59 protein-coding genes, 3 tRNA genes, 1 other RNA gene and 1 pseudogene (1 of these 64 cut by a window edge) are annotated in these 57,067 nt (G+C 32.3%); 28 read left to right on the top strand and 36 right to left on the bottom strand.

All coding sequences use genetic code 11. From position 1 onward, the window contains the following. From KZH69_RS15400 to KZH69_RS15365, 8 genes are all read right to left on the bottom strand, one after another. A protein-coding gene (locus tag KZH69_RS15400) for a nuclear transport factor 2 family protein (RefSeq protein ID WP_219318367.1) crosses the window boundary here: on the bottom strand, positions 1-222 show its 5' portion. It extends 141 nt beyond the left edge of the window; the window shows 222 of its 363 coding nt (coding positions 1-222); it begins with the start codon at positions 220-222; its stop codon lies beyond the left edge, outside the window. 1 nt (position 223) lies between these two features. After that, on the bottom strand, positions 224-1,153 hold the full coding sequence (locus KZH69_RS15395; protein WP_219318366.1) for a UDP-3-O-(3-hydroxymyristoyl)glucosamine N-acyltransferase: 930 nt from the start codon (positions 1,151-1,153) through the stop codon (positions 224-226). Positions 1,154-1,236: 83 nt separating this feature from the next. After that, a complete protein-coding gene (efp, locus tag KZH69_RS15390; protein WP_219318365.1) occupies positions 1,237-1,803 on the bottom strand; it encodes an elongation factor P in 567 nt (188 codons plus the stop codon). Between the two features lie 83 nt (positions 1,804-1,886). Then, a complete protein-coding gene (gene lpxA / locus KZH69_RS15385; RefSeq protein ID WP_219318364.1) occupies positions 1,887-2,672 on the bottom strand; it encodes an acyl-ACP--UDP-N-acetylglucosamine O-acyltransferase in 786 nt (261 codons plus the stop codon). Positions 2,673-2,736: 64 nt separating this feature from the next. Continuing rightward, positions 2,737-4,125 carry a bifunctional UDP-3-O-[3-hydroxymyristoyl] N-acetylglucosamine deacetylase/3-hydroxyacyl-ACP dehydratase gene (locus tag KZH69_RS15380; protein ID WP_219318416.1) on the bottom strand — a complete coding sequence of 463 codons (1,389 nt, stop codon included), beginning with the start codon at positions 4,123-4,125 and terminating at the stop codon, positions 2,737-2,739. Beyond that, on the bottom strand, positions 4,118-5,161 hold the full coding sequence (gene lpxD / locus KZH69_RS15375; RefSeq protein WP_219318363.1) for a UDP-3-O-(3-hydroxymyristoyl)glucosamine N-acyltransferase: 1,044 nt from the start codon (positions 5,159-5,161) through the stop codon (positions 4,118-4,120). The genes KZH69_RS15380 and lpxD overlap by 8 nt, the downstream gene beginning before the upstream one ends. A 130-nt stretch (positions 5,162-5,291) precedes the next feature. Further along, positions 5,292-6,521, bottom strand: a complete 1,230-nt coding sequence (locus KZH69_RS15370; RefSeq protein ID WP_219318362.1) for an HD domain-containing protein — start codon at positions 6,519-6,521, stop codon at positions 5,292-5,294. A gap of 267 nt (positions 6,522-6,788) precedes the next feature. Next, a tRNA-Val gene (locus tag KZH69_RS15365) sits at positions 6,789-6,863 on the bottom strand. A 185-nt stretch (positions 6,864-7,048) separates the two neighbouring features. Between KZH69_RS15365 and KZH69_RS15360 the strand changes: the two genes are divergently transcribed. Then, a complete protein-coding gene (locus KZH69_RS15360) occupies positions 7,049-8,836 on the top strand; it encodes an ABC transporter ATP-binding protein (protein ID WP_219318361.1) in 1,788 nt (595 codons plus the stop codon). Between the two features lie 100 nt (positions 8,837-8,936). Here the strand turns inward: KZH69_RS15360 and KZH69_RS15355 are convergent, their stop codons facing one another. Next, a complete protein-coding gene (locus KZH69_RS15355) occupies positions 8,937-10,109 on the bottom strand; it encodes a proline dehydrogenase family protein (RefSeq protein WP_219318360.1) in 1,173 nt (390 codons plus the stop codon). Between the two features lie 92 nt (positions 10,110-10,201). Between KZH69_RS15355 and aroB the strand changes: the two genes are divergently transcribed. From aroB to KZH69_RS15320, 7 genes are all read left to right on the top strand, one after another. After that, a complete protein-coding gene (aroB, locus tag KZH69_RS15350; RefSeq protein WP_219318415.1) occupies positions 10,202-11,269 on the top strand; it encodes a 3-dehydroquinate synthase in 1,068 nt (355 codons plus the stop codon). A gap of 57 nt (positions 11,270-11,326) precedes the next feature. After that, positions 11,327-11,506, top strand: a complete 180-nt coding sequence (locus KZH69_RS15345) for a hypothetical protein (RefSeq protein WP_219318359.1) — start codon at positions 11,327-11,329, stop codon at positions 11,504-11,506. Positions 11,507-11,560: 54 nt separating this feature from the next. Next, positions 11,561-12,958, top strand: a complete 1,398-nt coding sequence (locus KZH69_RS15340) for a type III PLP-dependent enzyme domain-containing protein (RefSeq protein WP_219318358.1) — start codon at positions 11,561-11,563, stop codon at positions 12,956-12,958. Positions 12,959-13,072: 114 nt separating this feature from the next. After that, entirely contained in the window at positions 13,073-14,044 is a 972-nt protein-coding gene (locus KZH69_RS15335; protein WP_219318357.1) for a deoxyhypusine synthase family protein, read from the top strand. A 9-nt stretch (positions 14,045-14,053) separates the two neighbouring features. Then, positions 14,054-14,455: a DNA primase gene (locus KZH69_RS15330; RefSeq protein ID WP_219318356.1), complete on the top strand. Its 402-nt coding sequence runs from the start codon at positions 14,054-14,056 to the stop codon at positions 14,453-14,455. A gap of 92 nt (positions 14,456-14,547) precedes the next feature. Next, complete coding sequence (recQ, locus tag KZH69_RS15325; RefSeq protein WP_219318355.1) at positions 14,548-16,659, top strand: DNA helicase RecQ; 2,112 nt, start codon at positions 14,548-14,550, stop codon at positions 16,657-16,659. 3 nt (positions 16,660-16,662) lie between these two features. After that, complete coding sequence (locus tag KZH69_RS15320; protein ID WP_219318354.1) at positions 16,663-17,142, top strand: DNA-deoxyinosine glycosylase; 480 nt, start codon at positions 16,663-16,665, stop codon at positions 17,140-17,142. Positions 17,143-17,159: 17 nt separating this feature from the next. Here the strand turns inward: KZH69_RS15320 and KZH69_RS15315 are convergent, their stop codons facing one another. From KZH69_RS15315 to KZH69_RS15300, 4 genes are all read right to left on the bottom strand, one after another. Continuing rightward, positions 17,160-17,675: a DinB family protein gene (locus KZH69_RS15315; RefSeq protein WP_219318353.1), complete on the bottom strand. Its 516-nt coding sequence runs from the start codon at positions 17,673-17,675 to the stop codon at positions 17,160-17,162. A 29-nt stretch (positions 17,676-17,704) separates the two neighbouring features. Further along, complete coding sequence (locus KZH69_RS15310) at positions 17,705-20,290, bottom strand: phosphoenolpyruvate carboxylase (RefSeq protein WP_219318352.1); 2,586 nt, start codon at positions 20,288-20,290, stop codon at positions 17,705-17,707. A gap of 91 nt (positions 20,291-20,381) precedes the next feature. Further along, positions 20,382-20,861 carry an Lrp/AsnC family transcriptional regulator gene (locus KZH69_RS15305; RefSeq protein ID WP_024981770.1) on the bottom strand — a complete coding sequence of 160 codons (480 nt, stop codon included), beginning with the start codon at positions 20,859-20,861 and terminating at the stop codon, positions 20,382-20,384. 76 nt (positions 20,862-20,937) lie between these two features. After that, entirely contained in the window at positions 20,938-22,092 is a 1,155-nt protein-coding gene (locus tag KZH69_RS15300; RefSeq protein ID WP_219318351.1) for a M14 family metallopeptidase, read from the bottom strand. A gap of 309 nt (positions 22,093-22,401) precedes the next feature. Between KZH69_RS15300 and KZH69_RS15295 the strand changes: the two genes are divergently transcribed. Beyond that, positions 22,402-22,851 carry a helix-turn-helix domain-containing protein gene (locus KZH69_RS15295; RefSeq protein WP_219318350.1) on the top strand — a complete coding sequence of 150 codons (450 nt, stop codon included), beginning with the start codon at positions 22,402-22,404 and terminating at the stop codon, positions 22,849-22,851. A gap of 110 nt (positions 22,852-22,961) precedes the next feature. Here the strand turns inward: KZH69_RS15295 and KZH69_RS15290 are convergent, their stop codons facing one another. Continuing rightward, positions 22,962-23,516, bottom strand: a complete 555-nt coding sequence (locus KZH69_RS15290) for a 1-acyl-sn-glycerol-3-phosphate acyltransferase (protein WP_219318349.1) — start codon at positions 23,514-23,516, stop codon at positions 22,962-22,964. 62 nt (positions 23,517-23,578) lie between these two features. Here KZH69_RS15290 and KZH69_RS15285 point away from each other — a divergent pair, with 62 nt between their 5' ends. The 3 genes from KZH69_RS15285 to KZH69_RS15275 all read left to right on the top strand — a co-directional run bounded on the left by KZH69_RS15285 (position 23,579) and on the right by KZH69_RS15275 (position 27,182). After that, positions 23,579-24,244, top strand: a complete 666-nt coding sequence (locus tag KZH69_RS15285) for a spermidine synthase (RefSeq protein ID WP_219318348.1) — start codon at positions 23,579-23,581, stop codon at positions 24,242-24,244. 168 nt (positions 24,245-24,412) lie between these two features. After that, positions 24,413-26,287 (top strand): glycoside hydrolase family 3 protein, encoded by a 1,875-nt coding sequence (locus KZH69_RS15280; protein WP_219318347.1) that lies wholly within the window; start codon positions 24,413-24,415, stop codon positions 26,285-26,287. Positions 26,288-26,471: 184 nt separating this feature from the next. Beyond that, on the top strand, positions 26,472-27,182 hold the full coding sequence (locus tag KZH69_RS15275) for a potassium channel family protein (RefSeq protein ID WP_219318346.1): 711 nt from the start codon (positions 26,472-26,474) through the stop codon (positions 27,180-27,182). Between the two features lies 1 nt (position 27,183). Here KZH69_RS15275 and kdsB read toward each other — a convergent pair whose 3' ends face one another. Genes kdsB through KZH69_RS15255 form a run of 4 tightly spaced genes read right to left on the bottom strand, consistent with a single transcriptional unit; the run spans position 27,184 to position 30,647 of the window. Continuing rightward, complete coding sequence (gene kdsB, locus KZH69_RS15270) at positions 27,184-27,909, bottom strand: 3-deoxy-manno-octulosonate cytidylyltransferase (RefSeq protein WP_219318345.1); 726 nt, start codon at positions 27,907-27,909, stop codon at positions 27,184-27,186. A gap of 57 nt (positions 27,910-27,966) precedes the next feature. Continuing rightward, entirely contained in the window at positions 27,967-28,800 is an 834-nt protein-coding gene (gene ygiD / locus KZH69_RS15265) for a 4,5-DOPA-extradiol-dioxygenase (protein WP_219318344.1), read from the bottom strand. A gap of 12 nt (positions 28,801-28,812) precedes the next feature. Continuing rightward, on the bottom strand, positions 28,813-29,211 hold the full coding sequence (locus KZH69_RS15260) for a VOC family protein (protein WP_219318343.1): 399 nt from the start codon (positions 29,209-29,211) through the stop codon (positions 28,813-28,815). Between the two features lie 11 nt (positions 29,212-29,222). Further along, positions 29,223-30,647, bottom strand: coding sequence for an ATP-dependent DNA helicase (locus tag KZH69_RS15255; RefSeq protein ID WP_219318342.1), 1,425 nt, complete (start codon positions 30,645-30,647; stop codon positions 29,223-29,225). Between the two features lie 173 nt (positions 30,648-30,820). Between KZH69_RS15255 and KZH69_RS15250 the strand changes: the two genes are divergently transcribed. Both KZH69_RS15250 and KZH69_RS15245 read left to right on the top strand, forming a co-directional pair. Then, entirely contained in the window at positions 30,821-31,633 is an 813-nt protein-coding gene (locus tag KZH69_RS15250) for a DUF3822 family protein (protein ID WP_219318341.1), read from the top strand. Beyond that, the gene (locus KZH69_RS15245; RefSeq protein WP_219318340.1) at positions 31,630-32,232 is read left to right on the top strand and encodes an RsmD family RNA methyltransferase; all 603 of its coding nucleotides are present in this window, start codon (positions 31,630-31,632) and stop codon (positions 32,230-32,232) included. The genes KZH69_RS15250 and KZH69_RS15245 overlap by 4 nt, the downstream gene beginning before the upstream one ends. 62 nt (positions 32,233-32,294) lie before the next feature. On the opposite strand, the gene KZH69_RS15240 is transcribed toward KZH69_RS15245, so the two are convergent. The 5 genes from KZH69_RS15240 to rnpB all read right to left on the bottom strand — a co-directional run bounded on the left by KZH69_RS15240 (position 32,295) and on the right by rnpB (position 35,268). After that, on the bottom strand, positions 32,295-32,942 hold the full coding sequence (locus KZH69_RS15240; protein WP_219318339.1) for a hypothetical protein: 648 nt from the start codon (positions 32,940-32,942) through the stop codon (positions 32,295-32,297). Positions 32,943-32,945: 3 nt separating this feature from the next. Next, the gene (locus KZH69_RS15235) at positions 32,946-33,494 is read right to left on the bottom strand and encodes a hypothetical protein (protein ID WP_219318338.1); all 549 of its coding nucleotides are present in this window, start codon (positions 33,492-33,494) and stop codon (positions 32,946-32,948) included. A 74-nt stretch (positions 33,495-33,568) separates the two neighbouring features. Further along, complete coding sequence (locus KZH69_RS15230) at positions 33,569-34,489, bottom strand: ketopantoate reductase family protein (protein ID WP_219318337.1); 921 nt, start codon at positions 34,487-34,489, stop codon at positions 33,569-33,571. 3 nt (positions 34,490-34,492) lie between these two features. Further along, on the bottom strand, positions 34,493-34,900 hold the full coding sequence (locus KZH69_RS15225) for a DoxX family protein (protein WP_219318336.1): 408 nt from the start codon (positions 34,898-34,900) through the stop codon (positions 34,493-34,495). A gap of 41 nt (positions 34,901-34,941) precedes the next feature. Beyond that, an RNA gene (rnpB, locus tag KZH69_RS15220) (RNase P RNA component class A) lies at positions 34,942-35,268 on the bottom strand. Positions 35,269-35,388: 120 nt separating this feature from the next. Here rnpB and KZH69_RS15215 point away from each other — a divergent pair. Continuing rightward, positions 35,389-35,691 (top strand): hypothetical protein, encoded by a 303-nt coding sequence (locus KZH69_RS15215; protein ID WP_219318335.1) that lies wholly within the window; start codon positions 35,389-35,391, stop codon positions 35,689-35,691. Between the two features lie 22 nt (positions 35,692-35,713). Here the strand turns inward: KZH69_RS15215 and KZH69_RS15210 are convergent, their stop codons facing one another. After that, entirely contained in the window at positions 35,714-36,064 is a 351-nt protein-coding gene (locus KZH69_RS15210; protein WP_219318334.1) for a hypothetical protein, read from the bottom strand. A gap of 294 nt (positions 36,065-36,358) precedes the next feature. Between KZH69_RS15210 and KZH69_RS15205 the strand changes: the two genes are divergently transcribed. Beyond that, positions 36,359-37,153 carry an RMD1 family protein gene (locus KZH69_RS15205; protein WP_219318333.1) on the top strand — a complete coding sequence of 265 codons (795 nt, stop codon included), beginning with the start codon at positions 36,359-36,361 and terminating at the stop codon, positions 37,151-37,153. Here KZH69_RS15205 and KZH69_RS15200 read toward each other — a convergent pair. Beyond that, positions 37,150-37,743, bottom strand: coding sequence for a 2OG-Fe(II) oxygenase (locus KZH69_RS15200; RefSeq protein WP_219318332.1), 594 nt, complete (start codon positions 37,741-37,743; stop codon positions 37,150-37,152). The two genes, KZH69_RS15205 and KZH69_RS15200, sit on opposite strands and share 4 nt — an antisense overlap. 156 nt (positions 37,744-37,899) lie before the next feature. Here KZH69_RS15200 and KZH69_RS15195 point away from each other — a divergent pair, with 156 nt between their 5' ends. Then, a complete protein-coding gene (locus KZH69_RS15195) occupies positions 37,900-38,844 on the top strand; it encodes a nuclear transport factor 2-like protein (RefSeq protein ID WP_219318331.1) in 945 nt (314 codons plus the stop codon). Between the two features lie 95 nt (positions 38,845-38,939). Here the strand turns inward: KZH69_RS15195 and KZH69_RS15190 are convergent, their stop codons facing one another. From KZH69_RS15190 to KZH69_RS15165, 6 genes are all read right to left on the bottom strand, one after another. Then, positions 38,940-40,403: a magnesium chelatase gene (locus KZH69_RS15190; protein ID WP_219318330.1), complete on the bottom strand. Its 1,464-nt coding sequence runs from the start codon at positions 40,401-40,403 to the stop codon at positions 38,940-38,942. 249 nt (positions 40,404-40,652) lie between these two features. Further along, a complete protein-coding gene (locus KZH69_RS15185; protein WP_219318329.1) occupies positions 40,653-41,771 on the bottom strand; it encodes a vWA domain-containing protein in 1,119 nt (372 codons plus the stop codon). A 172-nt stretch (positions 41,772-41,943) separates the two neighbouring features. Next, the gene (locus KZH69_RS15180; RefSeq protein WP_219318328.1) at positions 41,944-42,813 is read right to left on the bottom strand and encodes an META domain-containing protein; all 870 of its coding nucleotides are present in this window, start codon (positions 42,811-42,813) and stop codon (positions 41,944-41,946) included. Continuing rightward, entirely contained in the window at positions 42,749-43,129 is a 381-nt protein-coding gene (locus KZH69_RS15175; RefSeq protein ID WP_219318327.1) for a YchJ family protein, read from the bottom strand. Before KZH69_RS15175 ends, KZH69_RS15180 begins: the two co-directional genes overlap by 65 nt. Positions 43,130-43,155: 26 nt before the next feature. Further along, on the bottom strand, positions 43,156-43,386 hold the full coding sequence (locus tag KZH69_RS15170; RefSeq protein WP_219318326.1) for a hypothetical protein: 231 nt from the start codon (positions 43,384-43,386) through the stop codon (positions 43,156-43,158). Positions 43,387-43,397: 11 nt separating this feature from the next. Next, the gene (locus KZH69_RS15165) at positions 43,398-43,550 is read right to left on the bottom strand and encodes a hypothetical protein (protein ID WP_219318325.1); all 153 of its coding nucleotides are present in this window, start codon (positions 43,548-43,550) and stop codon (positions 43,398-43,400) included. A gap of 260 nt (positions 43,551-43,810) precedes the next feature. Here KZH69_RS15165 and KZH69_RS15160 point away from each other — a divergent pair, with 260 nt between their 5' ends. Together KZH69_RS15160 and KZH69_RS15155 are read left to right on the top strand one after the other, a co-directional pair. Then, positions 43,811-46,654: a PAS domain S-box protein gene (locus KZH69_RS15160; protein WP_219318324.1), complete on the top strand. Its 2,844-nt coding sequence runs from the start codon at positions 43,811-43,813 to the stop codon at positions 46,652-46,654. Continuing rightward, positions 46,651-47,046, top strand: coding sequence for a response regulator (locus KZH69_RS15155; RefSeq protein WP_219318323.1), 396 nt, complete (start codon positions 46,651-46,653; stop codon positions 47,044-47,046). The genes KZH69_RS15160 and KZH69_RS15155 overlap by 4 nt, the downstream gene beginning before the upstream one ends. Here KZH69_RS15155 and KZH69_RS15150 read toward each other — a convergent pair whose 3' ends face one another. Further along, entirely contained in the window at positions 47,047-47,607 is a 561-nt protein-coding gene (locus KZH69_RS15150) for a hypothetical protein (protein ID WP_219318322.1), read from the bottom strand. 292 nt (positions 47,608-47,899) lie between these two features. On the opposite strand from KZH69_RS15150, the gene KZH69_RS15145 reads away from it, so the two are divergent. From KZH69_RS15145 to KZH69_RS15120, 6 genes and pseudogenes are all read left to right on the top strand, one after another. Then, entirely contained in the window at positions 47,900-48,145 is a 246-nt protein-coding gene (locus tag KZH69_RS15145) for a hypothetical protein (protein WP_219318321.1), read from the top strand. Between the two features lie 169 nt (positions 48,146-48,314). After that, positions 48,315-48,755 carry a KTSC domain-containing protein gene (locus tag KZH69_RS15140; RefSeq protein WP_219318320.1) on the top strand — a complete coding sequence of 147 codons (441 nt, stop codon included), beginning with the start codon at positions 48,315-48,317 and terminating at the stop codon, positions 48,753-48,755. A gap of 176 nt (positions 48,756-48,931) precedes the next feature. Then, positions 48,932-49,150 carry a hypothetical protein gene (locus KZH69_RS15135; protein WP_219318319.1) on the top strand — a complete coding sequence of 73 codons (219 nt, stop codon included), beginning with the start codon at positions 48,932-48,934 and terminating at the stop codon, positions 49,148-49,150. A gap of 256 nt (positions 49,151-49,406) precedes the next feature. Further along, entirely contained in the window at positions 49,407-50,162 is a 756-nt protein-coding gene (locus KZH69_RS15130) for a DUF4369 domain-containing protein (protein WP_219318318.1), read from the top strand. An 18-nt stretch (positions 50,163-50,180) separates the two neighbouring features. Continuing rightward, positions 50,181-50,567 (top strand): annotated as a pseudogene (locus KZH69_RS15125) (TlpA family protein disulfide reductase); the annotation flags it as partial. A gap of 172 nt (positions 50,568-50,739) precedes the next feature. Beyond that, positions 50,740-50,820: transfer RNA gene (locus KZH69_RS15120), tRNA-Tyr, on the top strand. 110 nt (positions 50,821-50,930) lie between these two features. Here the strand turns inward: KZH69_RS15120 and KZH69_RS15115 are convergent. Together KZH69_RS15115 and KZH69_RS15110 are read right to left on the bottom strand one after the other, a co-directional pair. Continuing rightward, entirely contained in the window at positions 50,931-51,620 is a 690-nt protein-coding gene (locus KZH69_RS15115) for an SIMPL domain-containing protein (RefSeq protein WP_219318317.1), read from the bottom strand. Between the two features lie 34 nt (positions 51,621-51,654). After that, complete coding sequence (locus KZH69_RS15110) at positions 51,655-52,293, bottom strand: rhomboid family intramembrane serine protease (protein WP_219318316.1); 639 nt, start codon at positions 52,291-52,293, stop codon at positions 51,655-51,657. A 123-nt stretch (positions 52,294-52,416) separates the two neighbouring features. Here KZH69_RS15110 and KZH69_RS15105 point away from each other — a divergent pair, with 123 nt between their 5' ends. Continuing rightward, positions 52,417-53,286, top strand: a complete 870-nt coding sequence (locus KZH69_RS15105; RefSeq protein ID WP_219318315.1) for a lysophospholipid acyltransferase family protein — start codon at positions 52,417-52,419, stop codon at positions 53,284-53,286. A 100-nt stretch (positions 53,287-53,386) separates the two neighbouring features. After that, on the top strand, positions 53,387-54,265 hold the full coding sequence (locus KZH69_RS15100) for a lysophospholipid acyltransferase family protein (RefSeq protein ID WP_219318314.1): 879 nt from the start codon (positions 53,387-53,389) through the stop codon (positions 54,263-54,265). A gap of 93 nt (positions 54,266-54,358) precedes the next feature. On the opposite strand, the gene KZH69_RS15095 is transcribed toward KZH69_RS15100, so the two are convergent. Beyond that, positions 54,359-55,846 carry an aminotransferase class V-fold PLP-dependent enzyme gene (locus tag KZH69_RS15095; RefSeq protein ID WP_219318313.1) on the bottom strand — a complete coding sequence of 496 codons (1,488 nt, stop codon included), beginning with the start codon at positions 55,844-55,846 and terminating at the stop codon, positions 54,359-54,361. A gap of 130 nt (positions 55,847-55,976) precedes the next feature. Next, a complete protein-coding gene (locus KZH69_RS15090) occupies positions 55,977-56,672 on the bottom strand; it encodes a hypothetical protein (RefSeq protein WP_219318312.1) in 696 nt (231 codons plus the stop codon). Positions 56,673-56,834: 162 nt separating this feature from the next. On the opposite strand from KZH69_RS15090, the gene KZH69_RS15085 reads away from it, so the two are divergent. Continuing rightward, a tRNA-Pro gene (locus KZH69_RS15085) sits at positions 56,835-56,908 on the top strand. Positions 56,909-57,067: the final 159 nt, after the last annotated feature.

The following is a 57,067-nucleotide window of genomic DNA, read 5'->3' as shown; positions in this document are numbered from 1 at the left end:
ATCTCCTTCTTCTACGATATGGCTAATTCTGGCTTTAGTGCGAACATAAGCTCGACTGATGTCATTAGTCAAATTTATTAATGCTTCGTAATCCATTTGAATAAATCCTTTGCTGCTATTCCAATCCAAAATACAGTCGGGATGCAAATACTCTTTCATTATCTCAGTGTTAATGAAGGCATCTGATTTATAAAAACTTTTTACAATTTCTTTAGCAGACATATTATTGTAGTTTTTTTAAAATTTCTGGGATTTTTTTAATATTTGCTAATTGCTTCAATTTTTCTCTTGATTCTTCAATTGGTGTTCCAAAATAACTTTTACCACCATCTACTGATTTTGTGACACCTGTTTGTCCAAGTATTACTGCATTTGCTCCTATAGTAATTCCACTCGTAGTACCCACTTGTCCCCAAATAGTAACTTCATCTTCAATAATTACACAGCCGGCAATACCGGTTTGTGAAGCAATCAAACATTTTTTTCCAATTACAGTATCATGCCCAACGTGAACCTGATTATCAATTTTAGTACCTTCGCCAATAGTGGTATCGCCTGTTACTCCTTTATCAATAGTACAGAGTGCACCAATGCCCACATTGTCTTTGATTACCACTCTTCCACCCGAAATTAATTGGTCGTAGCCGTTGGGTCTTTTTTTATAATAAAAAGCATCGGCTCCAAGAATAGTACCTGAATGGATAATCACATTATTTCCAATAACAGTGTGGTCATAAATGGAAACATTAGCATGAATCAAACAATTTTCACCGATAAAGACATTATTTCCTATGAATGAGTTCGGCTGAACGATAGTACCTTTTCCGATTTTTGCGGAAGCAGAAATAGAAACATTCGAATGTATAAAAGGCATAAAATGTCTTGTTAATATATTGAAATCTCTAAAGGGATCATCGGAAATCAATAAAGCTTTACCTTCGGGACACTCTACTTTTTTGTTGATTAAAACAATTGTAGCGGCTGAGTTTAGTGCTTTTTCGTAATATTTTGGATGATCAACAAAAACAATATCTCCTGATTCTACAACATGAATTTCATTCATGCCGTAAACAGGAAACAAGGCATCACCTACAAATTCACATTGAAGCAAATTTGCAATATCTTGTAGAGAATAAACTTTTGGGAATTTCATATAAAAAAGTATTCAGTTTTTAGTCTCAGTTTTTAGTTCTTAGCGCTATAAATGTGCACTGACACAGAAAACTGAAAATGAAACTATGCTTTAACACGTTCCATGTAAGAACCTGATGCTGTGTCAATTTTAATTTTATCACCTTCATTAATAAACAAAGGCACATTTACAGTTGCTCCAGTTTCAACAGTAGCTGATTTTGTAGCATTTGTAGCTGTGTTTCCTTTTATACCTGGTTCGGCATAAATAACTTCAAGAATTACAGATGCTGGCATATCTACAGAAAGAGGTAAATCTGTCTCAGTGTTGATACTTACCATAACATTTTCTCCTTCTTTTAATAGATCTGGAGAATCAAGAATGTTTTTATTCAAAGAGATTTGTTCGAAAGTCTCTACATTCATAAAGTGAAATAAATCACCCTCTGGATAGAGAAATTGAAATTTGTGGTTTTCAACTCTAACCTCGTCTATTTTGTGTCCAGCAGAAAAAGTATTGTCTAATACTTTACCATTACTCAAACTTCTTAATTTTGTTCTAACGAATGCAGGTCCTTTACCTGGTTTCACATGAAGAAATTCAATGATTTTGTAAATATCATTGTTGTATTTGATGCATAATCCGTTTTTAATATCTGATGTAGATGCCATTATTTGTTTTTGTTTTATTTATTATTTTGTTTAATCGTTCAATCGGTTATTTGCTTTTTTTTTCTAAACAATTGAACTTTTATTTAGTAATTTCCAGAATATCCTTTCATTACTCCTCTTGATGAATTTCTAATAAAATCCAATATTTCATCACGCTCTGGCGTGGCTTCCATTTCGGCTTCTATAATATCCATTGCTTGAGTTGTATTGTAATTTTTTTGATACAGAATTCTATATATCTCTTGAATTTCTCTAATTTTTTCGGTTGTGAAACCTCTTCTTCTTAAACCAACTGAATTAATTCCCACGTAAGACAAAGGTTCTTTAGCAGCTTTGGTAAAAGGAGGAACATCTTTTCTAACTAATGAACCACCAGAAACCATGGCGTGGTCACCTATATGAATAAACTGGTGCACAGCAGCCAATCCTCCAATAACAGCATAATTCCCTACAATTACGTGACCTGCCAATGCTACTCCATTGACAATTATGGCATTGTCGCCAATATGACAATCATGTGCAATATGTGCAGTTGCCATTACTAAACAATTATTTCCTAAAGTCGTTTGACCTGAAGCTATAGTTCCTCTATTGATTGTTACACATTCTCTAATTGTACAATTATCTCCTATAATTGCTAAAGAATCTTCTCCACCGAATTTTAAATCTTGAGGGACAGCAGCGATTACTGCTCCTGGAAAAATATTGCAATTTTTACCAATTCTCGCTCCCTCCATTATTGTTACATTAGAACCTATCCAAGTTCCATCTCCAATAACTACATTGTTATGAATAGTTGTAAAAGGTTCGATTACAACATTTTTGGCGATTTTGGCACCTGGATGAACGTATGCTAACGGTTGATTCATCTGCTATTTTTTAAATTAGTATTAATACGATTATGGCTCTTTTGAAAAAGGCATAAATCAAAAATTATTGCTTTCTTGCAATTTGAGCCATTAATTCAGCTTGAGCAACCAATCGTCCGTTTGAATACGCATTTGCTTGCATATGGCAAATTCCTCTACGGATTGGAGTAATTAAATCACACTTGAATATAAGAGTATCTCCTGGTAAAACTTTTTGTTTGAATTTTACATTATCAATTTTCATGAAAAAGGTAAGGTAATTTTCAGGATCAGGAACTGTACTTAAAACTAAAATTCCTCCTGTTTGTGCCATTGCCTCTACAATCAAAACTCCGGGCATTACTGGCGCATTTGGGAAATGTCCAACGAAAAAATTTTCATTCATTGTCACATTTTTCATTCCTACAACATGGCTGTCAGACATTTCTATGATTCTGTCAATCAACAAAAATGGAGGTCTGTGTGGTAGCATAGCCATAATTTTATGGATATCCATTAATGGCTCTTGATTTAAATCATAAGTAGGAACATAATTTCTTTGTTCACTTTTGATGATTTTGGCCATTTTTTTTGCAAACTGAGTATTTACGAAGTGCCCCGGTTTGTTCGCAATAATTTTTCCTTGAATTTTTGTTCCGATCAAAGCTAAATCACCAATTACATCTAACAATTTATGTCTAGCCGCTTCATTTGGATAATGTAAAGTAAGATTGTCTAAAATACCATTTGGTTTAACGGTAATTTCGTCTTTACCAAAGGCTTTCTTTAAACTCTCCATTGTTGATTCAGAAATTTCTTTATCAACATATACAATAGCATTATTTAAATCGCCACCTTTAATCAATCCATTTTCTAATAAAGATTCTAATTCATGTAGAAAACTGAAAGTTCTTGCATTTGAAATTTCAGTTTTGAAATCAGCAATAGTTTTTAAGGTAGCATTTTGAGTTCCTAATATTTTTGTTCCAAAATCAACCATAGTTGTTACACTATAATGGTCACTTGGCATAACCATGATTTCACTTCCAGATGCTTCATCGGTAAAAGAAATTACTTCTTTTACAACATATACATTTCGGTTTAATTCTTGGTCAATAATTCCGGCTTCCTCAATTGCTTCCATGAAATACTTAGAGGAACCGTCCATGATTGGCAATTCAGAAGCATCCAATTCGATTATGATGTTATCCAAATCAGATCCCATTAAGGCTGCTAAAACATGTTCTGGTGTTTGAATTTTGACACCTAATTTTTCTAGATTAGTACCACGTTGCGTATTAACCACATAATTAGCATCTGCTTCAATAATGGGTTGCCCTTCAAGATCGACGCGAACAAATGTAAAGCCGTTATTTACAGGAGCAGGTTTAAATGTCATTTTAACTTCCCTTCCAGTATGTAGCCCAACTCCAGTTAACGAAATTTCTGTTTTGATGGTCTTCTGTTTAACCATTGTTTCCATTTTTTTGGTTTAATATTTGTTTTTTTAACTCTTCTATTTCTTTTGCCAGTTTTGGTAAATTCTTAAAATGCACATACGATTTACTATAATCAGAATATCCAAAAGTTGGACTTCCTTGCAGTATTTCATTATCTTTTATGTTTCTTCCCACTCCTGATTGGGCCTGAATTCTAACATTGTTTCCAATTGTCAAATGACCGACGATACCCACTTGGCCTCCTATCATGCAATTTTCTCCAACCTTGGTAGATCCCGCAATTCCAGATTGAGCAGCAATAACGGTATTTCGACCAATTTCTACATTATGGGCAATTTGAATTTGATTGTCTAATTTCACACCTGCTCTAATAACTGTAGAACCTAATGTAGCTCTATCAATTGTCGAATTGGCACCAATATCGACATTATCTTCAATGACTACATTTCCAATTTGCGGAATTTTGTTATATGTTCCATCTTCATTTGGTGCATAACCAAAACCATCAGCTCCGATAATCGTTCCAGAATGAATTGTGCAATTATTACCAATAATTGTTTCTGAATAAATTTTGGCGCCAGCAAAAATAATCACATTATTCCCAATAGTTACATTGTCGCCAATAAAACTTCCAGGATATACCTTTACATTATTGCCTAAAACTACATTATCACCTATATAACTAAAGCTTCCTAAATATAGATTTTCACCATACTTAGCACTTTCAGAAATAAATGACGGGTTTTCTATCCCGCTTTTATTTAATTTTACTTGGTTGTAAAATTCCAATAACTTAGAAAAAGATTTATAAGCATCGGCTACCTTAATAAGTGTAGTTGTTATTGGGGATTCGGGAACGAAGGTATCATTAACAATTGTAATTGAGGCTTTTGTAGTATATATGTAATTAATGTATTTTGGATTGGATAAAAAAGTAAGCGACCCTTCTGCCCCTTCCTCAATTTTAGATAAACGGGAAACTTCGATGTTGGGATCGCCAACAATTTCTCCTTCTAATATTCCTGCTATTTGTTCAGCTGTAAATTTCATCTTATTGAATTGTATTTTTAAAAATTATAAGATGCAACATACAAATGGTAGTTTACACAATATATCATAAAAATAGATTGGCTTGGTTTATTGCGACAAAAATATAAAAAATAGGTTTTAAATGTTAATTTTAAAGCAGTTGTTTTGGAAAACAAATATAATACTTAGTTACTAACTTTGATAACGATTTCAAATTCAGTTGGTCAGATGCTTCAACGACATCTTCAATTGTCTTGTCTTTATTCAAAATTCGTATTGGTTCTGCTACTTTACTATAGGCTTGACTCTTTATTTTTCCTTTGAAAATAAAATAATTAGATTCTGCCAAAGAGATTTTATTTTGAATTGAAAAACGTTCCTTTTGTATCTGTAATTCTTCCAGCGGTACTTTATCATTCGTTAATTTTATTTTTAAAAGATCTCTATTGATAATCATTTTGCTTAGGGATGACAGAATAAAATCATCTTGATTTTCCCAAGATTTCAAAGCACTGATAATATCAAAATCATCAAGTTTCGTAAAAAGTTTTACTGTTTTTTGGTCGAATGTATCTAAAGTAACTTTGTTTTGCATAAAAAATAACAAAGGTTCGCTGCAAGGCAGAATAACACCTCTTTCTGTCAATTCTTTAGCGCGTTTTAAAACTTTGGTCAAAATTAATTCGGCTACCAAGCTCGTTTTATGTAAATAGACCTGCCAGTACATCAATCTTCTGGACATCAGGAATTTTTCAACAGAATAGATACCTTTTTCTTCAATAACCAATACATCATCAACTACATTCATCATCTGAATCAAACGTTCTGAATTGACATTACCCTCTGAAACACCCGAATAAAAACTATCTCGCTTTAAGTAATCCATGCGATCCATGTCTAGTTGGCTGGATATCAATTGCAACATGAATTTACGGTCGTATTCGCCTTTAAAGACCTGAATAGCTAGGCTCAATTGTCCTTGAAATTCAATATTAAGCTGATTCATTAATAACAATGAAATTTCTTCGTGATGTACATCTTCAACAATACTACTTTCCATTGCATGCGAAAAAGGACCGTGACCAATATCATGCAATAATATGGCGATGTATAAGGCATTTTCTTCTTCAGGACTAATGATGACCTCTTTAAAACGCAATACTTCGACTGCTTTTTGCATCAAATGCATACAACCCAAAGCATGATGAAAACGGGTGTGATTGGCGCCGGGATATACTAAATAAGATAAGCCCATTTGTGAAATACGTCTTAAACGCTGAAAATAAGAATGTTGAATTAAGTCGTAGATTAAAGCATTTGGGATTGTAATAAACCCATAAATGGGGTCATTGAATATTTTTAATTTATTTATTTGAGACACTATCAAGTTTTTTTAGGTTAACAAATATAATTAAAATACTATTTGTTTTTAAGGGCAAATCGAAAATAGGAATCAACAGTAATTGTAGTTGAGAAACACAAAAATAATAATTCAAAAGCAGTTGAGGAACTCTGAGGTTGTAACAAACTATTTGAGAACCATTTTATGAATGATCCCACTTTTTCAACTTATCACTGATCCTTCACTTCTGAATCAATGTTTCGATTTAAGGTAAAAAAAAACTTCTCAATTTCTTGAGAAGTTTTGTGGGCGATGAGGGGTTCGAACCCCCGACCCCCTCGGTGTAAACGAGGTGCTCTGAACCAGCTGAGCTAATCGCCCTATTGCGTGTGCAAATATACAACTAGAACTCGTAATTGCAAGCAATATTTAAAAAAAATCAAATAAAAAACAATGAGTTTTTCTTTTGTTACTCATTAACAGCAGTTTATTCGAAGCTGAATCTCCGTTTTTTTTTTGGTTATCATCTTCTTATAGCCTTACATTTGTATTATAAAATAAAAACAATGGCTCGATACCAAGAAAATGATTTACCCAAATCAAAAATTACTGCAAGTTCTTTGCAAAAAGCAATCCTGATTTTCAAATATGCCAACAATCATAAATGGAAATTTTATGTTGGATTGGTGTTTCTATTGCTTACCAGTGTTACTGCCCTAGCCTTTCCAAAGTTTATGGGAATGCTTGTGGATTGCGTAAACAAAAAAGATGCCCATCTAGCCAATCAAATTGCTTTGGGCTTAGGATTGGTGCTGTTACTACAATCTTTATTTTCCTTTTTTAGACTTTCCTTATTTGTCAATTTTACCGAAAACACATTGGCCAATGTTCGATTGGCTTTGTACACTAATTTGGTTAAATTGCCTATGTCCTTTTTCTCTCAAAAGCGCGTAGGTGAATTAAATAGCCGAATCAGCAATGATATTACCCAAATTCAAGATACTTTAACGACTACAATTGCAGAGTTTTTAAGACAATTCATATTGATCATTGGGAGTTTTGCTATGTTGGCCAGTATTAATATCAAATTGACCATTATGATGGTTTCGGTAGTGCCATTGGTTGGGGTTGCAGCTGTCATTTTTGGACGGTTTATTCGAAAGTATTCTAAAAAAGTACAAGATCAAGTAGCAGAAAGTCAGGTAGTGGTTGAAGAAACTATGCAAGGAATCAGTATTGTTAAGGCTTTTGCTAATGAATGGTATGAAATTGCCCGTTATAAAGAAAGAATTAAGGAAGTTGTCAAAATGGGTATTAAAGGAGGGCAATTTAGAGGTTTCTTTGCTTCCTTTATTATTATATGCTTATTCGGAACGATTGTGGCGGTGGTTTGGTATGGAGTACAATTGAGTATTGCTGGAGAAATCACGGTTGGACAATTGTTTACCTTTATATTATACTCAAGTTATGTAGGTGCTTCATCAGGTGGAATTGCCGAATTGTATGCCCAAATGCAAAAGGCTATTGGCGCTACTGAAAGAGTTTTTGAACTATTGGACGAAACTCCGGAAAAAATCAATTCAAACGTGCATATTCCTTCTATAAATAAAATAAAAGGTGATGTGACTTTTAATAATGTGGCCTTTAGCTATCCTTCCAGAAAAGAAGTCAAGGTTTTGAAAGATATTAATTTCACTGCAAATTTTGGTCAAAAAATTGCTCTTGTCGGTCCAAGCGGCATGGGGAAATCAACGATTGCCTCATTATTATTACGTTTTTATGATATTGATGGAGGTGAAATTTTAATAGATGGGAAGAATATTTACGATTTTGATTTGGAAAATCTTCGCGGGAATATGAGTATAGTGCCGCAGGATGTTATATTGTTTGGAGGAACAATCAAAGAGAATATTGCTTACGGAAAACCCAATGCTACCGATGAAGAAATAATTGTAGCTGCAAAACAGGCTAATGCTTATGTCTTTATCGAAGGTTTTCCGGAAAAATTTGAAACCATAGTTGGAGAGCGGGGAATTAAGCTTTCTGGAGGACAAAGACAGCGAATTGCCATTGCGCGTGCCCTATTGAAAAATCCATCTATATTAATTTTAGACGAAGCTACTTCATCATTAGACAGTGAAAGTGAAAAATTAGTTCAGGAAGCCTTAGAAATTTTAATGGAAGGAAGAACTAGTATTATTATTGCTCACCGTCTTTCTACCATTCGTTCTGCCGATCAAATTTTAGTCCTTGACAATGGAAAAATTAGCGAACAAGGAACACATCAGGAATTAATCAATTTAGAAAATGGTTTGTATAAGAATTTGAGTAATTTACAGTTTAGTAATTCTTAATTCCCACCTCACCCCTCTTCAAAGGATAGTTAACTAAAAAAAAACTCCAATCACCAATGATTGGAGTTTTATCTAAATTCTGTTTTCTGAAAGCTGCAATCTAAACCTTTCCTTTTCTTCTATTGCGCTCTGCTTTGATCATAGCTAGTTCGCGACTGGTTTGCCCGGCTACAGAAGTATTTTCTTCAGCACGACGAATCAAGTATGGCATGACATCTTTTACAGGTCCAAAAGGTAAATATTTAGCAATATTATAACCATTGGCTGCCAAGTTGTAACTGATGTTATCACTCATTCCATACAATTGTCCGAACCAAATTCTATTGTCATTAGATAGAATTCCTTTATTTTTCATCAGTTCCATCAATTTGTAGGTACTCTCCTCGTTATGGGTTCCTGCAAAAATTGACATTGTCTCCAAATGCTCTACCATATATAGGACAGCGGCATCATAATTGATATCCGAAACTTCTTTCGAAGCGCATATTGGTGTTGGATATCCTTTTTCTTCAGCACGAAGATTTTCTTTTTCCATGTAAGCGCCACGAACTAATTTCATTCCGATAAAAAATCCATCAGTTTTTGCTTTCTCATGTAATTTTTTCAAATAATCTAAACGGTCCCAACGGTACATTTGTAGCGTATTGAATACAATTACTTTTTCTTTGTTGTATTTGCGCATCATTTCGGTAACCAAATCATCGGCTGCATCTTGCATCCAGCTTTCTTCTGCATCAATCAACAAGGCAATGTTTTTTTTTTGTGCTTCACTGCAAACTAAATCAAAACGAGCTATTACTCTGTCCCATTCTGCTTGTTCATCTGAAGTTAAAGTTTGTTTTTCTCCAACTTTTTCATATAAATCTAAACGACCTAAACCTGTTGGTTTGAAAACTGCAAAAGGAATGGCTTTGCGCTCTTTGGCAAATTCAATCGTTTTCAATGTCATGTTAAGCGCGGCATCGAATTGATCTTCTTCTTCTTTGCCTTCAACAGAATAGTCCAAAACAGATGAAACACCTTTAGTATACATTTTATCTACTACCGAAAGACAATCATCTTCATTTACACCGCCACAAAAATGATCAAAAACGGTAGCGCGAATAAGGCTTTCAACGGGAAGGTTCGCTTTGATGGCAAAGTTGGTAACCGCTGTTCCAATACGCACTAAAGGCTGACTATTGATTAATTTGAAAAGGAAATACGCTCTATCGAGTTCTGTATCACTTTTTAATGCAAACGCAATTTGTGAGTTATTAAAAATATTATTCATTTTTTGTTATTTTTTTATGCAAATATAAAGAGAGTAAGCGAGTATAATTAGCAAAATTTGCCTTATTTTGCGCATTCAATAAAATTAAAATGATGCAATCTATTCAAGCCAATAATTATCCTGTGCATTTCAATGAAACTGGATATAAAAATCTAAACCAACACTTAAAAGAGAACAAATATTCTAATTTGTTTATAATTGTCGATAGCAATACTAATGAATATTGTTTACCTAAATTGCTTCCCTTGCTGGAAACAGATTTGACAATCGAAATCATTGAATTTAATGCTGGAGAAATTAATAAAAATATCGAAACTTGTATTGAAATTTGGAAAGTTCTAACAGAATTGGGAGCTGACAGAAAAACACTAATCATTAATATAGGAGGTGGCGTTGTAACAGATTTGGGAGGTTTTGTGGCTTCTACTTTTAAACGAGGAGTTGATTTTATACATATCCCAACTACTTTATTGTCAATGGTTGACGCATCGGTCGGTGGTAAAAACGGTGTTGATTTGGGTAATTTAAAAAATCAAATCGGTGTTATCAATACACCAAAAATGGTATTGATTGATACTCAGTATTTAGAGACAGTTCCTCAAAATGAAATGCGTTCTGGCCTTGCTGAAATGTTGAAACATGGTTTGATTTTTGATAAAGCCTATTGGGAATATTTTTTAGATTTAAAAGCAATAGACTTTGATCATTTAGATGCGCTAATTCATCGTTCAGTTGAGATTAAGAACATTATAGTGATGCAAGATCCAACTGAAAAAAACATTCGAAAGTCATTAAACTTCGGACATACTTTAGGACATGCTATAGAAAGTTATTTTTTGGAGAATGAAAAGAAAATTACCCTTCTACATGGAGAAGCTATTGCTGTAGGAATGATTTTGGAAAGTTATATTTCATTGCATAAAAATTTGATCACATTAGAAGAATACAATCAAATAAAAACGACCATAAAATCAATATATGATGATATTATTTTTGAAGAAAATGATATTGAACCAATTTTAGAATTACTGATTCACGATAAAAAAAATGAGTACGGTATGATACAATTTGCATTGATTGAAGGTATCGGCCAAATAAAAATTAATCAATCTGTTGAAAACGAATTAATTCTAAATGCTTTTCAGGATTACAAATCTTAGTTATTTTTTAATAAAAAGGATTGCTTTGCGTCTGTTTTATTTTTTACATTTGCGCCAATGAATAAGAATCAAAATACTAAATATTTTTCTACCAAAAAGAACATAAACAATAGGTCCTTCTTAAGCCTATTGAAACGGTTTTATGGTATAAAAGGAAATTTTAGTTTTGATGTTTTTCAATATTTCAAAGCCGATTACGAAAAACTACAGATTATCTATGCCAATATTAGAGTTTGAACTCATATTAATTCTATTTTTTCAATACAATTAATATAAAACTCTACATAAAAGATGAATACAAAATATTCCGATTTAATAAATCAAACATATTACTTTCCACAGGAAGAATTTAAATTAAACAAAGACAACCTTCAGTTTCATAATATAGATTTAATGAAATTGGTTGAAACCTATGGTACGCCTTTAAAGTTTACCTATTTGCCTCAAATTTCAAATAACATCAACAAAGCCAAAAGCTGGTTTCGTAAATCGATGGAAAAAAATAAATATGAGGCAAAGTATTATTATTGTTATTGTACAAAAAGTTCTCATTTTGAATACATAATGAACGAGGCTTTCAAGAACAATATTCATATAGAAACATCATCTGCTTTTGATATTAATATCGTTGAAAATTTATTAGATAAAGGAAAGATTAATAAAAGCACCTATATTATTTGTAATGGTTTCAAAAGAGATCAATACATAGATAACATTGCACGATTAATCAATAATGGCCATAAAAACACCATTCCAATCATCGACAATTACGAGGAATTAGATTTGTTGCAAGCACAAATTAATGGAAAATTCAAAATAGGAATCCGTATTGCCGCTGAAGAGGAGCCGAAATTTGAGTTCTATACTTCCAGATTAGGAATTGGATACAAAAACATTGTCCCTTTTTATAAAAAAGAAATAAAAGAGAATAAAAAATTGGAACTTAAAATGTTGCACTTTTTTATCAATACTGGTATCAATGACAATGCTTACTATTGGAATGAACTTGTAAAATGTATCAAGGTTTATGTGGCTTTGAAAAAAGAGTGCCCTACGCTTGACGGTTTGAATATTGGTGGTGGTTTTCCAATCAAAAACTCATTGGCTTTCGAATACGATTACCAATATATGATTGATGAAATAATCAACCAAATTAAAATTGCTTGTGATGAAGCGGAAGTTGATGTTCCAAATATTTTTACCGAATTTGGTTCTTTTACCGTTGGAGAAAGTGGTGGAGCTATATATCAAGTGTTGTATCAAAAACAACAAAATGACAGAGAAAAGTGGAACATGATTGATTCTTCTTTTATCACCACATTGCCAGACACATGGGCAATCAACAAGCGTTTTATTATGTTAGCAATCAACAGATGGAATGACACTTATGAAAGGGTTTTATTAGGCGGAATGACCTGTGATAGCGACGATTATTACAATTCAGAGCAAAATATGAATGCTATTTATTTACCAAAATACAATAAGGAAAAACCATTATATTTAGGTTTTTTCAATACAGGAGCGTATCAGGAAACTATTGGGGGGTATGGTGGTTTACATCACTGTTTGATTCCACAGCCAAAACATATTTTGATAGACCGTGACGAGAATGGAATACTGGCAACCGAAGTATTTTCTGAACAACAAACCGCAGAGGATGTACTAAAAATATTAGGTTATAATAAATAATGAATAAAAATTGGGATTCAGGAAATTTGATATTTATAAATTTCTTTTATTTGTAATATCCAAATCTCAAATAACCTTTTGAACATTAAATAAAAAAAAAACAAAAAAAAGAAAATGAGTAAAGGACCAATCAGTCAGTTTATTGAAAAGCATTATTTGCATTTCAATTCTGCATCCTTAGTTGACGCTGCTAAGGCATACGAACAGCAATTAGCCAATGGTGCAAAAATGATGGTGAGTATGGCAGGTGCGATGAGTACAGCCGAAATTGGAAAGATTTTTGCCGAAATAATTCGTCAGGATAAAGTTCAAATTATTTCTTGTACAGGAGCTAACCTTGAAGAAGATATTATGAATTTGGTTGCACATTCTCACTATGAGAGAGTTCCAAATTACCGTGATTTGACTCCTCAAGACGAATGGGCTTTGTTAGAAAGAGGCTTAAATAGGGTTACAGATACTTGTATTCCAGAACACGAAGCTTTTCGTCGCCTTCAAAAACACATTTACAAAATTTGGAAAGATGCTGATGACAAAGGAGAAAGATATTTTCCTCATGAATTCATGTATAAAATGTTGCTTTCAGGTGTTTTAGAAGAATATTATGAAATAGACTTAAAAGACAGTTGGATGTATGCAGCTGCAGAGAAAAATTTGCCAATAATTGTGCCAGGTTGGGAAGACAGTACAATGGGAAATATTTTTGCATCTTATGTAATCAAAGGAGATTTGAAAGCATCAACCATGAAATCAGGTATTGAGTACATGGTTTTCTTATCGGATTGGTATCCAAAAAACAGTACAAATGGAGTTGGTTTCTTTCAAATTGGAGGAGGTATAGCCGGAGATTTTCCAATATGTGTAGTCCCTATGTTGTATCAGGACATGGAAATGCATGACATTCCTTTTTGGAGTTATTTCTGCCAGATTTCAGATTCCACAACCAGTTACGGTTCTTATTCCGGAGCAGTTCCTAATGAAAAAATTACTTGGGGTAAATTGGATATTAATACTCCCAAATTCATTATTGAATCTGATGCCACGATTGTAGCTCCATTAATTTTTGCCTATTTGTTAGATTTATAAAAATTATTTATGAAAAGAGTAATAGTTGATTACGCCAAATTGACCAACGAAATTTTAAATCTTTTGGTCGAAAAATTCCCTGATGGTTATGATGATTCAGATATCATACGTTTCAGAAATGCCAAAAATGAATTAATTGAAGCAGTTGAAGTTAGAACTGAAGATACGATATATTTAGTAAAAGTAAGTACTAAATTGGCTGATAGAATTGGTAATTTTGATGAAGATGATGAAATTGATGACGTTGTAGAACCGATTAGCGGTTTAGAATTGGATGTAGATGATGCAGAAGATGATGACGATGATGATGATAATCTTGATAAACCAGATGTTGACGGTGATGATGACGATGAAGATGCTGATGATAAGGATATTGCCGATGACGAAGATGATGAAGATGACGAAGATTAATTCTATAATTTTTTATAAAAAATAAAAATAAAAGGAGCTCTGTTTTGAGTTCCTTTTTTTATTAGATTTATCTTTTTAAAATATACGCCAAAATGACTACAGATCTTTTACACGCGAAACTCAAAGAAAATTTTGGGTTTGAAAAATTCAGACCTAATCAGGAAAATATTATCAATTGTATTCTTTCTGGGAAAGATACTTTGGCCATTATGCCAACTGGAGGTGGTAAATCTATATGTTTTCAACTACCTGCTCTAGTTTTACCAGGAATTACCATTGTTATTTCTCCGCTAATTGCCTTGATGAAAGATCAAGTTGATAGTTTAAAAGCCAACGGAATAGCGGCATGCTTCATTAATAGTAGTCAATCCGGTGAAGAGCAACAATTGCACATTCAGAATTTAAAAGACAATAAAGTCAAACTGGTTTATGTAGCTCCGGAAAGTTTATCTTTTTTGGAAAATGTTTTCAATCAGGTAGTTGTGAGTTTAATTGCTATTGATGAAGCGCATTGTATCTCCGCTTGGGGTCATGACTTTAGACCTGCTTATACTAATTTGGGATATTTAAAAAACCGCTTCCCTTCTACTCCAATCTTAGGCTTGACCGCAACTGCAGATAAAGCAACGCGCACAGATATTTGTAACCAATTAAATTTAAGTAGTCCTAAAATTTTCATTTCCTCTTTCGACAGAAAAAATCTAAGTCTCGAAGTAAGACCAGCTTTGGATAGAGTAAAACAAATTATAGATTTTATAAAAAACAAACCGAATGAATCGGGAATTGTATATTGTTTAAGCAGAAAGACTACGGAAGAACTTTCCGAAAAATTACAAAAAATCGGAATTAATGCCAAATCCTATCATGCAGGTTTGGACAATAAAATACGTGCAAAAACGCAAGATGAATTTATCAACGATGATTGTCAAGTCGTTTGTGCAACTATTGCTTTTGGAATGGGAATCGATAAATCGAATGTGCGTTGGGTCATTCATTATAATTTACCAAAAAATATTGAAGGCTATTATCAAGAAATTGGAAGAGCCGGTCGTGATGGTTTACCATCGGAAACTGTTTTATTCGAAAGTTATGGTGATATGATTCAATTGCAAAAATTTGCTTCAGGAGGATTGAACGCCGAAGTACAATTAGCAAAATTGGAAAGAATGAAACAATATGCCGATGCTTTGAGCTGCCGCAGAAAAATATTGCTTTCCTATTTTGGTGAATTAGTTTCCGAAAATTGTGGAAACTGTGATATTTGCAAAAATCCTCCCGCTTTTTTTGACGGAACCATAATTGCCCAAAAAGCGTTGTCTGCTATAATCCGTTTGCAGGAATCTGAAGCCTTGCCTATAGTTGTTGATTTTTTGAGAGGTTCCAAGAATGTTTACATCTTTGAGAAAGGATATCAAAATTTAAAAACGTACGGAGTTGGTGCCGATATTTCTTGGTATGACTGGAATCAATATCTTATTCAATTGATAAATCTGGGATATTGTGAAATAGCTTTCCATCAACAGAATAAAATAAAATTAACTCCTTTTGCCAATAAAGTTTTGTTTGAGGGTGAAAAAGTACAGTTGACAACTGTACAAAAAATTAATAAGGAAACTTCTGAAATTAAAACTGCGAAAACTAAATCTGCAACAAATTCTCTTTTTGAATTTCTCAGAAAGCTGCGCTCAGAAATTGCTAAAGAAGAAGAAGTTCCGGCTTACGTTATTTTTAATGATGCAACATTGAGACAGTTTGAAATTCATAGACCAATGAGTGACTCAGATTTTTTAGCTATTGATGGAGTTGGGAAAGTAAAACTCGAAAAATACGGTGATGTATTTATAAAAGCGATTATTGAATTTCAAAAAATTAAAAATCTTAGAGCGAAAAAAGAAAGTACTACTTATAAAGAAACTTTGAAAATGTTTCAAAACGGAATGACCGTTGAAGATATTGCAGAAAAAAGAAAATTAGGAGTGCCTACGATAATTTCGCATCTAGCCAAATTATACAATGATGGCCATCCAATAGATTTCAGTATTTATATTAATGAACAAGAAATTTCAAAAATTGCAAAAGCAAAAATCAAACTAGAATCTCCATCTGCTTTAAAACCTTATTTTGATTTTTTTGAAGAGCAACTTTCCTATGATAAAATCAGAATTGGATTGGCAATACTTGAAAAAGAGAATGTAGCACTTTAGTTTATGACAATATATTCATTTCCTTATTTTATAGATTCAAAGACTGAAATATTAATTTTGGGAACAATGCCAGGTGTAGTCTCACTTACTAAGCAGGAATATTATGCAAATCCAAGAAATCATTTTTGGAAAATAATCTATACTCTGTTTGATGGATTACCGATTCCAGAAAATTTTGAAGAAAAAGTTAAATTTCTTCAAGCGAACAAAATTGGTTTATGGGACGTTTTAGAAAATTGTGAAAGAAAAGGAAGTTTGGATATTCACATCAAAAATCAAAGGGAAAATGATTTTGAAACTTTATTTAAGCAATTTCCATCAATTGCCAAAATCATTTTTAACGGAAAACAAAGTCATGCTTTTTTTTCTAAGAGATTCGGACAAATAGAAGGCATTACGTATTATGTAATGCCTTCGACCAGTCCAGCTAATACTATGATTTTTGAAAATAAGTTAAAAATTTGGTCAAACTGTTTTAAATAAAACCAATTGTTAAAAAACTACAAATATCTTTCTATAAAAACTTTTTGATGATGTTTCATGTGTCCAATAATTAAAAAGCCCAAAGCTCTTACAGAAACCTCATGGTTGGAAGCAATTCCAATTCTTCTTAATTGTTCATCAGAAAAACTTTTGAACATTAACAAGTTAGAATGTCGTACGGCTGAAAACTCAGTTAACAATTCTTGAATGCTTCTACTTTTTGCATCGGTATTGTCAACATAATCATTTTCTTCAAATCCTGGCAATGGTGTTTTGTCATTTCGGGAAATTCGAAGAGCTCGATATGCAAAAATTCTTTCCGCATCTATGATATGTTGAATAATTTCTTTGATAGTCCATTTTCCTTCGGCATAACTATAATCAAATTTATCCAATGGAATATTTTGCACAAATTTTATGAAATCATGCAGACTAATTTCTAATTCTTCAAATAATTCAACGTTCTCAAGAGCATTTATATAAGTCGCATTGAATTTTGAATATTCATTTACTGGCAATTGATTTGAATTCATATTTTTATTTTTTAGGAATTTGAAAACAATTATGCAGAGTTTCTACTGGCATTTGTATTTCCGAAAAGAGAACGGGTTACAATTTTCTCATATACTTTTATCAAGTTTAAATCTGGATTATCTTCTTTGTTCAATTCATTAATTTTAAGTAAAGCATATTGTTGTATTGTTAACAATGGCAATACAATACGCTCTCTCATTTGAATAGAAGCTATACCATCAGGATAGTTCTCCATTAGCTCGTTATGACCCGCAATTTTCAACAACAATCTTTTGGTTTCCAAAAATTCGTCATAAATAATTTGCCAGAAAGCTCCAAATTCTGGATCCTTACTCATATAAGCTGTCAAAGGAAAAAATGATTTTGCCAATGACATCATACTGTTTTCCAACAACGTTTTTACAAATAAAGAATTGTTGTATAAATCCTGAACTTTCATCCATTGATTGGTATCTTCAAAATGTTTTAAAGCAGAACCTACTCCAAAAAATCCCGGTACATTTTGTTTCAATTGACTCCAAGATCCAACAAATGGAATGGCACGCAAATCAGCAAAATCAAGGGTTTCAGACTTGCTCCTTTTTGAAGGGCGGCTTCCAATATTAGTTTTTGCATAATATTTCAGCGTACTCATTTGCTCTAAATATGGAATAAATTTAGGATGATTTTTGAAACTTAAATATTTATCATATCCCAAATCTGCCATTTGATCCAATATAGTTTTTTCGTCAACAGTTAATTCATTTTGTCCTTGATTAAATACCTGATTGGCAACACCAGCACTCAAAAGATTTTCTAAATTATATCGACAAGAATCTAATGTTCCAAAATTAGAACTAATTGTTTGTCCTTGTATTGTGATTTGAATTTCATTGTTTTCTATGTTAGGTCCCAATGAAGCGTAAAATTTGTGTGTTTTTCCACCACCACGAGCTGGAGGTCCACCACGTCCATCGAAGAAAATCGCATGTATTCCATATTTTCTGGAAATTTCAGTCAAAGCTTCTTTGGCTTTATAAATACTCCAGTTTGCCATCAAATAGCCACCATCTTTTGTTCCGTCAGAAAAACCAAGCATAATGGTTTGTTTATTTTCTCTATTTGCTAAATGTTTAGCATATTCTGGATTAGTATATAATTTTTCCATCACCAAATGTGCATTGTGCAAATCATCGACAGATTCAAATAATGGAATAATATCAACTGTTGCATTTTCCCAATTACATAATTTGAAAAGGGCAAAAGTTTCCATTACATTGAGAGCACTTTCATTATTACTAATGATATAACGGTTGGCACCAAATTCTCCATTTTTTTCTTGAATGATTTTAATGGCTTGAATTGATTCTACGGTAGATCGTGTCATTTCATTTTCAAAATCGGCAGAATCTAAGCTTCCTTTTACAGATGACAAAATTTCAATTTTTTCGTCTTCGGTTAATTGAAAATAATTCGCCGGAAAAATATTTGTCTTGGATTTAGAATAATAATCTACAACATCATAAAAAACACTTTGATGAATTTTACTGTTTTGTCTAATATCTAAAGTAGCAAAATGAAAACCAAACAAATTCAATCGAATAAGCAAAGCATCAATTTGATCTACGTAAAGGGATTGGTGTTGCTCAATTATTATTGTTTTTATTTTATTTAATTGTGTTTTAAATTCCTCTAGGGTGATAAAAATTTCACCTTTAGAATAAAAAACCGAACGATACAATTTTTGTTCCAACTCCATTACTAGAGAATCGACACCTGGAAAAGTAAGTTTTCTTTTAAGGTTTCTTATTTCAACATAATAGCATTTCAAAATTGAAGTTCTTAAGCGTTCGGCAACTTTCAACGTGATTTCTGTTGTAACAAATGGGTTTCCATCACGGTCACCTCCTGGCCAAAATCCAAGTTTAATCAAAGGGTTTTTTATAGATTCCCCTTCAAAAACATTTTTTTGCAAATAATGAACCATTTCCCCTGAAGTGTTATAAAACACATTTTCAAGATACCAAATCAAGCTTACCGCTTCATCAAAAGGGTTGGGTTTCTCATTTTGTATAAATGGAGTTTTACCCAATTGAGCTAATAATTGTTTGATTTCCAATAAATCGTTTTTGCGAATAGCTTCGGTTAGATCGTTTATAATTCCCAAAACTGGTCCAGGGTAAAATTGTGTTGGATGTGCGGTTAGGACTGTGCGAACATTAAAATTTTCTAAAAAATGGATAAGTTCTTCTTTGTTGTCTCTAACATCTGATTTTTCCTTTATATCACGCAGCGAACCTCTTCCTTCCATATTGTTAACAACAGGAAAAGCAGCATCTTCAATAGCATCAAACAAAACAATTTGGCGTTCAATATATTGTATAAAGTGAAACATCAAATTAATCTTATCTTTTTCGGTTGCGCTAGTCAAATATTTGTCTGAAAAGAAATCAAATATTTCTTTTGGAGTTTCTTGTTTTTTGAAACCATTATCACAAAGGTCAGTAAAAATAGGCAACAAAACTCCTGTATTATCAACAGAATCAAATGGTAATGTTATAAAAACACTATTGTAAATATGGTATTTAGATAGAACATTTTGATTGAAACGCTCTATTTTTGGTAACGTATACATAATTATACTATTAGTTTAATGGTTGGTTAATTTGGCATAAAAAAACCCCAAGGTTACACTTGAGGTTATATTTATAATATACATTCAAGGATTACATTTCTTTGAAAATGGTATGCATCAAGCGCTTTTTGTCATTTATACTTTCCTCAAGTGAAATCATAGTTTCGGTTCTATATACACCTTCAATATCATCAATCATAAAAATAACATCTTTGGCATGTTTAGTGTCCTTAGCTCTGATCTTGCAAAAAATATTGAATTTTCCAGTGGTTACAGAAGCAACAGTTACAAAAGGAATCTCATTAATACGCTCTAAAACAAATTTAGTTTGAGAAGTATTATTAAGAAAAACACCTACGTAGGCTATAAATGAATATCCCAACTTATCATAATCAAGGACCAAAGAGGATCCCATAATGATACCGGCATCTTCCATTTTTTTAACTCTAACATGAACCGTTCCAGCTGAAATCAATAATTTTTTAGCGATGTCAGTAAACGGAACTCTTGTGTTGTCTATCAACATATCTAAAATCTGGTGATCTACTTCATCTAAACGAAACTTACTCATAATTCTTTTATTATATGGTTATTTGATACTAAAAAAGTTAAAATTATAAATAAAAATTAAATAAACTGCGAAAAAATTAATTTATTATTTTTCCGTTAACAAAGAAAACTTCTTCATTAAAATTGAAATCTGCTTTTTGATTTGCATTTGGATAGTTATTATAAGAATCTTTATATAATGCTCCTTTGGCATCGTACTCATAATGACCAAAATACTCCTCTAAATCACCTACTTCAACTATGTAAGCATTAAAATTTATTTTATTTTCAATTAACTCTTCTTTATACTGAGCAACAAAATTCGTGATTATTTCGATACCATCATAATTTATTTTGACATTTTTATACATAAAATCAAAAAAAACGACATTATTCTGAGGAATGTTTAAATATTTATCATTTATATTGCTAACTATATCGTTTTCGCTAAGAATAATAAAACTCGAAATCAAGGCTATAAAAATGTATTTTCGGGTTACTTCTCTCTCGTAATCATTAGGAAAATGACCTGCTTCAAACAATAATGTGGGTACTCCTAAATATTGAAATGTATCTCCTATACAGTTAATATTGAAAGAGTCATCAAAACGTCCTACTTGTCCTGGAATATAGTTTTGCAAAATTTCATTTATGCCAGCTATCAAATTAATGGCTTTTAATCTTGATTCATTAATCTCACGTTCTTCATTATAAGAAGGAGCTAAAAATGACACAGTAGCTGGTTTCCCAGTATTGGCGACACCAAAAATAGTACGTTGATCATGAAGATTAAAGCAATAATCGGGTTTAAACTCTTCAAAAACAGCTCTTAGTATTTTACTTTCGGGTTGTGTTAGATTTTGAGAATCCCGATTTAAATCAATATCATTTGCATTCGCGCGGGTGTACAATTTGGCTCCATCAGGATTTAACATTGGAATACAATAAAAAGTAAAGCTGCTCAAAAGTTGCTTAGCCAAATCGGATCCATTATTCAGGAGGTTTATGAAGTCAAATAATGCTTTTGTGGTTGTGCTTTCGTTTCCGTGCATTTGAGACCAAAGATAAATTTTTAACTTACCGCTTCCTTTTTTGTAACTATAAATAGGTTTTCCTAAAACAGATTTCCCAATTATCTGTACATCATTTTTTAGAGATTCACGCTTTAATATTGGCTCAATATTTTCCAATGTGATATAACGCCCTTGAATCGTATTTTCTTTATTTTTATTAAATAGTTGTTCTAAATCCATGCTATAATATTTAATTTACAAAAGTAAACATCTTTATATTTACAATTGTAAATTATAAAATTTAATATAAAATTAAGTTTGTAAACAGTTTGCATAGCATTTGTTTGAGTGCAATATTACTAATGTAACCATTAGTCGTTATTTTTTAAAATTGGATATAATCAAATACATATCAATTGATTATGTTTATTAGTGACACTATAGCTTTAAATGAAAAATGAATAATAAGCCAATTTAACATTGTGAATTAGGTAGCCTCAGTCCTTTTGATTACATTTGTAAATACATCAATTTGAAACGCAATTTACAATGGTGAACACAGATGATTTCATAAAAAGATTGGAGATTATACTCGATTATTATAGCCTTAACGCTTCCTCTTTTGCGGATAAAATAGGCGTACAACGTTCTAGTATGTCTCACCTCCTCTCCGGCAGAAACAAACCAAGTTTGGATTTCATCTTAAAAATTGTTGAATTTTTCCCTGATGTAGATCTGTATTGGATATTGAATGGTAAGGGTATTTTTCCGAAAAATTCAGTAGAAATTGAAAATTTAAATACGAATATAGGTATTACAAATTTAGAGTCTTCTACTCCAATCGATTTGTTTTCTCAAATTCCAACTTCGAAAGAGTCAAATGATGATCAGACCAAAATGAAACAGATTTTAACTTCTGTCAAAAACGAAAATTGTGATGAAATAGAAAAAATTGTCTTCTTTTATAAAAATGGTACTTTTAAAGTATATACCAGCTAAATCATTTTAAAATCTGCTTTCAAGCTATATAGTACTAAATTACTGAGAATTCAATATTCTTTCCAAGAATCAAAAAAAAATATTTTAGGAGATTCTCACGAAGTTGGAATTTAAGTTACTTTGAATCCCTTTTCTGGAATTTTTCCTTTGGCATTTATAAAATGTTTGTTCAAAATCGTTAAATCGGATTCTATAGTGCCTGTTGGATAAAATGGATTTCCAAAGGCTACTATCTTTTTTTCAAAATTTATGGACACAGGAATGATTGGAACATTTGCTTTTAGGGCGATGTAATAAAAACCGGTTTTGAGCTGTTCTACTTTTTTGCGCGTTCCTTCAGGCGACAATCCTAATCTAAATATTTCTCTAGAGTTAAAAATACTAACAATAGATTCTACTTTGTTTAATCCACCAGTTCTATCCAGTGGAGCACCTCCTAAAGATTTGAAAAAATACCCAAAAGGAAAACGGAATAATTCTTTTTTTCCTACCCAATTGATGTCAATACCTATTGCGCCTCTACAAATAATGGCAACATAAAAATCATGCCAACTGGTATGTGGCATTACCATCAATACAGATTTTTTTATTTGTTCATCTAAGCTTCCTTCTATTTTCCAGCCCATTAAATCACCAAAAATCCATTTATAGATTTGTTTCTTCATTTGTCTTCAATTTTATACAAATTAAATAATTATTATCTTATTTTTGATAAAAACCTAAATTAATGCTGCGTAAATTATTAAGTTATATTATTCCAATTAAAATATATAAAACGAAATCAACTTTAAGTAAAACCATCGAGGTCACTTGGGCAAATGGTGAATTAGTACTTGATTCTGAAAATACTAATTATTCCTACGGCAGCTTGCAGCGTATATTAAGAAAAGGACTAAAGCATTTTGGATTTGAAAGAATTGCAAAAATGGAGCATGCCCTTGTTCTCGGGGTTGCTGGCGGGAGTGTCATTAAAACGTTGGTAGACGAAATTCATTTTAAAGGTCAAATCACAGGGGTTGATATCGATGCGGATATTATAAAAATAGCCAATGAATACTTCAAACTGAATGAAATAGAAAATTTAAATATTGTCATTGACGATGCTTTTGAGTTTGTATTGAAAACTAAAGACCGTTATGATTTGATTGTTATCGATATATTTCAAGATACCACTATGCCAAATTTTTTATTTGAAAAATTTTTTATTAATAGAATTTGTTTTTTACTTAAAAATAAGGGTGTTGTACTTTTTAATACGATGTGTTTAACGGCTGGAGACAATTTTAGAAACCAAAATTTCATCAAAGATTTCAATGATATTAACTTCAATATTCAATCGATACCCAGAATTGAATTGCATAATGAATTAATTATTATTGAAAAATTAAATTAGCAATGCATTTTCTGAATAATTTAAAGCTAAAACAGCAGTGTTATTCGTAATTTAAATCTCATAATTTTCTATTATTCAAAGTTTTATATTTGTTTTTTATTTATAATTAAATAATTGTTTGTACATTGTGTCGAAATAACACATTGTAATAATTTAATTCATATTTAAATGAAAAGTAAATTCAAACCTCTTTTTATCTCAACATTGTTTGTGACAGGCTTTGTTTCGATATCATTTATTGATCCTCCAAAATATAGAGATCTCAATAAAAACGGTAAAATGGATCCGTATGAAAATATAAAACTACCTATAGAAAATCGAATTGATAACCTCATTTCACTAATGAACATAGATGAAAAGGCTGGAATGATGTTCATTAACGGTACACTTATTAATACTGACGGAAGTATCGATAAACAAGAGGGAGCAACGGGAATGGCGTCCAGAATTCCTTCAGCGCGGGATTTGATTGTCAATAAAAAAATGAATCATTTTAATTATTGGCAAGCTCCTGGAGTAAAAGAATTGGCAATGGGTTATAATGCCATCCAAAAAGTGGCTGAAGAATCAAGACTTGGAATTCCTGTTACCATAGCCTCAGATCCTCGTCATTATTTTAGTAATAATGTATTTGCGATGGAAGCCAATGGTTTTTCGCAATGGCCAGAGCAATTGGGTTTTGCGGCTATAAACGATCCAGTATTAACTCAAAAGTTTGGAGATATTGCTCGCCAAGAATATCTGGCAGTTGGAATTCGAGAGGCTTTGCATCCAATGGCTGATTTAGCTACCGAACCACGTTGGCCTCGTGTAAGCGGAACTTTTGGAGAAGATGCTAATCTATCGGCAAGAATGATACAGGCCTATATTTTAGGTTTTCAAGGAAATCAATTAGGTACTACTAGTGTGGCATGTATGACGAAGCATTTTTCGGGTGGTGGTCCACAAAAGGAAGGTTTGGATCCCCATTTTCAATATCAAAAAGGTCAAGTCTATCCTGGAAAAAATTTCAATTATCATTTAATTCCGTTTGAAGCAGCATTCAAAGCAAATACTGCTTGTATTATGCCGTACTATGGAGTGCCAACCGATCAAACTTCAGAAAATGTTGGGTTCTCCTATAATAAAGACATAATAACCAGATTACTTCGTGAGAAATATAAGTTTGATGGTGTGGTTTGTACCGATTGGGGTCTGGTTTCGGATACACATATGGGAGCTGTAATATGGCCTGCAAGAGCTTGGGGAGTTGAAAATCTTAGCGAAATTGAACGAGTAAAAAAGATAATTGATGCAGGTTGTGACCAATTTGGTGGAGAAAATTGCCCTCAATATATTGTACAATTAGTAAAAGAAGGAAAAATTAAAGAATCCAGAATTGATCAATCAGTTAGAAGATTGTTGCGCCAAAAATTTATTTTGGGTCTGTTTGACAATCCTTATATTGATGTAGATAATGCAACAAAAGTAGTAGGTCGTGCCGATTTCAAAAAATTAGGAGAAGATACGCAGCGTCGTTCGATGACATTATTGAAAAATGATTTAAAATTGCCATTAGCAGTTTCGAGTAAATTAAAAATTTATGTTAAAAATATAAATCCAAAAATTGCTTCCCAATATGGCATTATTGTTGATTTACCAGAGCAGGCCGATATTGCCATTATTCGTTTGAATACGCCTTGGGTTCCTCTTGACACGGACAATCCGTTTGCCAAAGGATTTCATCACGGCGACTTGGATTTTAAAGGAAAGGATTTAGAGGATGTTTTGGCGCTTTGCAAAACAGTACCAACAATTGTTGATATTTATTTGGATCGTCCTGCTGTATTTCCTGAAATCAATAGTGCTGCGAAAGATGTTTTTGGAAATTATGGGGCAAGTGATGCAGCCCTCTTGGATGTTGTGTTTGGAATTGCCAAACCCGAAGGTAAGTTGCCTTTTGAGTTGCCTTCTTCAATGGAGGCGGTCAGAAATCAAAAAGAAGATGTTCCTTATGATTCAAAAGATCCCTTGTATCCTTTTGGTTTTGGATTGCATTATTAAATGAGTTACAAAACTGGTTTAACAAAAAATGCTCAATCATCAGTGGTTGAGTATTTTTTTTGTTTTCAGAATGAACAGTTTTTATTACTAAGCAATAATTGTCACCGACTGTGTTTTTTAAGCTTAATTGAGACAAAATACCTTTATTTTTTGTATCTTTCTAAAGTATTCAATTACAAATCTGATGAAAAATATTCTCAAAAAATTATTGTTGGGGAAAGCAACTAGAGGGCCAAAATCAAAATTTAATCCTCTAGAAAAACGTTTTCAAAACATTAAAGCGATTTGGAATAATGACCACGAAGACGATAATGGATTAGAAAAAATTGTTCGCTTGCTTCTCTCCTCTTCTCAATTACTTTTTCCTGGAATTTACATCAAATATTTAGCCAATAAAAAAGGAGTTGAATATGAAGATTTAGCTGTTGATTTTTATGTTTTACTCAAAGTTTGGTTTCCTCTTTTGATATTGATTAACCATTGGCAAGTCTATCATTGGGTCATCGGTATCTTAATTTATGTTTTTTTAGAAACAGTTTTTTATATTCCAACACTCATTTTTGCATCGGATATGTTTTCCCGACCTCGGTCTTATAAACGATCCATGCTTTTGCTTTTCTTTAATTATCTGGAGATTTCGTTTGCCTTTGCTGTTTTGTATTCCTGTGATAATTATTTAAACAAACCTTTTTTACATTGGTTTGATGCTATTTATTTTAGTATTATTACTTCTTCATCAATAGGATATGGTGATTATCATCCTGTCACAACTATTGGAAAATTTCTGGTGACTACACAAGCTTTACTCTTTCTGTTTTTTGTTGTTCTTTTTCTTAATTTCTTTTCTTCTAAAATTAAAGCAAAAGGGTACTTTGATCACGAAAATCCAGATTGATTTAAATCATCGTTCTCGCTTTTTCTAAATCTTCTGGAGTATCAATTCCAATTCCTACGTGAGCGGTTTCTACCATCTTGATTCGTTTTCCAAATTCGAGATAGCGTAACTGCTCCAGTTTTTCGGAGGCTTCCAAAGATTTCATCGGTAAGCTGTAAAAATCCAACAGCGCTTGTTTTCTAAAAGCATAAATTCCGATGTGCTGCATATAACGAACACCTACGTTTTTCTCTCGTGGATAGGGAATTACCGAGCGCGAAAAATACAAAGCAAATCCGTTTTGATCCACAACTACTTTAACATTATTGGGATTGTTAATTTCGTCTTCCTCTTTTATTTCTCGCATTAAAGAAGCCAAATCAACTTGCTTTGTTTTGTCATTTCTAAAAACGTCAATCACTTTTGCTAAGGGAACTTTGTCAATGAAAGGTTCATCTCCCTGAACATTGACAACAATATCTACATCTAGATTTTCTACAGCTTCGGCAATTCGATCACTCCCCGATTCGTGTTCGTTAATGCTTCGAATGGCTTTTCCACCATTGGAAACAATTTCATCAAAAATCAAATCTGAATCGGTTACCACAAATACGTCATCAAATAGTTGAGTGTTTATGGCCGCTTCATAGGTTCTTAAAATTACCGTTTTGCCTCCCAAATCCTGCATCAATTTTGCTGGAAATCTTGTAGATGCGTAACGGGCGGGAATGACTGCTATTATTTTCATTTTTATTTATTCTTCTTTTTAAATTTAATTTCAAATTTATGTTTTTATAATCTTAAACTAATTCGAAATCTTCACTGATGTCATACTCAACGAACCAGCTACCAATTTATCATTAAACAAACTTAATTCCTCTGATTTTCCTTTTAATCCCAAGGTATAAATCAAGGGTAAATAATGTTCGGGTGTCGGAATCGACAATTGGAAAGCTTTGCTTTGCTTTTCAAAATCAATAAGTGGTTGGAAATTTTCATCCAACAAATAATTATTTATAACAGCTCTGGCTTCAACAGCCCAATCATAACCGTAATTATCCGTATTGATATTTCTAAAATCGACCATTCTCAAATTATGAATAATATTGCCACTGCCTACAATCAGGATTCCTTTGGTTCGTAATGCACTTAATTTTTGTGCCAATTCAAAATGATATTGTCCTGATTTAGTATAATCAATACTCATCTGAATTACAGGTATATCGGCATCTGGATATAAATGTTTAATTACACTCCAAGCTCCATGGTCTAACCCCCAATGGTGATCTAATTCTACTACTGTTGGCAATAATAATTCTTGTGTTGCAGTAGCTAATTCAGGACTTCCTTTTACTGGGTATTGTACGTCAAATAATTCTTGAGGGAAACCTCCAAAATCATGAATCGTTCGCGGTATTTCCATCGCTGTAACTTTGGTCCCGTTGGTAAACCAATGCGCCGAAATACACAAAATAGCATTTGGTTTGGGCAAAGTTTTTGCCAAATTTCTAAAACCAGTAACAAATTGATTTTCTTCAATGGCGTTCATTGGACTTCCATGTCCCAAAAACAAAACAGGCATTTTTTCAGTATTTGAAAATGAACCTGAAATCTTATGTAAATCGTTTAAATTATTCATGATAAAAAGCTTTTACAAAATCTCTTTTCGTTCAATTAAATCCCATAAATTGCCATATAAGTCAGCAAATACAGCTACTTTTCCATAAGCTTGCTCTATTGGCTTTCTAATAATTGCTACTTTATTGTCTATTAAATTTTGATAATCTCTCTCAAAATCATCTGTATTTAGAAATAAAAAAACTCTCCCTCCAGTTTGATTTCCTACCCTAGTTTTTTGCTCTTCATTGTCGGCTTTTGCTAAAAGCAAGCTGAACCCCACTGTTTCCTTTGGTGCTATCAAAACCCAACGTTTGTCTTCACTTAGTTTAATATCTTCTATTAAATCAAAATGTAATTTTTGAGTATAAAATGTAATGGCATCATCATAATCACCTACGAGCAATGCAATATGAGCAATTTTTTGTTTCATTTTTTATTGTTTTATTCTGTAAAACTTTCATCCTTAAAGCCTATCAAATATAACTTATTTTTGGCTCTTGTCATAGCGGTATAGAGCCATCGGATGTAATCTCTGTCAATGCCATTTGGTAAATACGGTTGCTCTATAAAAACGGTGTTCCACTGCCCTCCTTGCGATTTATGACAGGTAATAGCATACGAGAATTTGACTTGCAAGGCATTGAAATATTCGTTTTCCTTTACTTTCTGAAACTTTTTATATTTGGTAGTTTCGTTTTCATAATCTTTCATCACTTCTTGATACAAACGATTGGATTCCTCGAAAGTCAAAGACGGTGATTCACTTTTTATAGTATCCATCAAAAGCACGGTTTCAAAAGGTTTCTGATCGGGATAATCAATCATTCGTATTTTTACTTTGGCAAATTTAAAACCGTATAATTCTTTAATGCCAAACATTTCTAGAACTTCGATAATATCACCATTGGCAATAAATCCCGCTTCATCCGAATCTTTTAGCCAAAAATAATTATTCTTCACCACCATCAGGAAATCGCCTGTGGAGAGTTCGCTTTCTTTATCTAGGATTTTGGTTCGGATTTGCTCATTGTATTGATTCGCTCTTTTGTTGGAACGAACAATAAAAGCCGTGTCTTCGATACTGAAATTGCTGTAAGCCGAATGAATTGCATCCTGAATATCATACCCATCAACTAAACGAACAATGTCTTTGAATTTTCGAACATTGAATTTAAACTCGGTTATAAAAGTATCCTGTAATAATTCACGTAGTTCTGTAGCATTATGCAAAATCCCGGAGTTTTCTTCCTGACGCATTACTTCGTCGAGTTCAATATATTCAACTTCTTTGTTGTAATTTATACTCAGCGTATGAATATCCAAAGCGGGGCTTATATCTAAATTCACAGGTGGCAATTGCGCTGTATCACCCAAAAGTAGCATCTTGCAATTGGTTCCCGAATATACATACGAAATCAAATCATCAAGTAAGGAGCCGTTTTCATACAATTTAGAATCCGAATTGGTGTTAGAAATCATCGAAGCTTCATCGACAATGAAAATGGTATTTTTATGTTTGTTTTGTTGTAAAGTAAAAGACACGCCTCCCCCTGAATTTTTTTTCGGAAAATAAATTTTTTTGTGAATCGTAAAAGCGGGTTTGTTTGAATAATTGGCAATTACTTTTGCCGCACGCCCTGTCGGAGCAAGCAAAACATATTTTTTGTTAATCTCTAATAGACTGTTAACAATTGTTGAAATAACCGTCGTTTTTCCAGTTCCCGCATATCCTTTCAGTACAAAAATCGTTTCATTATGAGTATCGGTCAAGAAAATAGCTATTTTTTGAAAAAAAATATCCTGATTGTACGTTGGCTGAAAAGGAAATTTTTTCTGTAAATAGCTGTAAAATGAGGAGGAATTCATTGGGTATATTTTGATTGCAAAGTAAGGCTATTTCAATGGCAATTTCAAAAATCAATTTTATTTATGCTTTAAACAATAAGCTCTAAGCAAGAGTTCAGTAATAAAGCCTACAGCTTATAGCCTATTGCCTATTGCTTTTTAATTTGTAAGTTTGCAATGTTGAAAAAAATACTATGAATACTATTATAACCGATAAGAAATACAAAAAACTTTCTATTCAAGTTTCACTCACTGGGCTTTCGTTTTGTTGCTTTGACACGCTTCATAATAGGATTGTATCTGTAAATGAAATTCGTTTTGATACTTTTCATAAATCGACCAAGATTGAGGAATTGTTTTCGGATGCTTTTCGAAATTATCCAGAACTGAATGACAGTTATGATGAAATTCAGGTAATTCACAACAATAATCTATCAACGTTTGTTCCTACTGCTCTATTTGATGAACATTTTTTAGGTAGTTATTTGCAATACAATACCAAAGTTTTTGAAACCGATTTTTTTGCATTTGATGAAATCACCAATTATCAAATGAATGCGGTTTATATTCCGTATGTGAATATCAATAACTTTTTCATAGATCAATTTGGCGCTTTCGATTACAAACACGCCAATACCATTTTGGTTTCCAGGCTTTTGGATGCTTCCAAAAACAATGACACTAAGAAAATGATTGTTCACTTTAACCCTGGACATTTTGAAATTATCGTGATTCAGAACCAAAAATTACTGTTATTCAATTCCTTCGAATATAAAACGCCAGAGGATTTTATTTACTATTTGCTTTTTACAGCCGAGCAGTTAAATATGAATCCCGAAAGTTTCAAATTGGAATTATTAGGAACCATTTCTGAAGATGATGATTTTTACAAAATCGCTTTCAAATACATTCGAAATGTATCCTTCTTTGATGTAACTGATTTACAAAAAATCAACCCATTTTCAACCGCACAAAATCAGCAACATTTTATACTTTTTAACTCATGAGAATCATATCCGGAAAATACAAAGGAAGACGCATTTCTCCTCCAAAAGGCCTACCCGTTCGACCTACAACCGATATGTCCAAAGAAGCATTGTTTAATGTTTTGAACAATCATTTTAGTTTTGAAGGCTTGAAAATATTGGATTTATTCTCTGGAACAGGAAATATCAGTTATGAATTTGCTTCTCGCGGGTGTACTCCAATTACGTCTGTAGATGGTGATTTTGGTTGTGTAAAATTCATTAAACAAGTAGCAGCAGAATATGATTTTAATATTGCGGCAACGAAAAGTGATGTTTTTTCATATCTTGAAAAATGTAAAACTTCGTATGACATTATTTTTGCGGATCCTCCGTATGCATTAGACCAAAAGACTTTTGAGAAAATTGTATTATTGATTTTCGAAAAAGAATTACTTAATGAAGACGGTATGATGGTTATTGAACACTCAAAATATACCAAACTGGATCACATGATCAATTTCTCTTTTCAGAAAAGTTATGGAGGTTCTATTTTTAGTTTCTTCGAATTGAATTCTACTGAAGAGGAAGAAATGGATGATGAGTCCAATATAAAAACTACTGAAGACGACGAAGATTAAGATTTCATTTTGCTTATAAAAAAAAGCCCTAATTTTTTAATATTTAGGGCTTTTTGTAAAAATTATGATTTTCTTTTGCCTCCAAAATACACTATCAACCCTATACCTAATGTATTATTGGTGTTAACCGTTCTGCTAACATCAATTGTATTTAATGCATCTCCTAAGTTTATATTGTTATAGTACAATATAAAATCTGCTGAATGATAGTATTTTTCAGAAAAATTAACAGAAACACCAATTCCTATATCAAATGATTGATCCCAAGTACTAGCCCTTTTTTTTTCATTAATAGGTTTAGATAAGTCACTAGGATTTCTTTTTGTAAGTTCAGTATTTCCAAACACTCTGGAGTAGGTGTATCTAGGTCTAATGAATACCCCCATATCTGAAGTTTCCTGATCTCCAAAATAAATTTTAGGACAAAAGCTATAGTTTATTGCCGAAGTTGTTCTTTCAAAAACACTCTCTGCAAGACCCGTCGGGGTATAATTGGTTAAAGTTTCAGGAGTACCATACATAAAACCAATCTCTATTTCAGGTCTAAAATTATTAATTACTTTATATTCTAAACCAGTATTAACACTTCCGAAAATAGAATTATTAAAATCGGTATGCTTATAAAAACCTACTCCTACAAAAGTACGAATTCGTTGCGCATGCAAATTGATTGAAAGAATAATCAAAATAAATAAAAATATTTTTTTCATAATTTACTTACCAATTACCCAACCCAATGAAAAATTTAGAACTGGCACAAAACCACCATCATTTAAATCACTATTTATATTGTATCCGACTCCCGTATATAATGCTAAATTAAAATTTCTTTTATAAGTTCTTTCAAATCCCCATACAGGAGCAATAGTGAAAGAACTTTCTGTAGGAATATGTGATTCATTCGAAGAAATAGCTCTAAACCTATAATCTGCATGTAAAGCTACAAAACTACCTGAATTATTAGTAGTCACTTTTCCTTTATTGGTTCTTTTTTCTAAATTATAATAATGACGAAATTGTTCAGTAATGGATGGATAAAAAGACCAACTAGATCCATTAAAACCACTATCTCTATATCCAACACCAAAGCTAAGCTCTGAATACAGCGTATTTTTATTACTAAAACCATGTTCATAAACGAAACCAGGTAATAGCATGTTTATTTTAAATTGATTTTTTTCTACAGTAGGATTGTCTTGGGCAATAATTGTAAAGAAAGGAGCGAAAAGAAATAAAAGAAAAAATGATTGGAAAAATTTCATTAATAAATATTTAAAGATTGGTTTTGTCGCAAATGTAATATAATTATTATATTTATAAAGAAATCACAACCATTTTATTCTAATAATTTCCTCAATATCATTTGATAAATCGGAGTCGAAACATCATATTTTATTCCTTCTTTTACAACAAATTCTGTTAGAGAAACCACCTCTGTTTTATGATGGGCTAAAAAGTCCCGATGCATGGAGGAAGTAGCTTCCTGAGGTGATTTTTCTAGTTTTAGAATAGTCTGTTCAACAATATTTTCGGGCATTTTTAACCCCTTTACGGAAGCGACCAAAGCAATTTCATTCAACAAAGAAACATAAACTTGTTTACTCTCCGGATTGGATAAAATTTGGCCAATATTCTGATTCAAATATGAAGTGGCCGAGGCAAGAGCCGAAATAAAAATGAATTTTTCCCAAACGGTTTCTTCTATATTTTCAACAAGATAGCTTTCTATTTTTGCTTTTTCAAAAAAGGATTGAAGTGCGGTTATTTTCGAATCTGCATTTGATTTCGATCCAAAAAACAGTTTTTCATAAGGGCCTATTTTCTTGATTATTCCAGGTGCAACAATCATCGAAACGATATAAACACACCCTTGCAAAACGCTGTTTTCTGGAAATAGTTTGCTAATTCGCTCGGAAGCATCAACTCCATTACAAAGTGGCAGAATGATTGTATTGCTAGTAATGCACTTTCTATAGGATTCAAAACTGGTTTCGATATCATAGGTTTTGGTCGCACAAATCAGGTATTCTAGTTTACCTATTATTTCAGGATTATCAGAAACAATATTTGGAAAAACGGTCATTTCTCCTTCATCAGTTCTAATTTTTAGTCCAAATTCCGAAACAACTTTTAAAGTCTCTCCACGGGCAATAAATACAATATCAATTGTATCGGATGTAGCATATTCTTTGGTCAATAATCCTCCAAAATAACCACCTACTCCACCTAAACCTAGAATTCCAATTCTTGTTTTCATATATTATTTATCAAGATTCACTTTTTCATTTTTCGCGGCTGCAATAACAATTAGTCCTAAAATTAAAGCGCAACTGTATTCCATTCCGCCTTCGCCATGCTCACCTACCCACCAGCCATTCTGGTAATGAATGATAATATTTCCCATTATCAACATCAAAATAAAACCGAGAGATAAATATTTTGTGTAATAGCCAAAGGCGAGCACGATTCCCCCAATTATTTCATAAATAGTGATTCCCCAAACCATAGCGGTAGTTGCAAAAAAGCCTTTGGTGGATAAAAAATCAGCAAATCGATCTATTGTTCCATTTGCAATTCTGGTAACTGCATGGGCTACAAAAAATAAAGGAAGTGTTATTCGAAAAAGTAAAAGTGATTGTGATGAAGATAAAAAAGGAAAATTTTTCATGTTTTTTTGACTAAAATAGCAAATAAACATGAAAAACAATAAAAAAATGCAGACCTATAAGCCGGATTCTGTCTCCGATAAATCGGAGCCTTATCATTTATCTAGATCCCGCATTACTACGAGACTCAAGCTATCTACCCTTCAGCAACGGGCGGGAACCCTTGAATGCTGATATACTTGATATTTCACCGCATAGAGTTTACCTGGTTTCACTACAGCATTACCTGTACATACTTTCTGTTGCACTTGTCCTAATCTCGCCTGTAAAGATGAGACCGACGGGTGTTACCCGCTATGCTTCCCTATGGTGTCCGGACTTTCCTCCCTCTCATCCCAAAAGATGAGACGACGATAAGGCGGTCTGCGGTGCGAATTTACAACATTAATCACAGCTTATCAAGAATAGCCCTTTTACTTTAATATAACTTTTATAATAACTTAAAAATAAAATAGTTATCTTTAAGTATAACTATTAATTCTCATCCATCATGAAACCAACCTATAATTATACTACCGTTTTGGAGGCTTTAGCCGATTTAAAAGAAAAAGGATTCCATAATGATTTTAATCTTCATTATGAAAATATTAAAGCAAATCCCCATGATTATTCAGTAGAGCATGTTTATCGCTATGAGGGAGACTCAGATCCGGACGAAGAATCGGTTGTTTATGGAATAATTTCAAATTCTGGTGAAAAAGGTGTTTTTGTGGCTGGTTTTTCAGCAAATTCAAACAATGAAGCAGCACAAATTATTGAAAAGTTATGCATAGACAATAGTGGAAAGATGTGACCTTTAGGAATCACGATTTTCTTTAATCCGGATTTCCTGAATTTTCATCTAAATTACTATGATTGTCTCCACCAATACTGTAATGATTATTTTCTTCATCTTCATTGCCAATATTTTCAAAATCATCATCCAATTCAGATCCAGGAATATCTAAATCGGCACCAGACATATCTTCCTCAAAGTCTTTTTCATTCAATTCGCTGACATTATTGATTTCAACAGGTGACTTTTTTTTAGAAATATCTTCTGGATCTATTTCACTTTCTTTACGAAATTTTCTATAAATATCTTCTTCAGGAGGATACAAAAGCGAATCTGGTAGTTTGTTTTTATCTTCTTTATTTGAACCTGATTTATTGTCTATCTCTTTCATTTTGCTTTCATTTAATGGATTTATAACACACTAATTTAGTCATTTTAAATAAATTACATACGCGATATTTTGAAAAATTTCAATACCTAATTCTTCTTCACCTTATATTCTGCAAGATATAATTAGCTAGAATGCTATTTTTTGCTCTTTGTGATGCTTTATTCATTTTAAACTTTTACGTAAGACATATCGGCATTTTATTTAAAAACAATATTGTTTCTTTTATTTATAAGACATAAAGAAGTAACTTTAAACTACTTTATCGGGTATTTTAAAAACAAATAATGTCTAAACATGGATCAATCTGACTTTATTAAAATCGAGGCGATTCAAATTGCGGAAGCTTTTAATATTAAAAAATTAAGGGCTGAGTTTGGAATTGAACCCCATTCTAGTTCTCCTTCTGAAATATTTTATACTTTAAGTGATAAAAAGCGATACCTCTACATATTTGATTATGGTGTGGCTGTTTTGGCTAATTATACAGTTACAGAAAAAAATGGAGTCATTGATTTTGTCAAAAGGTATACAACCACAATTGTTGATTTGGATTTGTCTGAAGAATATCAGATAGAAATTGATCTAAACATTTCGAAAGTTGTTATTAAGAACGACTATGTTTCGGTTCCTTATGTAGATCCTTCTATACTAAGAATCGTAATGCTCAATATAGCTCAGTCAGTAGCTTTAGATTATTATGAGGTGCTTACAAATGAGCTTATTACTTCTTCTAAGGAATACATATTGGAATTGGAAAAACGAGGAAAACTAAGTATCTCCAAAACTAATTTGCTCAAATATATAGGTAAAGTATTGAACGTAAAAAACAGTATTGTGGACAATCTTTACATTCTCGATGACCCCAATTTAGTTTGGGATAATGAAGAGCTCAATCTATTAAACCGACAGCTGAAAGCCAATTTTGACATAAATCCACGTTTCAAAGATCTAGATTATCGGCTTGATATTGTAGAGGATAATCTTAAGCTTTTTACAGATGTTTTGAATGTTCGTGAAAGCTCTCGTTTAGAGTGGATTGTGATTATATTAATCTTCCTGGAGATTATGATAGCGTTACTTTTTCATTAATCACTCTTCAGCCAGCCTGTAATACTCATTCTGGTATTTTGTGTTACCAAAACTTCATGAACAAGCTCGTCACTTTTAAAAAAAACAGTTTTGCCTTGAGTTGGGCTGATTTTTTGATTGTAATCCTGCTGATGAATGAGCAGTTCTCCTCCATCACTTTCTTGCCAATCACTGTTTAAATAGCTGATGATAGAATACTTTCTGCTTGGATTATTCTTGAATTGATCTAGATGTTTCAGGTAAAAATCACCTTTTTCATAAAGGGAGTAGTGAAATTCATAACCTGTAATTCCAGCATAACAACTTTCATTTAGATATAAAATAAAAGCCTCCATTTGGGCAAAAAATTCATTCTCAAAAGCATTGTTGTTTTTTTTGTCCAACCAATAAATAGAATCGCTTCGAATGGCTCCATCATAAGATAGCTTCTCTGAATTACCAATTCCTGCGGCCGATAATTGACTGTTTTTATTTAAATTGTGTAGATTCTGCTTAAGATTATTGGCCAAATCATTACTTAAAAAATTTTCTGATATGCCAACTTTATTTTCAATATATGTAGCTATCAAATCTTCAAAACTATTCTCCATATCGAATTTTGATGGACTGAAATTAGATCCAACGCGGCAAGGTAGGTTAATTAAAGTCAGTAATGCGTTATTTGAAATAAATAACACGTAAATAGCTGATAATCAATTAAAAATCGTTAAATTTAATCCTTTTTTTAACTAAAAAAATAAATAAACATGAGAAACTGTATTGCAACAGTATTGTTGATTGCGACTTGCATCACATACGCCCAAAAAAAATCTAATGGTACTATTTATGTAGAGCATCCTGCTATAACTACAGTAGAAGCCATGACACAAGCATTTGTTAGTGGAGACACTGATAAAGTAGCCAGTTACTTGGCTGATGATTTTAAGTACTATAGTGGAACATCTACCAATAAGGATGATAAAGGGATGGATAAAACGGCTTATTTGAAGACGGTTAAAGCATGGAAAGACAATATTGACTACCCAAGCATTAAAAGGTCTAAAGGAGCATATCCAGATGCACTAGAATATAAAGATGCTGATCAAAAAGATTTGGTTTGGGTACAAACGTGGGAAGATATAAAAGGAGTGCAGAAGGAAACAGGTGTCAAAATAGACCGTCCAATTCATCGTTTATTTACGGTAGATAAAAACAATAAAATCAAAATGATGATTAACTATTCTACAAGTACTGTGAGTGATGAAATCAACCAAAGTTTTGCAGATAGAACGAATGGCCAAATCTACAATCATCATGCAAACATTAATTCAGTTAGAAAAATGGTACATGCATTTGAAAACAAAGATTTTGACAATGCATATAAGTATTATGATGACAAAGCAACTTTTATTGATATTAATAATCCTGATATAAATAAACAGTTCACTTTGGCAGAACAAAAGGAAAATGATAAAAAAATGCTAGAATCATTTGATATAATTAGCATAGATCAACAGGGATATCCTGATTATTTGCATTATGAATTGGACGATGCCAGAGTAGTTCAATCTTGGTGGAAAATTCGATTAATCAGAAAATCGGATAAAAAAAGTATTGTATTGCCTATGATGTTTATTGATACTTTTGATGATAAAGGTAAAATAACTTCGGAAATTACTTATTACAGCGAAAAAATATTGGAAGCAAAATAAATTCTAAACCCTAATTTAGATTTAGCTTAAAATATAGATATAGTAAAGCCGAGACAATTTGTCTCGGCTTTTATAGTTATAAAAATTGAATTTTATTATAGTTTACTAATATAACTGCCAAAAATATCTTTGAATTGATACCCTTCGGATATTCGGTCTTTACTTAATTTGTTATATTCAACTAAGCCCCAAAGAATGAATTCTTTCATAAAATAGCTATCCTTTTTTTCTAATTGTGGTTGGTATTTTTTGATTAAAATTTCCAATGGAGTTACACTATCCAAAATCCTTTTATATTCCTCATCAGAACAATCATCCAGTAGCTCGAACCCACTTTCGGTAAAAAACCAATCTAAAGTGTCTGAATAAGCCGTTTTTTCGCCTTGTTTTTCTAATTTTTCGATTTTAGGAAAATAAGCGGGGAAAAAGGTATGAATAGAATCTCCTATTAAATGTTGCGCCACAATAGCTGCTCCCTCCTGCTCTCCTTCATAAACCAATTCTACTTTACCAGTAATCGATGGAATGATACCCATAAAGTCGGACAATCTCAAAGTAGTTTTATCTGCTCCGGATCGTAAAGCACGACGTTCTGCCGTACTCAATAAGTTTTCGAAAGCAGTAATACTCAAACGAGCACTTACACCACTTTTGTTATCAATATATTCACTTTCTCGCGCTTCAAAACTGATCTGCTCCAATAAGTCTTTGGCCAAGGAAGGAACATACACCAACTCACTTTGTGTTTGATCTAATTTGGCTTCTTGCTCTGTTATTGTCCTAGCAATTTTGATAGTATCGGGATAATGAGTCAATATTTGAGAACCAATTCGGTCTTTCAAAGGCGTTACAATACTGCCTCGATTGGTGTAATCCTCGGGATTGGCGGTGAATACAAATTGCATGTCCAGTGGCATTCTTAATTTGAATCCTCGAATTTGTATATCGCCTTCCTGCAGTATATTAAATAAGGCTACTTGAATTCTTGCTTGCAAGTCGGGCAATTCGTTGATCACAAAAATACAACGGTTGGCGCGAGGAATCATTCCAAAATGAATCACACGGTCATCCGCATAAGACAGTTTTAAATTGGCTGCTTTTATGGGGTCGACATCGCCAATCAAATCGGCGACGGTTACGTCTGGAGTGGCGAGTTTTTCGAAAAATCGTTCGCTTCTGTGCAACCACGAGATTGGAGTTTCGTCGCCTTTGGCAGAAATTATATCTTTGGCAAAACGAGAAATAGGATGAAATGGATCATCATTGATTTCGGAACCAGCCACAAAGGGAATGTATTCGTCCAATAATTCAACCATTTTACGTGCCAATCTAGTTTTGGCCTGCCCGCGAAGCCCCAATAAATTGATATTATGACGAGACAAAATGGCACGCTCCAATTCAGGAATAACAGTGTTTTCAAAACCATGAACTCCCTCAAAAGTGGGTTGTCCAGATTTGATTTTCGCTCTCAAATTGTGACGCAATTCATCTTTGATACTTTTACTAAGGTATCCTGATTTCTTTAACTCCCCGAATGTATTTATTTTTTCTATTTTCATATTTTTTTAGTTGCTATCCCGATAGCTATCGGGACTAAGTGATTATGGTTCTAAGAATCTTAGTTTTATTAATTTTGTTTGTTTTATAATGGCAAAAAAAGCCAAATCTTTCCCTTTAGCCCCGATTGTAGTGAAAATCATTATAAGCCGTCCCGATCACTATCGGGACGGCTTATAATATTGTAGAGGAAAGCGGGTTCGATGTCGGCTGAAAATACCAAATCTTTCTGCTCCAAACCATATCCAAAATTATTTTATTCGTTTCTTTCTATTGGTTTCGTAATCTTCAAAAATCATTTCTCCTAATCCTTTCAATCCTGTATAAAATGCTTTGCCTTGATTTGCTTCTGTAAAATGATTAACAAATTTTTGCAAATAAGGATCATTGGCAATCATAAAAGTGGTGATGGGAATATGAAGTTTTCTGGCTTGTTGTGCTTGTGCATAACATTTGTCTACGATATATTGATCTAAACCGTTGCTGTTCATGTAGTACGAACCGTCTTTTTCCCTTACACAACTTGGTTTTCCATCGGTAATCATAAAAATTTGTTTGTTGGTATTTCGTTTCCTACGCAATAAATCCATTGCCAATTGCAAGCCGGCAACTGTATTGGTATGAAAAGGTCCCACCTTTAAATAGGGCAAATCCCGAATAGAAATTCTCCAGGCGTCATTCCCAAAAACCAATATATCCAGTGTATCTTTTGGATAACGAGTAGTTATTAATTCGGCCAACGCCATAGCCACTTTTTTAGCAGGCGTTATGCGGTCTTCACCATACAAAATCATGCTGTGGCTGATATCAATCATCAACACGGTGCTCATTTGGGATTTATAACGTGTTTCTTCGACCACCAAATCATTTTCAGTCAGCATAAAATCAGCTACTCCGTTATTGATTTGTGCGTTTTTTAAACTTTCGGTTAATGAAATACGTTCTAATCCGTCACCAAAATGAAACTCCCGAAACTCACCGGTATGTTCATCACCATTACCAACGTGTTTGGTTTTGTGGTTACCACTCCCCGACTTTTTTATATTTCCAAAAATATTGTCTAAAGCCTGTTGCCGTATAGCACGCTCTGTTTTGGCAGTGATTCCAGTTCCCGAAGTTCCGTCCTCTTTAAGTTCTTCACGGATGTATCCTTTTTTCTTTAAATCCTCAATAAAATCATCGATGGTATAAGATGAATCGGTTAGTTTGTATTCTTTATCCAATTCGCGCAGCCAACTGATAGCTTCATCAAAATCTCCAGATGTATGAGTAATAAGCTCTTTGAAAATAGCAAAAAGTTTATCAAATGGAGATTGAAACGGAGCTTCGTAACTTTTGAAATAAAATCCTTTTTTTACTATATTGTTCATAAAGATAAATTTAGATTATTTTAAAAGAACTTGCTATAAACAAGTTATAATTTTACGTTAAAAGCCATCCCCAATAAACCAAGGCGAATTAATAGTTTTTCTTATATCTTGTTTTTATTCAAAAAAAAATCACAGCCTAAACTGTGATTTTATAATTTTTGTAAAAAGCAAATTAATCAACTTTTTTGAAAACTAATTCTTCACCCGATGGATTAGTCAGTGTCAATCTCATATTCTCTACTTTATACTTAGTTATGTTTTGTAATGATTTGAGGAATTCATTTTCTTTATTGTTCGGACCGCAGGTCATTCGGGTAGTAATAATATTGCTAAAACGAAGCAATCCTCTTTCAAAAAAAACAGATCCATTCATTCTGTTACAACCTGCAAAGCCCATGAATTGATTGGTAGAGCTGTTTATTTCAAGATTGGGCAACTCTTTTGTAAAATCTGTCAAACTCATCTTTTGGCCATTTATTTTTTCTAAAACCCAAATATCGTGCAAACGAGAATCGGTGATATAGTTCCCACAACCGCTCAAAAAAGTTGAAATGTTATCTTTTACAATTTCGATTCGGACAGAATAAGAGAATTTTTCACCAGACATGGTATTGATACATTCCTGTTGCATAATTTGTATTATCATTAAACCTGAGGCGCTGGTAGCTCTATACATCTTAACATTGGCATCCATAGCACCAAGAGGTTCGACGTGTGCGCCACTTAAAGATTCAAAACCAGTTTTAAGGGATGTAAATTCAATGGTTTTTTCGAAAATTTTTAAACTCCAATCGGGTTCATTTCCGTTTCCTCTAAAATAAATTCCGTTTTCCAAATTTTCTATTTGCTGTTCGTAGGCAGGAGTTGGCTCGCCCTTTACTGTTTCTTTTGAATTTGGTACAGCACTTTTGCAACTAACAATAAGCATAACAATTGTCAATAATTGAATCCGTTTTCTCATAAAATTTGACATTAAATTATTCAAACTTCCCATCCACATAAAACCAACAGCCATTTTCTTTTTTAAAAGTAGAAAACTCATGATGCACTTGATTTGTATTGTTAACATCTAAAAAATAAGCTTTAAATTCCACCGTGTTTTCTGTATTTGAGATAATTTCCAGTTTTTGCCAATTGTTGGCTGTAGCCCAATGCAAAATTTCTTCTCGTGAATAATATTTTCTTTTGCTATCGTGTGTCGTAGCCAACAAATAATCAGCCTGATGTGTTGCATAAGCTGAATATCTTGATTTCATCAATGCCAAGGATGTTGGTGCTTTTTCAATGCCATTTATATAAGGTGCACAGCAACTTTCAAAGGAATTTTCGGAACCGCAATAACATTTTTTTTGAATCATATTTTATACAATAATTGATATATGAATTATAACTGTCCGTCGAGCAAAACTATTCTTTGATGCAATTGATTCAATAGTACTTGATATTTACTGATTTCCCTGAGGTCTTCATCCTCTTCGGCATGATCCAGCATCTCATCCAATTCCTCGCTAACCTCGACCAATTTATTGTTAGCGTCCCTAGCATTTTTATTTGCAATAAAATCTATTATTTCCTGAACTCCATTTTTTAGTTCATTAAATTTATTTTGATTCATAATGGTTTGATTTAAATATTCTCAGAAGACTTATCTTCATTAAATTTTTTAACAATTTGTTTTAGTTTTTCTTTACGATCCATTGCTGCTTTTTTTGCTTTATCTTGTGCTTTATGCAATTTGTCGTTATGTTTTTTGATATTCCCTTCGTTGTTTCGGCTCATTGTGTTTTGTTTTATTTTTTCACATTTCATTTCATTTAGACTCACATTTTAAATCAAATTAAAATAATTACAAAGTTCGCTTTTATTATTGTAATGTAACGTATTTTTATTTTATGAAGTGTTCACTTTTTATAAGCATCGAATCATAATTTAACTATTTTTTTTTTACACTTTCAAAGTAGAAATAGTATCTTTATCTCCGAAAATTCCGATTTTTAGTGCAATTTCATTCTTTTTTCAACTTTTTGGCATAGTATACAATGGAGTACAAAAACAAATGGAACAAATACATTAGCTGGTTTTTAACAAAACCGAAGACCACTGGATTATTTGTTTTTCTAATCCTAAATATTGGTGTGTCTTTTATGATTCAACAAAGAATTGAAATCATCAAAGAGAATGAACGGCGGGAAATGCAAAGAATCCTTGGAAATTTGCATCAAAATATTGACCAATGTCTTAGAAACTGTTACACAACTTCACTTACATTGGCATTAATTATCAATGACAATGGCGTTCCTGAAAATTTTGAGTTCATAAGTTCTCAATTGGTTACCTCAAACAGCTGCATTAGTGCTGTTCAGCTGGTGCCAAATGGAGTGATCAAATATATTTTTCCTTTGAAAGGAAATGAATCTGCTTTGAACTTGAACCTTTTTAATACCCCAAGCCTCAGAAGGGAAGCCTTAAAATCTATTGAGACCAAAAAAATGTATTTTGCTGGGCCTTTGGAATTAAGACAAGGTGGAATTGGGATTGTTGGTCGATTACCTGTTTATAAAAAAAATAAATTTTGGGGCTTTTCAGCGGTAGTTATCAAACTTAATAATTTATTTAAAGTGTCTGGTGTCGATGAAATTGATACCACTAAATATTATTTTCAATTTTCAAAAATAAACCCAAATACCAAAAAGGAAGATTTTTTTCTTCCTATTAAAAATGACATTGATATAAAAAGGCAAATTTCTACAAAAATTCCGGATGGAAATTGGAAAATATACCTAATTGCAAAAAAACAAAGCTATCATTATTCGATTCTTTTTCTACCTTCCATCTTAGGCTTTGGTTTGTCTTTGTTATTGGGGACTTTTGTTACGATGTTATTAAATAGACCAAAAAAATTACAACAATTGGTTGGCATTCAGGAAAAAATGCTCTTAAACAGTGAAATAAAATTCAAGACTATTTTTGATGGAGCTCCTGTGGGAATTGCTCTAGTAGATGCCAATACTGGTAATTTTTTAGAAATAAACAAGAAATTTTGTGAATTGATTGGTTATTCTGAAGAAGAAATGAAAACTAAAAATTACCAATCCATTACACATTCAAAAGACTTGCAACCAAACGCATTGTTCGCCAATGAACTTCATGAGGGTAAAATTCGAGAATATCGATTAAAAAAAAGATATATAACGAAATCGGGTAAAATTATTTGGACGAATTTAATTGTTACTTCTCTTTCTAAAGAAAATGAAAAGTTGGATACAAATATTTCAATCATAGAAGATATTACATTACAACATAAAATCTTAGAAGATCTCAAAAAGAGTGAAAATCAATTTAAAAGTTTATTCAAAAACTCTCCAATTCCATTATGGGAGGTCGATTTGTCTTTAGTAAAAAATTATCTCAAGGATTTAAATTTGATCAATACAAATACTAAAATAGCGGCTAACTATTTTGAGCAGCATCCCGAAGTCGTACAAAAATGTTATACATTAGTCAAAATTATTGCGGTAAACTATAAATGCCTTCAACTTCTTAATATAAAATCGAAACAAGATTTAATTACTAATTTAGAACAAGTACTTGACAAGGATACCATAAATGATTTTATTGCACAACTGATTGCGATTACACAAAACAATCATCAGTTGGCTTATGAAACCAAAATCAAGAATAGTCTTGGAGAGTCTATTGATATTCATTTTACATGGAATGTAATTCGGGGTTTTGAAAAAACATTTGAACGAGTAATTATTTCGACTGAAGATATTACGTCACGGAAAAGCCACGAGAAGTTAATTCTTGATTCTCGCCAAAAAGTTGAATCACTTATCAATACTATTGATGGAATAGTATGGGAATGTGATATAGAAACCTTTACTTTTACTTTTATCAGCAAAAAAGTAGAGCAAATTTTGGGATATACCTCAGAGGAATGGCTCAATGAACCGCATTTTTGGAAAAACCATATTCATCCAGACGACAGAGATTGGGCACTTGAATATTGTTCAATAAAAACAAAAGAACTTTCGAATCATGATTTTGAATATCGAATGATTTGTAAAAGTGGTGCATTTATTTGGTTGAGAGATATGGTAAATGTTGTTTATGAACATGGTAAAGCAGTCAGTCTTCATGGAATAATGATTGATATTACGAAATCTAAAAATATTGAGAATGACTTAAATGAATCATTTAATTTGGTCTCCAAACAAAACGAAAGACTTTTGAATTTTTCCTATATAATTTCACATAATTTAAGATCGCACACCAGTAATATTGCCTCAATCGTTTCATTGATACAGGCTTCTGAAACCGAACAGGAGAAAGAGCAAATGATGGAATTATTAGTTTCAGTTTCCAGTTTGCTTAACGAAACAATGCTACATTTAAACGAGGTGATCAACATACGTACCAATATAAATTTAGCAACGGAATCTTTGAATTTAAAAGAATATATTAATAATGTCATGAAAGTTTTTTCAAAGCAAATTATATCAAAAGAAGTTACAATTACCAATCAAATTCCAGAAGATTTAACAATAAATTACAATCCAGCCTATCTGGAAAGCATTCTTTACAATATTATTTCAAACGCAATTCGTTATAGTCATTCAGATCGGAAAATAGTTATAGATTTAAAATGGATAATTAAAAAAAATAAAAAAATACTGCAAATATCAGACAATGGTATAGGCATTGATTTGGTGAAGAATGCAAATAAGATTTTTGGTATGTATAAAACTTTTAGCAACGACGCTTCGTCAAAAGGAATTGGATTATTCATTACAAAGAATCAAATAGAAGCAATGGGAGGAACAATAACTGTAGAAAGCAAACCTAATGAAGGTACAACTTTTAAAATAGAAATCTTATGAGTCTAAAAACAATATGGGTTATAGATGATGATCCAATTTATCAAATTATCGTCAACAAAATCATCAAAAAATCGGAATTGTTTTTGAGTGTTTCCAGTTTTAAAAACGGGAAAGATGCTATTGATGCCTTAAAAGATTCTTTAGAAAAAATGGATACACTTCCAAATATAATTCTCTTGGATATTAATATGCCAATTATGGATGGTTGGGAATTTATGGAAGAGATGGTTATGTTAAAATCTAAAATCGGTAGATCAATACAAATATACATCGTAAGTTCATCTATTGCTATGGAAGACAAAATTAAAGCAAAAAGCTACCCACAAATTATTGCGTACTTATCTAAGCCAATAAGTCCTAATGATTTAATTTTGATAACAGCAAATAATTAATTAATGGAGTTCTCTTTTTATTTCCTCTAATGTTTTATTAGTAAAAATTAATCCTTCAATAATTTCTTTGCGCAATTCGTCAATATCATCACAATCAAAATATTTGGCCCATGAGGTCAGTTCAAATAAATTTCGAATTTGTTTGATTCTTTTAGCAGTCGCAAAACTCGTTCTCAATATGGCTTTTGAATCATATTTAGGATTATTGCGATGTTGATAATTAACCGTTTTCTTTACATAATCTGCTTCCAAATAATATAGTTTGTCTTCTGCATTATCGGGATAAAATTCATTCCAAGCGGCAAAACCGATTTTAAATTTCGAATCATTGTAAGCATCGAGGCAATCTGGTTCCATTGCCTCCAAACGCCATTTACTGTTGGCCAATCGTCCCCAATGATTAGATAAGCGATACATTCCTTCTGTGGTATAAAAATACTTACTCCCCGATTGACTATCATACTGCACAGGCATTCCCGCTATTCGATCAGGTGATACTTCATGAAAAACACAAAATGTGTTTTTGAAAGATTTTGGGCTTGGACGAAAAATTTTTTCCATACGACAAAGGTAACCAGAAACAACATTAAGTACCAAATCGAATTTATTAGCGAGTAACCTTGTTGGTAAAAAGGGTTATATATTTGCAGCGATGATTATGCCATTTTTTAAACAAGGTCGAGCTGTGCACGCTACAAGGTAACTGGTTTTCATCCTTCGCTCAAGTACTCGTAAGTATAATATTATACCAAAAATAATTATTTTACCTAACATTATTTCGGTTTTCAATGCCATATTAGTTTCTATTAATTGATTAACTTTGCAGTCAGAATTATTTTAAAATAAACAGATTATGACCAAAGCATCAGAAGAAAGAATGTTACAAAAAGGCGTTTTTACAGGAATAATGGAGCAAGATGAAAACAATAACTATTTTTGTGGAATTTATCTTTTAGATTTCAAAATGGCACAAAAACATAACCTTGGTGATTGGATTACTATTAAAAGTGTTATTGAAAACCCAAGTGACATCAGTTACAATAAATATCCAAAAAAAACCAAGAACTTCGATAAAGCCAATATGAAGCCTGAACAATAGGTGTTTAAAACATAAAACCAGTTTTCAAAAAATCAAAAAAACTACTTTTTTTGATTTTTTTTTTGGTCTAAACTAAAAAGTTAAAAAAAAGTGTACCTTTGCAAAAAATTGTCGATTTTCAACTAAATAAATTTGGTTGGATAGTAAAAGACAAGTAGTTACCTTATTTATGAAAAAAATAGTTGAATACCGCAAACTACTTAACGTAGAAAAAACAGTAGAGCTTAAAGAATTAAAAACAATTTATCGCAATGCGATGAAAGATGCACATCCTGACAAGTTTCAAGGAGATGAAGCAGGATTAAAAGAAGCTGAAGAAAACAGTAAAAAAATAATTGAAGCTTACCACTTTTTAGTAAGTATCAACCCTGAAACAATCAAACAAAATTTACCGGAATATACTGAAACAATATCTTCGTCAACAATTACAGATTATAAATTTGTTGAAGGTCGATTGATTATCAATTTCTCAAATGGTAGTGTATATGAATACATTAGTGTCCCTAAAGCTACATATGTGAAAATGGTAAATGCCGATTCCCCTGGAAGATTCGCAAAAAGACATATTCTTAACGCTTTTACTTGGAGAAAAACAACAAACCAAGAATAGTTTAGAACATTTTAAACACTAAAGCACTCCCAAAAAGAGTGCTTTTTTTGTATGTCTAATTTAAAAATATTTTAAGTAAAAAGTTTAAAATACAAAATAGATAATGATTAACATTTGTTTAACAAGTTTTTTAATAAATTAGCGTACCCAAATTAACCTAACCAAAACTAAAAACTATGGATGATCAAATTAATCGCTACAAGCGGCAATATCAAAATGCCCTAAAAACCATCGACACGCTTGAAAAAATAAAAGCTGAAATTGATTTTAAATTAAAGTCAAATCCTGTTTGTTCCAATTTGCATAAAGACTTAAGAACTGTAAATCTGGATATAAAAATCACACTAAATGAAATTGAGCATATCGAATCTCACATTCATCAATACGAAACCTAATTTTACTCCGCATTATTAATCTTAAAACAATGCCTATTTAAAAAAATTACTTGAAACAAATTTTGGCACATTCTTTTATTAAAATAAAAGTGAGTGTTTTTTTTAAAAAAATTAAAATGAAATTATAAACACCAATTTTCTTGACTTCATAAACTTTGAAACCAAAAAAATTATAACATAAATTTAGGGACTAAAGTTGTTGTTAATTTATAATTTTAGATACTTTTGTAACCTTAAAAACAATTAACTAATAAAAATGAAAAAAATTATTTTATTTCTTACTGCTACAGTTTTACTTACTTCTTGTAGCAAAGACAAATACACTATCTCAGGAACTGCGACTGGATTTGAAAATGGAAAAACAGTAATCCTAGAAACTCAAGATGAGAAAGGTATGGGATTGATTGCTGTAGACACAGTAAAAATAGAAAATGGTAAATTCGAAATCAAAGGGAAAATCACTGAACCAACTTTCCATACTTTGCAAATAGAAGGAACTCAAGGTAAAATTCCATTTATCCTAGAAAACGGAGATATTACAATTATTGTAAACAAAGATACTATCCAAAAGTCTAAAATTTCTGGAACTTACAATAATGATGAGTATGTGAAATTCAATGAGGAAATAACTAAAGTTCAAAAGCCTTTAATGGATTTTCAAACAGCTAACATGCAAAAAATGCAAATGGCTCAACAAACTAAAGATACTGCAACTATCAATGGTTTAATGAAAGAGTACACTAAAATTCAAACTGAAATTGGTGCTACATCTAAAGCTAAATATGTGGATTATGCTAACACGCATCCAAAATCTTTTATCAGTGTATTAATCATACAAGGAATGAGTAATGACCCAGCTGTAGATTCTAAAAAAATAGAAAGCATGTATAACAGCCTTGAGGAGTCATTGAAAAACTCTAAACCAGGAAAAGCTGTAAAAACAAAATTAGCTGAATTGAAAACCCCTTCTGTTGGTGCTACTGCAGCTCCAGTTGCTCCTGCTACTAAATGAAGGACTGATTTTTCAGCTCCTAATACGCAAGGTAAAACCACTACCTTAAAAGAAAGTTTAGGAAAAGTTACAATTGTTGATTTTTGGGCTTCATGGTGTGGTCCTTGTCGAAAAGAAAATCCAAATGTTGTGGCCATTTATAATGAATTACATTCTAAAGGGTTAAATATAATTGGAGTTTCGCTAGATGAAGATGCAGCAAAATGGAAAGAAGCTATTGCAAAAGATAAGCTAACTTGGACACAAGTTTCTAATCTTAAAGGTTGGGAGGATCCCATTGCAAAACAATACAAAGTTGAAGCTATTCCAGCTACTTTCATTCTTGATCAATCCGGAAATGTGGTTGCGCAAGATTTAAGAGGTGAAGAATTGAAGGCAAAAATCATTGAACTTTTAGCAAAATAAATCTTTTTAGTATTCCAAAATAAAAAATCTCCCTAGTGGAGATTTTTTATTTTATTCAATACCAATGCATTAAAAATAATACTAAAATAAAGTGCAAAAAAAGTTTGTAAAACTAAAAACAGTCTCTATATTTGCACCCGGATAGCGCAATAAGCGTTGCCAAATAAGGCTTGGGGAGATACTCAAGCGGCCAACGAGGGCAGACTGTAAATCTGCTGTGTGAACTTCGCAGGTTCGAATCCTGCTCTCCCCACGAAGACGCTTCAAGAAATTGAAGCGTTTTTTTTATGTTTAAATCTTCATAAAAAAAAATCCCATCTCGTTTCATAAAACAAGATAGGATTTAATAAAAGATCATAAACCTTATTCCAATTTAAAGCTCACGCTTACATTCGCTGTAATTTCAATTTCCCCTGCAGCCATTGTTTGTCTTGGAGTTGCACTGTCTGCTTCCATTGCCATCGATTTCATTGCATATACAGGTTGCGGATAGTACGTTTGAGAATTATCCGTAATAGTAATCCCTGCTCCTACTTTTTGGCCTAAAACCGAAACATAATCTTCGGCTTTCATTTTTGCTTCTTTAATCGCTAATTTTCTAGCATCAGATTGGTATTGTACCAATTTTGAAGACTGAAAAGTTACACTTTCAATTCTATTTATTCCTTGATCTACCATACCTTCCATTAATTCATCATACTTTGATAAATCTCGCAAAAGAATCTCAATAGTTTGTGTTCCATTATAAGTATGTTTCTTTTTTTCATAATCGTATTGCGGATTCAAGGAAACTCTTTTAGTTTTAAAATCTCCAGGTGCTAGGTTCATGCTTTTAACCAATTTCAAAACAGACTCCATTTGCTGGTCATTTTCTTTTTTTACTTCTTTAGCATTAGTTCCTTTCGTCTCTACTGTGGCTAATATCGTAACCTGATCTGGTACAACTTTTATTTTGCCTTCGCCTGAAACATTAATTTGAGAAATTAGTTTGATTTCTTGACTATACGTCAAAACAGTAAATAGGCAGATAGCGAACAAAAATGTTTTTTTCATAATAATATTGATTTTAAAGATTGAAAATTAAATTTTAAAGTTTTCCCATTTTGGCCATAGCAAAAAGAATGATAATTGGAATTGCCAATAAAACAGTCATTAAAGTATGTTCTTGTATTAATTCTGGATTTCTTAAAAGAGTGATCAAATAACCTCCCATAGCACCTCCAAAATGAGCTGTATGACCAATGTTGTCATTTTTGGCTCTCATTCCATAAATGGAATAGAGCAAATAGACAATTCCAAACAGATACGCCGGAATTGGAATAATAAAAAACAGTCCTAACATCATATCGGGCTGCAGCAATATTGCGGAATACAAAACTCCCGTTACCGCACCAGATGCACCTACGGCTCTATAGTTGTAATCGTCTTTATGAAAAAGCATCGTTAGTAAACTACCAAAAAGCAAACTACCGAAATAGACCATAACAAATGAAAAACTACCCAAAAAACCAAAAACTACAGGAGCAAAAAAATATAATGTCAACATATTGAATATTAAATGAGTCATGTCAACGTGCAGAAATCCAGATGAAACCATTCGGATTTGATCACCAGCTCGAATACTGCCCACGTGAAACTCATATTTTCTAAAAAAAGAAAGATCATTAAATCCTTTATAACTTATCAGTACATTAGCAACAATAATTCCAATTAAAATTGTATTCATAAAATGTAGGTTTTTTTTAAAATTTAGTGTAAATCTAATTAATATTATAATTTGTAGTAATAAAGAAATCATAAACTATCTTATTTTACTTTTTAATAAACTACTTTTGGCAAAACCTACAAAATGAAATACATAATTTATCTGTTAATTTACCCCATTTTATGGTGTATTTCAATGCTTCCTTTCCCTTTATTATATTTGTTTTCAGATTTTGTTTACATTATAACATACCGACTTATTGGTTATAGAGTGAAGACTGTACGAGCAAATCTTGCGCTGGCTTTACCTCATTTAAGTGACAAGGAAAGATTAGTTATTGAAAAGAAATTCTATCATCACATGTGTGACATGTTCTTGGAAATGATAAAAACAATGACTATTTCCAAAGAAGAAATATGTAAAAGATATGTTTTCAAAAATTTTGAAGTCTATAAAGAACTCGAAAAAAAAGAGAAAAGTATCGCCATTATGTGTGCACATTATGCCAGTTACGAATGGGTGGTGTCGATGAATTATTATACTGAATTTCATGGTTACGGAATTTACAAACAAATCAAAAACCCTTATTTTGATAAATTAGTTCATTCCATTCGTTCCAAATTCAATGCCACTCTAATAACAACCAAAGAAACCATTCCTACAATCATTACAAACAACAGAAATAAAAAACTATCGGTTTATGGTTTTGCAAGCGATCAATCTCCAAAGGAAAACAGCGCTCATCACTGGGCTAAATTCATGGGAATAGAAGTTCCAGTTCATACTGGTGCGGAAATGCTATCTAAAAAGTATAATATGAATGTAGTTTTTCTTAGAACAAAAAAAATAAAACGTGGTTATTATGAAGCCACAATGGAAGTATTAACAGAAAATGCCAGTGAAGTCCCGAATTACGGGATAACCGATCGGTTTTTGAAATTGGTGGAGCAACAAATATATGAATCTCCAGAATATTATTTGTGGACTCACAAAAGATGGAAACATAAAAGATAGTTTCTTAATGCAATCTGTAACGGATTAAAAGTGATATTTCTCAAACTGCAATCAATTCAAGAAAACGATAAATTATTTATATTTGCAAAAATTTAAATAAATGCAATACCTTATATATTTGCTAGTCTATCCAATAATTTGGGTGATTTCAATTCTTCCTTTTCGATTACTATATTTATTTTCCGATTTGGTGTATTTTTTTGTATACCGAGTTATTCGATACAGAAAAAAAACAGTTAGAGAGAATCTTGCCTTGACCTTACCTCATTTATCAGATCAAGAGCGATTGATTATTGAAAAAAAATTCTATCACCACATGTGTGATATGTTTCTGGAAATGATAAAAACCATGAGTATTTCCAAAGATGAAATTTGTAAAAGATTTATTTTTAAAAACATCGAAGTATATAAGGAATTAGAAAAGCAAGGAAAAAGTATTGCTGTCATCTGTTCTCATTATGCTAGTTATGAGTGGATCATATCGATGAATTACTATTCGGACTTTATAGGTTATGGCATATATAAACAACTTAAAAACCCTTATTTTGACAAATTAGTCCATAGAATACGTTCCAGATTCAATGCTAAATTAATTACGACCAAACAAACGATTCCAACCATTATTGAAAACAATAAAAATAAAGTTCTGTCTTTGTATGGTTTTGCAAGCGATCAATCGCCTAGAGCTTCTTCTGCTTTTCATTGGACAAAATTTATGGGAATAGAAGTTCCAGTGCATACAGGAGCGGAAATGCTATCCAAAAGATATGATATGAATTTGGTTTATCTCAATACCAAAAAAGTAAAGCGAGGTTATTATGAAGCAACTTTAGAACTTCTTTCAGATCATCCAAAAGAAGTTCCAAATTATGATCTTACAGACCAATACTTGAAACTTTTAGAAAAACAAATCTATGAAGCTCCAGAATATTATTTGTGGACACACAAAAGATGGAAATACAAAAGAGATAGTATTTGAGATTGCAGCTTTAAAAAAAACAACACCTTTTTTATGTTAACACTTCTAAAAAGGTGTTGTTTTTTTATCATAGTTACTCTGCTTGTTAGAAGCTTAGAAAGAAAACCAATCTTGCACTAATTCATCTTCAATTGCCTTAGCGTTTTTATGAACAAATTCATTGGTATCCTTATTATAATCATAGTCTAGTGTCCAACTTTTATGATTTTCGGCCAACGATTTAATACTGTTGCATACATATTCAATTTCGGCTGTTGTGGTTGTTGGATGGATGGACATCCTGATCCAACCCGGTTTTCTGATTAAATCCCCCAAACTAATTTCGTCTATCAATTTGTTGGATGCTTCTTGATCTACGTGCAACAAAAAATGACCATAAGTCCCAGCACAACTACACCCACCACGAGTTTGAATTCCAAATTTATCATTCAATAATTTCACACCTAAATTAAAATGTAAATCTTCAACAAAAAATGAAATCACTCCCAATCGATCATGATGTTGACCTGCAAGAATTTTTATATTCGGAATATTTCCTAGGGAATCAAAAACATACTCCACAATTTCATGTTCGCGTTTAAGTATGTTCTCAATTCCCATTTGCTCTTTCAACTGGATAGCCAATGCCGTTTTGATCACTTGAAGAAAACCTGGAGTTCCTCCATCTTCTCTATCTTCAATATTATCTATGTATTTATGTTCCCCCCAAGGATTTGTCCAAGAAACAGTTCCGCCGCCTGGACAATCCGGAACCATATTGTGGTATAATTTTTTATTAAAAAGTAAAACTCCTGAAGTTCCCGGGCCTCCCAAAAACTTGTGTGGTGAAAAGAAAATAGCATCTAAATACGATTCTGGATCTTCAGGATGCATGTCGATTTTTACATAAGGACCCGAACAGGCAAAATCGACAAAACACACCCCATTATGCTGATGCATTAGTTTGGCTGCTTGATGATAGGGAGTTTTGATTCCTGTCACATTTGAGCAGGAAGTAACAGAAGCAATTTTATAAGTTCTGTCTTTATATTTATCCAATAAGAGGGCAAGGTTTTCTAAACTAAAAAGCCCATCATCAGTAGCAGGAATTACTTCCACATCAGCTATTGTTTCTAACCAAGAGGTTTGATTCGAGTGATGCTCCATGTGTGAAATAAAAACAATTGGCTTTTTATCTGCTGGAATATTTATAAAATCTTTTAGATTTTCGGGTACTTTCAAGCCTAATATGCGTTGAAATTTATTGACCACACCTGTCATTCCTGTTCCGTCTGTAATTAAAACATCATCCGAATCTGCATTTACATGATGTTTGATAATGTGACGCGCATGATGATAGGATTTGGTCATTGCAGTCCCGGAAACTGTCGTTTCGGTATGTGTATTGGCAACAAAAGGACCAAATTCATTCATCAATTTCTCTTCGATAGGACGATACAAACGACCACTGGCTGTCCAATCGGTATAGATTATTTTTTGCTGCCCATAAGGAGATTCAAATTCTTGATCAATTCCTATTATATTCTTACGAAATTGTTGAAAATATTGCTCTAATTGCGTTGGAATTTCTATTCTGGCCATTGTATTTTAATTTGGCACCAAATATATTGTTTTTTGTTTGAACTGAAAAAAATACAATCTTTTCATTTATTAATATTACATTTTCAGAAATTCTACCGCAGTATTTATGATTCTTTCAATAATCCAGACTTTAATTTTTAGCTCCAGAAATATCTTTCTTATTTATAGTCATATCGGTACAAATGCCGTTGTCCATTTCTAATATAAAACGTCCTCCTGCATAGGTTTTGATGCTACCTGAATTTGGAGCTCCCCAACTCCAATATAGTTCGACATCACACTTTCCTTTTTTGCATTCAATAGGCACAATATATTCGCTATTAATCGAAAATAATTTTATCAAAGTTGTTGCTCTTCCTTCACAGCTTACCTTTGCAGTTACATCACTAATTAATTGTACCTGATTTTTTTCTTTCGATATATTAGTTGTAACATCTTGATAATTGATTAAATCATTTTTGGTTTGAGCCACAGCATTTGGTTCTTTAACAATAACAAAAGAGTTGTGCATTCTTTTTTCTAATGCTTTTGAACTATTAACTTCTGTCGCACTTTTCGAATTCACGTAATCAATTGTACAGCTACCATTCATACATTTTACGATTACGGTACAATAGGTTTGGGTAACATTGATTGGTAATCCTTTATTGTTTTGGATATTACTTCTGCTTTTTCCAATTTTGATAGAGCTCATTTCTGTTTGTTGAGCATTTACAAGGTTAGTCCAACTCACAAAAACCATTAAAACTATTGTAATAAAAAATTTATTTTGCATGATTGCTGGTTTACTGATTTTACCTGCTCTTTTGGTTTTCGGTTTAGCCAAATCATAATTTCTAATAAAAAAGAAATAATCATAAAGTTACAATATTAATAATTGATTTTCAATACAATAAACCTCAATTTAATACTTCTGAATTGGATATAATAAATGCATCAAAATTTTATTTTTTTTATGAAAAAAAATATATTTGCAGTCAATAAAATTCGGGATGTAGCGCAGCCAGGTAGCGTACTAGCATGGGGTGCTAGGGGTCGCTGGTTCGAATCCAGTCATCCCGACAAATCATAAAAAAACCGACTCTTACGCTACCGTCTGGACACATCTCTAAAAAGCATCCAGCCTTGCATAATTGCGGCGAATTTTTGAAGACCAATCCAAAAGGTTGTGATGCCAGGTTTTCTCTCTGAAAGATAACCTTTCCAGCCTCCTAATCTAGC

It is taken from the genome of Flavobacterium taihuense (assembly GCF_019351435.1).
Taxonomy (GTDB): domain Bacteria; phylum Bacteroidota; class Bacteroidia; order Flavobacteriales; family Flavobacteriaceae; genus Flavobacterium; species Flavobacterium taihuense.
This window is presented reverse-complemented; position numbering and strand designations above follow the sequence as displayed.

What these genes read in the sequence shown, in the direction of transcription:
- KZH69_RS15395 (WP_219318366.1), bottom strand. Translation starts at nt 1,153, where the DNA reads ATGAAATTCCCAAAAGTTTATTCTCTACAAGATATTGCAAATTTGCTT.
- efp (WP_219318365.1), bottom strand. Translation starts at nt 1,803, where the DNA reads ATGGCATCTACATCAGATATTAAAAACGGATTATGCATCAAATACAAC.
- lpxA (WP_219318364.1), bottom strand. Translation starts at nt 2,672, where the DNA reads ATGAATCAACCGTTAGCATACGTTCATCCAGGTGCCAAAATCGCCAAA.
- KZH69_RS15380 (WP_219318416.1), bottom strand. Translation starts at nt 4,125, where the DNA reads ATGGTTAAACAGAAGACCATCAAAACAGAAATTTCGTTAACTGGAGTT.
- lpxD (WP_219318363.1), bottom strand. Translation starts at nt 5,161, where the DNA reads ATGAAATTTACAGCTGAACAAATAGCAGGAATATTAGAAGGAGAAATT.
- KZH69_RS15360 (WP_219318361.1), top strand. Translation starts at nt 7,049, where the DNA reads ATGGCTCGATACCAAGAAAATGATTTACCCAAATCAAAAATTACTGCA.
- KZH69_RS15355 (WP_219318360.1), bottom strand. Translation starts at nt 10,109, where the DNA reads ATGAATAATATTTTTAATAACTCACAAATTGCGTTTGCATTAAAAAGT.
- aroB (WP_219318415.1), top strand. Translation starts at nt 10,202, where the DNA reads ATGCAATCTATTCAAGCCAATAATTATCCTGTGCATTTCAATGAAACT.
- KZH69_RS15345 (WP_219318359.1), top strand. Translation starts at nt 11,327, where the DNA reads ATGAATAAGAATCAAAATACTAAATATTTTTCTACCAAAAAGAACATA.
- KZH69_RS15340 (WP_219318358.1), top strand. Translation starts at nt 11,561, where the DNA reads ATGAATACAAAATATTCCGATTTAATAAATCAAACATATTACTTTCCA.
- KZH69_RS15335 (WP_219318357.1), top strand. Translation starts at nt 13,073, where the DNA reads ATGAGTAAAGGACCAATCAGTCAGTTTATTGAAAAGCATTATTTGCAT.
- KZH69_RS15330 (WP_219318356.1), top strand. Translation starts at nt 14,054, where the DNA reads ATGAAAAGAGTAATAGTTGATTACGCCAAATTGACCAACGAAATTTTA.
- recQ (WP_219318355.1), top strand. Translation starts at nt 14,548, where the DNA reads ATGACTACAGATCTTTTACACGCGAAACTCAAAGAAAATTTTGGGTTT.
- KZH69_RS15320 (WP_219318354.1), top strand. Translation starts at nt 16,663, where the DNA reads ATGACAATATATTCATTTCCTTATTTTATAGATTCAAAGACTGAAATA.
- KZH69_RS15315 (WP_219318353.1), bottom strand. Translation starts at nt 17,675, where the DNA reads ATGAATTCAAATCAATTGCCAGTAAATGAATATTCAAAATTCAATGCG.
- KZH69_RS15310 (WP_219318352.1), bottom strand. Translation starts at nt 20,290, where the DNA reads ATGTATACGTTACCAAAAATAGAGCGTTTCAATCAAAATGTTCTATCT.
- KZH69_RS15305 (WP_024981770.1), bottom strand. Translation starts at nt 20,861, where the DNA reads ATGAGTAAGTTTCGTTTAGATGAAGTAGATCACCAGATTTTAGATATG.
- KZH69_RS15300 (WP_219318351.1), bottom strand. Translation starts at nt 22,092, where the DNA reads ATGGATTTAGAACAACTATTTAATAAAAATAAAGAAAATACGATTCAA.
- KZH69_RS15295 (WP_219318350.1), top strand. Translation starts at nt 22,402, where the DNA reads ATGGTGAACACAGATGATTTCATAAAAAGATTGGAGATTATACTCGAT.
- KZH69_RS15290 (WP_219318349.1), bottom strand. Translation starts at nt 23,516, where the DNA reads ATGAAGAAACAAATCTATAAATGGATTTTTGGTGATTTAATGGGCTGG.
- KZH69_RS15285 (WP_219318348.1), top strand. Translation starts at nt 23,579, where the DNA reads ATGCTGCGTAAATTATTAAGTTATATTATTCCAATTAAAATATATAAA.
- KZH69_RS15280 (WP_219318347.1), top strand. Translation starts at nt 24,413, where the DNA reads ATGAAAAGTAAATTCAAACCTCTTTTTATCTCAACATTGTTTGTGACA.
- KZH69_RS15275 (WP_219318346.1), top strand. Translation starts at nt 26,472, where the DNA reads ATGAAAAATATTCTCAAAAAATTATTGTTGGGGAAAGCAACTAGAGGG.
- kdsB (WP_219318345.1), bottom strand. Translation starts at nt 27,909, where the DNA reads ATGAAAATAATAGCAGTCATTCCCGCCCGTTACGCATCTACAAGATTT.
- ygiD (WP_219318344.1), bottom strand. Translation starts at nt 28,800, where the DNA reads ATGAATAATTTAAACGATTTACATAAGATTTCAGGTTCATTTTCAAAT.
- KZH69_RS15260 (WP_219318343.1), bottom strand. Translation starts at nt 29,211, where the DNA reads ATGAAACAAAAAATTGCTCATATTGCATTGCTCGTAGGTGATTATGAT.
- KZH69_RS15255 (WP_219318342.1), bottom strand. Translation starts at nt 30,647, where the DNA reads ATGAATTCCTCCTCATTTTACAGCTATTTACAGAAAAAATTTCCTTTT.
- KZH69_RS15250 (WP_219318341.1), top strand. Translation starts at nt 30,821, where the DNA reads ATGAATACTATTATAACCGATAAGAAATACAAAAAACTTTCTATTCAA.
- KZH69_RS15245 (WP_219318340.1), top strand. Translation starts at nt 31,630, where the DNA reads ATGAGAATCATATCCGGAAAATACAAAGGAAGACGCATTTCTCCTCCA.
- KZH69_RS15240 (WP_219318339.1), bottom strand. Translation starts at nt 32,942, where the DNA reads ATGAAAAAAATATTTTTATTTATTTTGATTATTCTTTCAATCAATTTG.
- KZH69_RS15235 (WP_219318338.1), bottom strand. Translation starts at nt 33,494, where the DNA reads ATGAAATTTTTCCAATCATTTTTTCTTTTATTTCTTTTCGCTCCTTTC.
- KZH69_RS15230 (WP_219318337.1), bottom strand. Translation starts at nt 34,489, where the DNA reads ATGAAAACAAGAATTGGAATTCTAGGTTTAGGTGGAGTAGGTGGTTAT.
- KZH69_RS15225 (WP_219318336.1), bottom strand. Translation starts at nt 34,900, where the DNA reads ATGAAAAATTTTCCTTTTTTATCTTCATCACAATCACTTTTACTTTTT.
- KZH69_RS15215 (WP_219318335.1), top strand. Translation starts at nt 35,389, where the DNA reads ATGAAACCAACCTATAATTATACTACCGTTTTGGAGGCTTTAGCCGAT.
- KZH69_RS15210 (WP_219318334.1), bottom strand. Translation starts at nt 36,064, where the DNA reads ATGAAAGAGATAGACAATAAATCAGGTTCAAATAAAGAAGATAAAAAC.
- KZH69_RS15205 (WP_219318333.1), top strand. Translation starts at nt 36,359, where the DNA reads ATGGATCAATCTGACTTTATTAAAATCGAGGCGATTCAAATTGCGGAA.
- KZH69_RS15200 (WP_219318332.1), bottom strand. Translation starts at nt 37,743, where the DNA reads ATGGAGAATAGTTTTGAAGATTTGATAGCTACATATATTGAAAATAAA.
- KZH69_RS15195 (WP_219318331.1), top strand. Translation starts at nt 37,900, where the DNA reads ATGAGAAACTGTATTGCAACAGTATTGTTGATTGCGACTTGCATCACA.
- KZH69_RS15190 (WP_219318330.1), bottom strand. Translation starts at nt 40,403, where the DNA reads ATGAAAATAGAAAAAATAAATACATTCGGGGAGTTAAAGAAATCAGGA.
- KZH69_RS15185 (WP_219318329.1), bottom strand. Translation starts at nt 41,771, where the DNA reads ATGAACAATATAGTAAAAAAAGGATTTTATTTCAAAAGTTACGAAGCT.
- KZH69_RS15180 (WP_219318328.1), bottom strand. Translation starts at nt 42,813, where the DNA reads ATGAGTTTTCTACTTTTAAAAAAGAAAATGGCTGTTGGTTTTATGTGG.
- KZH69_RS15175 (WP_219318327.1), bottom strand. Translation starts at nt 43,129, where the DNA reads ATGATTCAAAAAAAATGTTATTGCGGTTCCGAAAATTCCTTTGAAAGT.
- KZH69_RS15170 (WP_219318326.1), bottom strand. Translation starts at nt 43,386, where the DNA reads ATGAATCAAAATAAATTTAATGAACTAAAAAATGGAGTTCAGGAAATA.
- KZH69_RS15165 (WP_219318325.1), bottom strand. Translation starts at nt 43,550, where the DNA reads ATGAGCCGAAACAACGAAGGGAATATCAAAAAACATAACGACAAATTG.
- KZH69_RS15160 (WP_219318324.1), top strand. Translation starts at nt 43,811, where the DNA reads ATGGAGTACAAAAACAAATGGAACAAATACATTAGCTGGTTTTTAACA.
- KZH69_RS15155 (WP_219318323.1), top strand. Translation starts at nt 46,651, where the DNA reads ATGAGTCTAAAAACAATATGGGTTATAGATGATGATCCAATTTATCAA.
- KZH69_RS15150 (WP_219318322.1), bottom strand. Translation starts at nt 47,607, where the DNA reads ATGGAAAAAATTTTTCGTCCAAGCCCAAAATCTTTCAAAAACACATTT.
- KZH69_RS15145 (WP_219318321.1), top strand. Translation starts at nt 47,900, where the DNA reads ATGACCAAAGCATCAGAAGAAAGAATGTTACAAAAAGGCGTTTTTACA.
- KZH69_RS15140 (WP_219318320.1), top strand. Translation starts at nt 48,315, where the DNA reads ATGAAAAAAATAGTTGAATACCGCAAACTACTTAACGTAGAAAAAACA.
- KZH69_RS15135 (WP_219318319.1), top strand. Translation starts at nt 48,932, where the DNA reads ATGGATGATCAAATTAATCGCTACAAGCGGCAATATCAAAATGCCCTA.
- KZH69_RS15130 (WP_219318318.1), top strand. Translation starts at nt 49,407, where the DNA reads ATGAAAAAAATTATTTTATTTCTTACTGCTACAGTTTTACTTACTTCT.
- KZH69_RS15115 (WP_219318317.1), bottom strand. Translation starts at nt 51,620, where the DNA reads ATGAAAAAAACATTTTTGTTCGCTATCTGCCTATTTACTGTTTTGACG.
- KZH69_RS15110 (WP_219318316.1), bottom strand. Translation starts at nt 52,293, where the DNA reads ATGAATACAATTTTAATTGGAATTATTGTTGCTAATGTACTGATAAGT.
- KZH69_RS15105 (WP_219318315.1), top strand. Translation starts at nt 52,417, where the DNA reads ATGAAATACATAATTTATCTGTTAATTTACCCCATTTTATGGTGTATT.
- KZH69_RS15100 (WP_219318314.1), top strand. Translation starts at nt 53,387, where the DNA reads ATGCAATACCTTATATATTTGCTAGTCTATCCAATAATTTGGGTGATT.
- KZH69_RS15095 (WP_219318313.1), bottom strand. Translation starts at nt 55,846, where the DNA reads ATGGCCAGAATAGAAATTCCAACGCAATTAGAGCAATATTTTCAACAA.